Raw genomic sequence first — 57671 nt, forward strand, 5'->3', positions numbered from 1 at the left:
GGGGCCCCGCCTCGGAAGAGACAGGACCCCGTCGTCGTACGGCCGAACGGGTCAGCGCGAGCGCTTGGCGAGCCGCTCGACGTCGAGCAGGATCACCGCGCGGGCCTCCAGGCGGAGCCAGCCGCGGCCCGCGAAGTCGGCGAGCGCCTTGTTGACGGTCTCCCGGGAGGCGCCGACGAGCTGGGCCAACTCCTCCTGCGTGAGGTCGTGCACGACGTGGATGCCCTCTTCCGACTGCACGCCGAAGCGGCGCGACAGGTCCAGAAGGGCGCGCGCGACACGGCCGGGCACGTCGGAGAAGACCAGGTCGGACATCTGGTCGTTGGTCTTGCGCAGCCGCCGGGCGACGGCGCGCAGCAGGGCGGCGGCCACCTCGGGCCGCGCGTTCAGCCACGGCTGGAGGTCGCCGTGGCCGAGGCCGAGCAGCTTGACCTCGGTGAGGGCGCTGGCGGTCGCCGTGCGCGGACCCGGGTCGAACAGCGACAGCTCGCCGATCAGCTCGCCGGGGCCGAGAACGGCCAGCATGTTCTCGCGTCCGTCGGGGGAGGTGCGGTGAAGCTTCACCTTGCCCTCGGTGACCACGTACAGGCGGTCTCCGGGGTCCCCTTCATGGAAGAGAGCATCGCCACGCGCGAGCGTCACCTCACTCATGGAGGCGCGGAGCTCCGCGGCCTGCTCATCATCGAGCGCCGCGAAGAGCGGGGCGCGCCGCAGAACGTCGTCCACGAGTTCTCTCCTTGTCGACCTGCTCAGGGGATGTCGTTCCCCCTTGGTACCAGGGGACCGTGTTCCCCATCTTGCCGGACGGTCCAAACAGTGTGATCAGTCACAAGTCTGCCGCACTGGCGTGCCAGTGAGTGCGGCAGGGGGCCAATTGGGGGCCGATCTTCAGGGTCCGGGGCGGATGTCGGTGCCGGGCTCTAGGCTGGCCGGGTGTCCAAATCGCCGGTGAGAGCACAGGCCAAGGGGGCTGGGCGGATGGTTGTACGTCGCGATTCCGCTGTGGGCGAACAGGCCCCCGACGGAACCAAAGAGCCGACAAAAGCGACAAAGTCGACACCGGTGGCGTCGGCCGCCAAGAAGGTGACGCCCACTAAGACAGCGTCCAAGGGGGCCGTCTCTGACAAGGGCGCCTCTGGCAAGGGCGCCTCCGGCAAGGGCACCGCCAAGAGGGCGGTGTCCAAGAAGGGCGCGCCTGCGAAAACCGTCGCCAAGAAGGCCGCCCCCGTGAAAGCGGCGGCCAAGAAGAGCGCGCCCGGGAAAGCAGGAGTCAAGAAGACAGCCCTTTCGAAGACGGCCCCTGCGAAAACGGCCCCTTCGAAAACAGCGGCCAAGAAGGTCACCGGCACCAAGGCCGCCACCAAGGGCGCCACCAAGGCCAGTACCAAGCCCGGCACCAAGCCCGCCGCCAATAAGGCCCCGCCCGCGCGGCCCCTCGCCGCCCCGCCGCGCGACGAGTCGCACACCGCCCTCGTCCGCCGGGCGCGCCGCATCAACCGCGAGCTGGCCGAGGTGTACCCGTACGCCCACCCGGAGCTGGACTTCCAGAACCCCTTCCAGCTCATCGTGGCCACGGTGCTCTCCGCGCAGACCACCGACCTCAGGGTGAACCAGACGACACCGGCGCTCTTCGCCAAGTACCCGACCCCCGAGGACCTCGCCGAGGCCAACCCGGAGGAGGTCGAGGAGATCCTGCGCCCCACCGGGTTCTTCCGGGCCAAGACCAAGTCGGTCATAGGGCTCTCCAAGGCACTGCGGGACGACTTCGGGGGAGAGGTGCCAGGGCGGCTCGAAGACCTCGTCAAGCTCCCCGGAGTGGGCCGCAAGACCGCCTTCGTCGTGCTGGGGAACGCGTTCGGGCGCCCCGGGATCACCGTGGACACCCATTTCCAGCGGCTGGTGCGGCGCTGGCAGTGGACCGATCAGACCGAGCCGGAGAAGATCGAGGCGGCCGTCGGGGAGCTGTTCCCCAAGAGCGAGTGGACGATGCTGTCGCACCACGTGATCTTCCACGGCCGCCGCATCTGCCACGCTCGCAAGCCGGCCTGCGGGGCCTGCCCGATCGCCCCGCTCTGCCCGGCGTACGGGGAGGGCGAGACCGACCCGGAGAAGGCGAAGAAGCTCCTCAAGTACGAGAAGGGCGGCTTCCCCGGCCAGCGGCTCAACCCCCCGCAGTCCTATCTGGACGCGGGAGGCATCCCCGCACCTCCACTGGGCGCCGGATGACGGAACGAACAGGGCCCCGGCGGGCGTTGGGAACAGCAGAACGGGGGTGGCGATGACGCGCACGGGCAACACACGGGACGCGAGCGAGACGCGGGGCGGACAGGTGGACCTCTCCAGGGACGGGCTGCCCGACTGGCTGACCCCGGTCGCGCGCGCCGCGGACACGGTCGAGCCGCTCCAGCTCAGCCGCTTCCTGCCGCCGGCGAACGGCTCGGGCCGCCAGTCCGCGGTGCTCATCCTCTTCGGCGAGGGCGCGCGCGGCCCCGAGCTGCTGCTCATGGAGCGCGCCGGCACCCTCAGATCGCACGCCGGGCAGCCGTCGTTCCCCGGCGGCGCCCTCGACCCCCAGGACGGCGATCCGGCGGGCGAGGGCCCGCTGCGCGCCGCCCTGCGCGAGGCGGAGGAGGAGACCGGTCTCGACCCGACCGGAGTCCAGCTCTTCGGCGTGCTGCCCAGGCTGTACATCCCGGTGAGCCACTTCGTGGTGACGCCGGTCCTCGGATGGTGGCGCAGGCCCACCCCGGTCGGTGTCGTCGACCCGGGAGAGACGGCCCGGGTCTTCACGGTCCCCGTGGCGGATCTCACGGACCCGGCCAACCGCGCGACCACCGTGCACCCCAGCGGGCACCGAGGTCCGGCATTTCTGGTCGAATCGGCCCTGGTCTGGGGCTTCACGGCCGGGGTGATCGACAAGATCCTGCACTTCGCGGGCTGGGAGCGCCCCTGGGACCGCGAGAAGCAGGTCCCGCTCGACTGGCGCGCATGACAAGGTGACCTCCGTGAATGTGCTGGACATCCTGTTGCTGGTCGCCGCCGTGTGGTTCGCGATCGTGGGCTATCGCCAGGGCTTCGTCGTCGGCATCCTGTCGGTGATCGGCTTCCTGGGCGGTGGCCTCGTCGCCGTCTATCTGCTCCCGGTGATCTGGGGCTGGGCGACCGAGGACAGCCAGGTGAGCACGACCGCGGCCGTCGTCGCGGTGATCGTCGTGATCGTCTGCGCCTCCGTCGGCCAGGCCCTCACCACCCACCTCGGCAACAAGCTGCGCCGGTACATCACCTGGTCACCCGCGCGCGCCCTGGACGCGACGGGCGGCGCCCTGGTGAACGTCCTGGCGATGCTCCTGGTGGCCTGGCTGATCGGCTCGGCCCTCGCGGGCACCACGCTGCCGACCCTCGGCAAGGAGGTCCGCAGCTCCAAGGTGCTGCTCGGCGTGTCCCGCGCGCTGCCCACCCAGGCCAACACCTGGTTCGCCGACTTCTCCTCGGTCCTCGCGCAGAACGGCTTCCCGCAGGTCTTCAGCCCCTTCGCCAACGAGCCCATCCGGGAGGTCCGGCCGCCGGACCCGGCGCTCGCCGCCAGTCCCGTGGCCGTCCGCGCCCAGCGCTCCATCGTCAAGGTCATGGGCACCGCCCAGAGCTGCGGCAAGGTCCTCGAAGGCACCGGCTTCGTCTTCGGCGACCGCCGCGTGATGACCAACGCGCACGTGGTCGGCGGGGTGGACGAGCCGACGGTCCAGATAGGCGGAGAGGGCCGGAAGTACGACGCCAAGGTCGTCCTGTACGACTGGGAGCGCGACATCGCCGTCCTCGACGTACCGGACCTGAAGGCGCCCGCGCTGCGGTTCAGCACCGAGGACGCGAACAGCGGGGACAGCGCGATCGTGGCGGGCTTCCCGCAGAACGGCTCGTACAACGTGCAGCCGGCGCGGGTGCGGGGCCGCATCACGGCCAACGGGCCGGACATCTACCACCGCAAGACGGTGCGCCGTGACGTGTACTCGCTGTACGCGACGGTCCGTCAGGGCAACTCCGGCGGACCGCTGCTGACACCCGAGGGCAAGGTGTACGGAGTGGTCTTCGCGAAGTCGCTCGACGACGCCGACACCGGCTACGCGCTCACCGCCGACGAGATCCAGCAGGACATCGCCAAGGGGCGCACGGCCAACCAGCAGGTGGACAGCGACAGCTGCGCGCTCTGACCGGCCGGCCGGTGAGGGATGGCGTCAGCCGCGGGGGTGGCGGATCCGCACCGTGACCCAGCGGGCCCGGCGGCGCAGAATGCGCGGAATCCCCACGCGAGGATCGGCACCCGCCAGTTGCGGGGTGCCCCTCTGATGGGAGCTCAGACCCGAGGCCGAGCGGCGATTGCGTGCTGCGTCACTGTAGTCGTGCGTCCAGCCCATACCCCGACGTCTGCCCGGGCCCCAAGGTCCATAACCGCGCCCAGGGCGCCCAATTGGCCTATGCGTCAGGCAATTGGCTGTTCGAGGAACAGGTGTTCACCGTCCGCGCGCCGGGTGGGATACGGCCCGTGTTCGGATGGTTTCGCAGGGCTGACCGGGCGTCACCGGTCGGGTTCCGGGTCCTTCAGCCAGTTGATCAGTTCGGTGGAGAAGGCGACCGGGTCCTCCTCGTGCGGGAAGTGCCCGAGCCCGTCGAACAGCCGCCAGCGGTAAGGCGCTTCGACGTACTGGCCCGAGCCGGCCGCGCTGCGCGTCCGCATCACCGGATCGAGCGAGCCGTGCAGATGCAGGGTCGGCACGCGCACCGGCCGCTTCATCCGCCGGTTGAACTGGATGCCGTCCGGCCGCGCCATGGACCGCACCATCCACCGGTACGGCTCGATCGAACAGTGCGCGGTCGACGGGATGCACATCGCGCGGCGGTACGTCTCCACGGCGTCGTCGTCCGGCTGCCTCGGCCCCGACCACTCCCGGACCAGACGGCCCACCAGGGCGCCCTCGTCCGCGACGAGTTGGCGCTCGGGGAGCCAGGGGCGCTGGAACCCCCAGATGTAGGAGCCGGCCGAGGTCTGCCGGACGTCGGAGAGCATGGCGGAGCGCCAGCGCCGAGGATGCGGCATGGACGACACGGCGAGCCGGCGGACCAGCTTGGGCCGCATGACGGCCGCGGTCCACGCGAGATAGCCGCCCAGGTCGTGCCCGACCAGCGCGGCGTCGGGCTCGCCGAGCGACCGGATGACGCCGGTGATGTCGAGCGCCAGGTTGGCCGGGTCGTAACCGCGCGGGGTGCGGTCGCTGCCGCCGACGCCCCGCAGGTCCATGGCGACCGCCCGGTAGCCGGCGTCGGCGAGCGCTCCGAGCTGGTGCCGCCAGGTCCACCAGAACTGCGGGAACCCGTGCAGCAGCAGTACGAGCGGGCCGTCGCCGGCCTCGGCGATGTGGAAGCGCGCGCCGTTGGCGGCCACGTCCCGGTGGATCACCGCGCGTCCGGGAAGGTCGATCCGAACGACGGAGGCGGGTTGGGCCGAAGGTGTGGCGGGGTCCGTCATGAGGACGAGCGTGCCACAGCCTCGATGGCGTTCTCGACCGGTTCGGGCCGGGGGTGCGGCTTGGCGTTCGGCAGCACGGCCGCCGTCTCCTTCACGGAGGCGGCCACCTTCTGCGGACCCTGGCTCTTCTTGACCTTCTTCGCGAAGAACACCCCGATCAGCGCGAGTACGGCCGCGACCAGCACGTTCGCCGCGAACGACAGCAGGAAGCAGATCGCGAGGTTCCAGTGGCTCCAGGTCCGGATGCCGTAGGCGAGGGCGAAGCTGAGCATCGGCAGGGAGAAGATCAGCACGCCGATCGCCGCCGAGAACGCCCCGCCGCTGACCGCGCCGCGCTTGACGTCCTGCTTGAGCTGCGCCTTCGCCAGCGCGATCTCGTCATGCACCAGCGCGGACATCTCGGTCGTCGCCGAGGCGAACAACTGGCCGATGCTGCGTTCGGCGCCGACCGGGCTGCCGTCGGGTGCGCTCATCGCGATCTCCCTCTTCTGCATGTGTTTGTACGGTCCTGTCAGATCATGCCGGACCGTCGTTCTGCTCGCTTGCCCCACCCGCCACTTCGGCAAGCCTGCGGTGGGCCGCGGCCTTGCGTTCGTAGATCTCGGCCATGCGCAGGTGGTACGCCGGGTCGTCCTGTTCGTAGATGTCGGGGATGCCGTCGTGGTCCTCGTCGCGCTCCTCCGCCTCGTACAGCGCACGGTACTTGGCGTTGCGTATCTTCAGCAGGACCGTGGCGAGGACGGTCGCGATGAGCGAGCCGGTCAGGACGGCGGCCTTGGTCTCGTCGGTGAGGTCCGTGTCGCCGGCGAAGGCGAGTTCGCCGATGAGCAGCGAGACGGTGAAGCCGATGCCGGCCAGGGTGGCGACGGCCGCGACATCGGCCCACGCGAGGTCCTCGCTGAGCGAGGCCCGGGTGAAACGGGCCGTCAGCCACGTACCGCCGAAGATGCCGACGGCCTTGCCGACGACGAGTCCGAGGACGACACCGAGCGTCTCGGGGCGGGTGAACACATGCCCGATCGCCCCTCCGGAGACCGAGACGCCCGCGCTGAACAACGCGAACAGCGGCACGGCGAGCCCCGCCGACAGCGGGCGCACGAGGTGTTCGATGTGCTCGCCGGGGGAGTGCTCCTCGCCTTCGCGCGGGTGGCAGCGCAGCATCAGGCCCATCGCGACACCGGCGACGGTTGCGTGGATGCCGCTGTTGTACATCAGCCCCCAGATCACGAGGGCGAGCGGGACGTAGACGTACCAGCCGCGTACGCCCTTGCGGAGCAGCAGCCAGAAGACGCCGAGTCCGGCGACGGCCCCGCCGAGGGCGGGCAGGCTGATGGAGTCGCTGAAGAAGACCGCGATGATCAGGATCGCCAGCAGGTCGTCGACGACGGCGAGGGTGAGCAGGAAGGCGCGCAGCGCGGACGGCAACGACGTCCCGATGACGGCGAGTACGGCGAGCGCGAAGGCGATGTCGGTGGCGGTGGGGACGGCCCAGCCGTCGAGGGACCCGCCGCCGACCACGTTGGTGAGGGCGTAGACGGCCGCGGGCACCGCCATGCCGCAGACGGCCGCGGCGACGGGCAGCAGCGCCGCCTTGGGGTCGCGCAGCTCCCCGGCCACCAGTTCGCGCTTCAGCTCGATTCCGGCGACGAAGAAGAAGACGGCGAGCAGGCCGTCGGCCGCCCAGTGCTCCACCGACAGGTCGAGTCCGAGGGCGGCGGGGCCGAGGTGGAAGTGCGAGACGCTCGCGTAGCTGTCCCGGGCCGGTGTGTTGGCCCAGACGAGTGCGGCGACGGCCGCGATCAGCAGGAGGACACCGCCGACGGTCTCGGCGCGCAACGCGTCCGCGACGAAGTTGCGTTCGGGCAGCGGGATGCGTCCGAAGACCTTACGGGGGGTGGTGCGGGGCGCGGCCACGGCGAGGACCTCCGGTCGAGCAGGCAGGACTGAGCACTCGCCGACCAGACTTCCCGGCACACCATGATGGATCTTGTCGCGTCTTTACTTTCCGCCCACCTTAACCAACCCGCGGCCCGGTCGGCACCGGGGTGTTCACATTACGGGTAAATCGGATGGTGGGAGTGGTGGAGGGGGGACGGAGCGCACGCCGAGGCGCGGGGCGGGGCGGGCGTGGGGCGCGGGGCGCGGGGCGGCGCGAGGGCGGGGCGCGCGAGGCCGTCCGGGCGCGCGCGAAAGGTGGCGGAACTCCGGGAACCGGAAGCTCCGCCACCCCTCGGGCGGCCTCACGGGAGCAAAGGCCCGGAAGGCCCTGCGTCCCGTCTCTCCTGTGTCCTGGGTCAGTCCTCGGTGGATGTGCTGGGGAGCTTGGCCTGGATGAGGTCCATGACGGTGGAGTCGGTGAGGGTGGTGACGTCGCCGAGTTCGCGGTTCTCGGCGACGTCGCGCAGGAGGCGGCGCATGATCTTGCCGGAGCGGGTCTTGGGGAGTTCGGCGACCGGGAGGATCCGGCGGGGTTTGGCGATCGGGCCGAGGGTGGCGCCGACGTGGTTGCGCAGGTCGGCGACGAGGCCTTCGTCCTCGGCGCTGGCGGTGCCGCGCAGGATGACGAACGCGACGATGGCCTGACCGGTCGTCTCGTCGGCGGCGCCGACGACGGCCGCCTCGGCGACCGAGGGGTGCGAGACGAGAGCGGACTCGACCTCGGTGGTGGAGATGTTGTGCCCGGACACCAGCATCACGTCGTCGACCCGGCCCAGCAGCCAGATGTCGCCGTCCTGGTCCTTCTTCGCCCCGTCACCGGCGAAGTACTTGCCCTCGAAACGGGACCAGTAGGTGTCCAGGAACCGCTGGTCGTCACCCCAGATGGTGCGCAGCATGGACGGCCAGGGTTCGGTCAGCACCAGGTAGCCGCCTCCGCCGTCGGGGACCTCGTTGGCCTCGTCGTCGACGACGGTGGCCGCGATCCCGGGCAGCGGGCGCTGTGCGGAGCCGGGCTTGGTGGCGGTGACGCCGGGCAGCGGGGAGATCATCATGGCGCCGGTCTCGGTCTGCCACCAGGTGTCCACGATCGGCGCCTTGTCGGCGCCGATGTGCTTGCGGTACCACATCCACGCCTCGGGGTTGATCGGTTCGCCGACCGAGCCCAGGACGCGCAGGGAGGACAGGTCGAACTTCGCGGGGATGTCGTCGCCCCACTTCATGAAGGTGCGGATCGCGGTGGGCGCGGTGTAGAGGATGCTCACCCCGTACTTCTGCACGATCTCCCAGAAGCGGCCCTGGTGCGGGGTGTCGGGGGTGCCCTCGTAGATGACCTGGGTGGCGCCGTTGGAGAGCGGCCCGTAGGTGATGTAGGAGTGGCCGGTGACCCAGCCGATGTCGGCCGTGCACCAGTACACGTCCGTTGCCGGCTTCAGGTCGAAGACGGCGTGGTGGGTGTAGGAGGCCTGGGTGAGATAGCCGCCCGAGGTGTGCAGGATGCCCTTCGGCTTCCCCGTCGTCCCCGAGGTGTAGAGGATGAACAGCGGGTGCTCGGCGTCGAACGCCTCCGGGGTGTGCTCGGCCGACTGGCGGCCCACGATGTCGTGCCACCACACGTCCCGGCCCTCGCTCCAGGCGACGTCCTCGCCGGTGCGGCGGACGACCAGGACCTTGTCCACCCCCTCGACGCGGCTGACCGCCTCGTCGACGGCCGGCTTCAGCGCGGAGGGCTTGCCGCGCCGGTAGCCGCCGTCGGCGGTGATGACGAGCTTGGCGTCCGCGTCCTGGATACGGGTGGCGATGGCGTCGGCGGAGAACCCGCCGAAGACCACCGAGTGCGCGGCCCCGATCCGCGCGCAGGCCAGCATCGCCACGACGGCCTCGGGGATCATCGGCAGGTAGACGGCGACCCGGTCGCCCGAGCCGACACCCAGTTCGGTCAGCGCGTTCGCGGCCCGGCTGACCTCGTCCTTCAGCTCCGCGTACGTGATCGCCCGGCTGTCACCGGGCTCACCCTCGAAGTGGATCGCGACCCGGTCACCGTGACCGGCCTCGACATGCCGGTCCACACAGTTGTAGGCGACGTTCAGCTTCCCGTCCGCGAACCACTTCGCGAACGGCGGATTCGACCAGTCCAGCGTCTCGGTCGGCTCGACCGCCCACGCCAGCCGACGCGCCTGCTCCGCCCAGAACCCCAGCCGGTCAGCCCTGGCCCGCTCATACGCCTCCGCGGTCACATTGGCGTCCGCCGCCAAAGCGGCGGGCGGCGCGAACCTGCGCTCTTCCTTCAGCAGGTTGGCCAGGCTTTCGTTGCTCACGACATCTCCCTTTCCCAGGGTGTCCGTTGTGTCCCAGGCCACAGCTCATCAGACCGGGGGCCCGGTGACAAGGGTCGTCCCCAAATTGGTTTAGACCTATGCTCCGTCGTCCCTCCGGTCCGTCGGCCCCGCGGCGCGTCCACGCCCCGGGCGCGGCCCGGCTGTACCTCACGAGATCACACGAGGCCTGTCGCCGTGGCAGCCGGGGCCACACTCCGAGGCACGTACGGCGCGGTCCCCGGGTTCACGGAACACCCGTCCCGGCCCGTGCTCATCCCAGGGTGCCCCGCACTCATCCCGGGGTGAGGGCCAGATCCAGGGCGAGGGCGCGGGGACGAGGGTGACGGTGAGGCGCCGAGGACGAGGCCGGCCCCGAGGGCGACGGTGAGGCACCGAGGACGAGGCCGGCGCCGAGGGGCGAGGTCCGGCCGCGGATGTGGCGCGCGGCCCCGCCGACCAGAGCCCCGCCGACCAAGGCCGCGCACCACCGCCGGTCACGCGGGACGCCGCGCCCCGTCCACGGCTCCCACGTGATCGAACATCTCGGCCCGGCTGCCGCCGTCGCCGCGACCGCCCTCGCCGTCGTCACCGTCGGCCAGGAGATACGCCTGGGCCTCACCGACGTGGAAGTACATCCCGTGCAGTTCGAGAGCGCCTTCGCGCAGCGCCCGCGCGACGGAGTCGTGCGCCCGCAGATGCTCCAACTGCTGCACCACGTTGGTCAGACAGAGCCGCTCCACCGTGTCGGCGGGTGCCCGACCGGTGAGGCGCGGCTCCGGCCGGTCCTCGTCGGCCATCCGCTCCAGGCTCGGCCGCCCGTGCCGCAGCCACCGCTTCAGCGGAGTGAGGGCCCCACCGGGCTCGGACGCCAGCAGCGCCTGCATGGCCCCGCATCCGGAGTGCCCGCACACGGTGATGGACCGCACCTTGAGCACGTCCACGGCGTACTCGATGGCGGCGGCCACCGAGTCGTCCCCGCTCTCCTCGCCGGGCAACGGCACGAGGTTCCCCACGTTCCGCACGACGAAGAGGTCGCCCGGACCACTGGAGGTGATCATCGACGTGACGAGCCGGGAGTCGGCACAGGTCAGGAACAACTGGGACGGCCGCTGTCCCTCGCGGGCGAGCCGGGCCAGCTCCTCCCGTACGAGGGGCGCGGTGTTCCGCTGGAACGCGCTGATGCCGCGCGCCAGTTGGTGCCCACTCGGTCTGGACTCGCCCGCCTCCTGGTCCGGCCCGCCGGAGGTGTCGTCGGGCGAGACGGGCCCGGACCCCATGGCGGAGGAGACGGTGGAGGCGGCGGAGTCGTGGCAGTGGTGGTTGCGCCAGGGCGTCCAGGGGCGGCAGCGGCAGTGCGCGGAGTCCGCCGGCTCGGCGATCCGGGTCCCGGTCCGCCCGGTGATCTCCACCGTGCCGCCCCGGGCGGTGTGTGCGTTCTGCCAGTCCTGCAGGGACTCGTACGCTGCGTGGTCCATGAACGAGCCGTCCAGCTCCACGACGGTGTCCGCCCCGTGGGGGACGAGGTGGAGGGCGCGACTGAGCCGCGGCACCGCCAGGAACGTCAACTGCCCTCGTACACGGACGTGATGGACTCCTCCCTTCTCTTCGTGGGTGATGCGCGTGCGGGTGAGGCGGTGCAGGGCGACGCCGACGGCCACCAAGACCCCGAGCGCCACGCCCTCGAGGACCCCGAGGAACACGACGCCGAGCGTGGTGACGGCGTAGACCAGCACTTCGCGGTGGCGGGTGACCGTGCGGATGTGGTTCAGGGAAACCATCTGGATGCCGACGGCCATCACCAGGGCGGCGAGCGATGCGAGGGGGATCAGCTCCAGGATCGGGACCATCAGCAGCGCGGCAACTACTACGAAAACGCCGTGCAGCATCGTGGAGTTCCGGCTCACGGCGCCCGATTGGACATTCGCGGAGCTGCGGACGGCGACGCCGGCGACCGGCAGCCCGCCGAGCGCGCCGGAGACGACGTTGGCGGCGCCCTGGCCGAGCAGCTCCCGGTCGAGGGCGGAACGGCCGACGCGGGTCTGGAGTTCCGGACGGGCGCTCACCAGCTTGTCCACCGCGACGGCCCCGAGCAGCGACTGCACGCTGCACACCAGGGTCACGGTGAGGACGGCGGCGGCGACGCCGAGCACCGGGCCCTCGGGTAGTCCGGCCAGCGCGTGGCTGCTCCAGGAGGGCAGGTCGACTCTGGGCAGCGTCAGTCCGGCGAGCGAGGCGGCGGCGGTGGCGCCGGCGACGGCGACCAGGGCGGCGGGCACCTTGCGCAGCAGCCGGCCGGTGCGGCCCGGCAGGCGCGGCCAGGCGAACAGCAGCGCCAGCGTCAGCCCGCTCATGGCGACCGCGGCGGGCTGCGTGCGCGCCAGTTGGTCCGGGAGGGCGACGAGGTTGTCGAGGACGGCGCTCTGCGGCACGCCGCCGAGGACGATGTGCAGTTGGGCGACGGCGATGGTGACGCCGATGCCGGCGAGCATGCCGTGCACGATCGCGGGGCTGACGGCCAGCGCCGTGCGGGCCACGCGCAGGCAGCCGAGGCCGACTTGGGCGATTCCGGCGAGCACGGTGATGCCGCAGGTGGCGCGCCAGCCGTAGTGGTGGATCAGCTCGGCGGTGACGACCGTGAGGCCGGCGGCCGGGCCGCTGACCTGGAGCGGTGAGCCGCCGAGGCGCCCGGCCACGATTCCGCCGACGGCGGCGGCGACGAGGCCGGCCTGGAGCGGTGCGTCGGTGGCGAGGGCGATTCCGAGGGACAGCGGGAGGGCGATCAGGAAGACCGCGATCGAGGCCGACAGGTCCGCGCCTTCGACGCGGAACCGGCGGGGCGGGGTCGGTGGGGGACTGTGGGGCGGGTGGACAGGCGCGGGCCGAGTGGGGTCGGCGGCGCGAGTGGGGACGCAGGCAGACATGTTCCCGTCTCCTCCGGGGCAGCGCGGTCGCGGAACAGGTGGTCCCCCGTCCGAATGCGGCGGGGGGCGGGTCGCGGCCGTGGGTCACGGCGTGCAGTGGCGGGATTTTCAACGCTCGGTAAATGGATCGTAATGCAGGGTAAAGGGTTGATGCGGTAAATCGGAGCAAATGGGGCAGTAAATCACTCTGTGGGGTGAAGTGGGCCTTTGGTCGGCTTGTCGTACTTATTCCTTCTCGGTTCCGTGCCACTTTGGCGGCGCTGTCGGCGCACGGCCGCAGACGACCGGCCCGCGCGCCGACTCGACGACGCCCTGACCAGGGGTGCCCGACCGAGGAAAAGGAGGGCGGAAGATGGCCGCCACCCAGAGGATCGCCGCGGGCGCGGCACTCGCCGCGGCCTGCGCCACGGCGCTCGCCGGTTGCGCGGGCGGTACCGCCCCTTCCCGGGACGCCGCCCACGCCGTGCGGAAGGCGGAGGGCGCGCCCGTCCCCAGGACCGCGGTCCGGCTGATCGGCGACGGCTCCACCTCGTACACGGGGGCGCAGCCGCATCTGCCCCGGCCCGAGCGGCTGAAGCCCGGCCAGAAGCCGCCGCAGTTCGTGGTCTTCTCCTGGGACGGCGCCGGCGAGGACAGCCAGAAGCTCTTCTCCCACTTCCGCGAGGTCTCCAAGGCGAACAACGCGACGATGACCTACTTCCTCAGCGGCGTGTACATGCTGCCCGAGGAGAAGCGCGACCTGTACCGCCCGCCCCAGCACTCGGCCGGCAGTTCGGAGATCGGCTTCAACGACCAGCGGGGCATCGAGGACACCGTGAAGCAGCTACGCGGCGCGTGGCTGGAGGGCAACGAGATCGGCACCCACTTCAACGGGCACTTCTGCGGTACGGAGGGCGGGGTCGGCCAGTGGTCGGTCGCGGACTGGAAGAGCGAGATCGCCCAGGCGAAGTCCTTCGTGAAGTCCTGGAAGACGAACACCGGCCTGAAGGCGGAGTCGGCGCTTCCCTTCGACTACGACAAGGAGCTGATCGGCGCCCGCACTCCGTGTCTGGAGGGCCGGGAGAACTTCATGAAGGCCGCCCGCCAACTGGGCTTCCGCTACGACACCAGCGGCGTCAACGACCAGCTCTGGCCGAAGAAGAAGGAGGGCCTGTGGGATCTGTCGATGCAGCTCGTGCCCTTCCCCGGCCATTCCTACGAACAGCTCACCATGGACTACAACTTCATGGTCAACCAGTCGGGCACCAAGACCCAGGGCGACCCGGACAAGCGGCAGTCCTGGGGCGACGAGATGCGTGACGGCCTGCTCCAGGGCTTCCAGCGCGCCTACGACGGCAACCGGGCGCCGCTGGTCATCGGCAACCATTTCGAGTCCTGGAACGGCGGCACCTATATGCGGGCCGTCGACGAGGTCGTCGAGCGGGTCTGCACCAAGGCCGAGGTGCGCTGCGTCTCCTTCCGGCAGCTCGCCGACTGGCTCGACGCGCAGGACCCCGCCACGCTCGCCAAGCTCCGCGGCCTCAAGGTCGGTGAGGCCCCCAAGCAAGGCTGGGCGTCCTTCCTCTCCGCGAGTCCCGCCCCGGCCCCGAAGGGTGTCCCCGGAGCGCCGGCCCTCAAGCAGTAGCGGCGCACCGGACCGGCCCCCCGGCTTCTCTCCGGAGACGCCGGGGCCGGCCGGTTTCTCGCTGGAGGAGCCGGGGCCGACCGGTCCCTCAGGCCGTGGCGAGCGGGCTCTCGCCGAGGACGAAGCCGGGGTCGACCTGCTCGGCGAGGTCCACTCCGGTCTTGGTGTTGCCCCAACTGGCCGCGTTCTTCAGGTGGAAGTGCACCATCTGGCGCGTGTACCGCTCCCAGTCGCGCAGCTCGTAGGTGGCGTCCGCGGCGGCCTTCAGGGAGTGCAGCGAGCGTTTGTTGGCCTCCTCCAGGAGCTCGAACCGGGGCGGCCGGCCCTTCTCCATGGCGCGCACCCAGTCCGAGTGCCCGACCGTGACCAGCAGGTCGTCGCCGACTTCCGCGCGGAGGAAGTCGATGTCGTCCTGGCCCTGCACCTTGTTGCCGACGACCTTGAGGGTGACGCCGAAGTCCTGGGCGTACTCCTTGTACTGGCGATAGACGGAGACCCCCTTCCGGGTCGGCTCGGCGACGAGGAACGTGATGTCGAAGCGGGTGAACAGGCCGGACGCGAAGGAGTCCGAGCCGGCCGTCATGTCGACGACCACGTACTCCCCCGGTCCGTCGACCAGGTGGTTCAGGCACAGCTCCACCGCACCGGTCTTGGAGTGGTAGCAGGCCACTCCCAGATCGGCCTCGGTGAACGGGCCGGTGACCATCAAACGGACGGTGCCGCCGTCGAGTTCCACCGGCCGCGCACAGGCGTCGTACACCGGGTTGGTCTCGCCGACCCGCAGCAGCCGGGACCCCGCGCCGGGCGGAGTGGTCTTGATCATCGTCTCGGCGGACGTGATGCGCGGATTGGTGCCGCGCAGGTAGTCCTTGATGAGGGGCAGCCGCTCACCCATCGCGGGGAGGGCCGCGGCCTCCGCCTCTTCGAGGCCGAGCGCGGGCCCCAGGTGCTGGTTGATGTCGGCGTCCACGGCGACGACCGGAGCCCCTGAGGCGGCGAGGTGGCGGACGAAGAGCGACGACAGGGTGGTCTTGCCACTGCCGCCCTTCCCGACGAAAGCAATTTTCATGTTCACCAAGAGTAGTCCGCTGATCGCGCTCGGTGGCCGCATCGCGTGAAGAAGACCACTCCTTCGTGGGGTGTGGCCGCGAGGTGCGTAGGGTCGTACTCATGAGTACGACAGGTGCGACCGCCGATCCGCTCGCGGCCCTGGCCTCGCTTCCCGGGGTGGCCGAATCCGTGGAGTCCGTCCGCAAGGCCGTGGACAGGGTCTACGGCCACCGCATCATGCGGCGTCGCAGCAACGAGATCACGTCCGAGGCGGCGCTGCGCGGTGCGCGTGGTTCGGCCGCGGTGTCCGGCGCCGACTGGGCCCTCGAAGAGGTGCGGCGGCGCACCGACTTCAGCGCGGACGACGAGGCCCGCACGGTCGGCGCGGCCCTGCGGCTGACCGCCGAGGCGGGTCAACTCCTGTCCATCTGGCGGCAGTCGCCTCTGCGGGTGCTGGCCCGGCTGCACCTGGTCGCCGCCGCGGACCAGGGGGACGACACCGGCAGGCCGCGACAGCACGGCGAGCGGGTGGACGAACCCCTGGTGGAGCTGCCGCTGCCCGACGCGGACGAGGTCGCCGGCCGGCTCGAAGGCCTGTCGCAACTGATCATCGAGGGAGGCTCGGCGCCCGCGCTGGTCACCGCGGCCGTCGTGCACGGCGAGCTGATCGCCCTGCGGCCTTTCACCTCCCGCAACGGGCTGGTCGCCCGCGCGGCCGAACGCATCGTGCTGATCGGCAGCGGTCTCGACCCGAAGGCGATCTGCCCGGTGGAGGTCGGCCACGCGGAGCTGGGCCGCGCGGCCTATCTGGCGGCGCTGGACGGCTATGTCTCCGGCACTCCGGAGGGCATGGCGGCCTGGATCGCCCACTGCGGCAAGGCGGTCGAGCTGGGTGCGCGCGAGTCCGCGGCGGTCTGCGAGGCGCTGCAACGGGGCGCGGCCTGACCCTCGGGACGTCCGCCCGGCGGGGGCGGGAAACCTCCTGAACAGGGTTGCGGCGGTACGAGTTCTCGTACCGCCGCTGGCATGTTCACCGGGTTACCAAGCGTCCTCGGATGTTGCCCATCAGGTCGGGAACTTCTGCCCGTCACCTGGTGCGGCTGGCCCGTAATCGACGGGTCGACGTCGCGTGGGTGCTCGATGTCCATGCTCGGTCCGTGGGGCCTTGTTGCGTTTGAAGGTGATCCTCGCGGATGTCCTTGGTCTCGCGGGCCGTTAACCCCTTTGTACTCCTGGTCCGAGGGAAGCGAAACCCCTGGCCGCACTTCTTTACTTTTAGGTCCAAAGGGTACGAAAGGGGGCGGGCTCGTCGGCGCGCCCGTGTGGCGCTCATCGGGACACGCGCGCATGTCGTTGGCCGAGGGCACGCGCGCGTGGCGATCGCGCCGCCTGCGCGGGCGCGTTCAGATCGCCGGGGTGCGGCGCCTGCTCGCATACCAGACGAGCCCGGCCGTGGCCGCCGCCGCTCCTATGGCAGCGGCCGCGACGAGTGCGGGACGGGGCGGTACGGACAGGTGGGGCAGCCGCTGCTTGAGGCGGACGGGGCGGTGGAAGTCCAGGATCGGCCAGGAGCGGGCGATCGCCTCGCGGCGCAGGGCGCGGTCGGGGTTCACGGCGTGCGGATGCCCGACGGACTCCAGCATCGGCACGTCGGTCGCCGAGTCGCTGTAGGCGTAGCAGCGGGAGAGGTCGTAGCCCTCGGACGCGGCCAGGTCCTTGATCGCGTCGGCCTTCGTCGGCCCGTACGCGTAGTACTCCACCTCGCCCGTGAAGCAGCCGTCCTCGCCCACGACCATGCGGGTCGCCACCACGCGGTCGGCGCCCAGCAGTTCACCGATCGGCTCGACCACCTCGGCCCCGGACGTGGACACGATCACGACGTCACGCCCGGCGGTGTGGTGCTTCTCGATGAGCGATGCCGCCTCGTCGTAGATGATCGGGTCGATGAGGTCGTGGAGCGTCTCGGCGACGATCTCCTTGACCTGCTGGACGTTCCAGCCGCGGCACATCGCCGACAGGTACTTGCGCATCCGCTCCATCTGGTCGTGGTCGGCGCCGCCCGCCAGGAACACGAACTGGATGTACGCGGTACGCAAGGCCGCCCTGCGGTTGATCAGTCCGCCTTGGTAGAACGACTTGCTGAACGTGAGCGTGCTCGACTTCGCAATGACCGTCTTGTCCAGGTCAAAGAAGGCGGCTGTACGCGGCAAGGAGTGGTTTTCCACAAGGTTGAGCATAGGGCCCGCCATTCGGCGTAAGGTGAGGCGCGTGGGTTTGCCTGAGAAGGCTCTCGGGTACACCATGGAAGTCACGGATCGTTCGCGACCGTGCTAACCCGGTCCGGCTCCTCCCCCCCCGAGTCGGCCGTGGGGACGACCCCCGCTCTCCCCCCCGGCGGGGGTCGTCGCATGTCCGGATGGGTTTTCCTCCACTTTCGCGCGGCCCCGGAGCCTCCTCTGCTCCGCTCGGGCCGCGCTTTTTCATGCCCATGATCCGTCACTGCGTGTAGTCGCGAGGCTGCTCTGTGGAAGCCGTTGATGGCTCACCGGTATGGGTGATGGCGATATTCACAGCCATCGAGTTGTCCACAGTTTTCGACCAAGATCCACATGATTTCCCGGATCGCTGCACCGTGATTCCCACGCGCTCCGCCGGCCGCCAGTTCATGACCGGTTCCGTTTGTCGGACGCGTTTGGCCGGTTCGTATCGGCCGTTCATATGGAAGCCGCTCGCCCGGTCTTCCTACGAGAGGGAATCGCGGGGTCCTGGAGGGCCCCGCGCACGAAGCAGCGAAGGGGGATGGAGATCGTGACGGGAGCCATCACACACGACCTGCCGCCCGCCGCCGAGGGGCGGCAGGACGGACCGTTGATCGTCACCGAGGATGTCGAACTGCTCGACGACCTGCTGCGCCTGTGCGCGGCGGCCGGGGCGCGGCCCGAGGTCCACCCCGGCATTCCGGAACGAAGGGACAGGTGGGAGGCGGCCCCTCTCGTCCTGGTCGGCGATGACGCCGCGCTCCGGGTGCGCGGGGCCGCCCGGAGAAGGGGGGTGGTGCTGGTCGGCCGGGATCAGGACGATTCCGGGGTCTGGCGGCGGGCCGTCGAGATCGGCGCCGACCATGTCCTGATGCTGCCGGACGGCGAGCAATGGCTCGTCGACCGCATCGCCGACGTGGCCGAAGGGGTCGGCAGGCCCGCTCTCACGGTCGGCGTCCTCGGCGGCCGCGGTGGGGCCGGCGCGTCCACGCTGGCCTGCGCGCTCGCCCTCACCTCCGCGCGGGAGGGAAGGCGCACCCTGCTGGTGGACGCGGATCCCCTCGGCGGCGGACTCGACGTACTCCTGGGCGGAGAGGCAGCCGAGGGCCTGCGCTGGCCGGCGTTCGCCGCCTCCCGGGGCCGGGTCGGCGGTGGCGCCCTGGAGGAGTCCCTGCCCGAGCTGCACGCGCTCCGGGTCCTGAGCTGGGACCGGGGTGAGGCGGTGAACATCCCGCCGCGCGCGGTGCGTGCGGTCCTGGCCGCCGCCAGACGGCGGGGCGGCGCGGTGATCGTCGATCTCCCCCGCCGCATCGACGAGGGCGTCGGCGAGATCCTCGCCCAGCTCGATGTGGGGCTCCTGGTGGTCCCGGGCGATCTGCGCGCGATCGCGGCGGCCGGCCGGATGGCGTCCGCGGCCAGCATGGTCCTGCGCGATCTGCGGGTCGCCGTGCGCGGCCCGTTCGCCCCGGGACTGGACGGACGCGAGGTCGCCCGGCTGCTGGAGCTGCCCCTGGTGGGCGAAGTACCCGAAGAAACCTCCCCGTTGGACGGCGGGCCACCCCCGGGAAGCGTGGCGCGCGGGCCGCTGGCCCGGTTCTGCACGGCGTTCTGGAAGCGGATGCCGGTCGAGGGAGGGGCCGTATGAGTCGAAGGAGGGGACGTATGAGCTGGGACGCGACCACAGGGAAGGACTGCGGAGCGGGCCTCGACGGGCGAACGGGTGCGGGACGGCGAGATCCGGGCCGGGGCTTGCCGTACGCGCGGACGGGCGCGCGGGACGGATCCGAGTACGGCTCGCCGGGGTCGGTGGGCATGCGGGACGACCTCGGGGGTCACGGACAGGGGACTTACGGGCACGGGAGTGACGGGCACGGGCACGGGCACGGGGACGGAGGTCACGGGCACGGGGACGGGGGTCACGGGCACGGCGGCCGAGCGGCGAGGCCGACGGGCGGCCCGGGCGGATCCGCCGGCTTCCGGACCGGATGGAGCGGGGCGCGGGCCGGGGACGGAAGCCGGCTCGGCCGGGCGTCCGACACCTGGTCCGGGATCGGAGGGCCGCTCGGCGGGGCGGGCGACAGGTGGCCGGGGGCCGACGGGGCTCCGGAGTTGCTGGACGGGGTGCGGCAGTGGCTCGCCGAGAGCGGTTCCGAACCGACCCCCGCGCGCGTGGCGCAAGCCCTGCGGGAACAGGGGAGGGTGCTCGGAGACGCCGAAGTGCTCGGTGCCGCCGAGCGGTTGCGGTCGGAGCTGGTCGGCAGTGGCCCGCTGGAACCGCTGCTCGCCGACCCGTTGGTCACCGACGTCCTGGTGTCGGCACCCGACCGGGTGTGGGTGGACCGGGGCGGCGGCCTGGAGCTGACGTCCGTGTCCTTCCCGGACGCGGCGGCCGTACGGCGGCTCGCGCAACGCCTGGCGGCCGTGGCGGGCCGCAGGCTCGACGACGCCCGGCCCTGGGTGGACGCCAGGCTGCCCGACGGGACACGGCTGCACGCGGTGCTGCCACCGGTGGCCGTCGGCTCGACCTGCCTCTCCCTGCGTGTCGTGCGGCCACGCGCGTTCACGCTGGACGAACTGGTCGCGGCCGGGACCGTGCCGCCCGGCGGGGACCGGGTGCTCAGAGCCTTGCTGGACGCCCGGTTGTCCTTCCTGATCAGCGGAGGCACGGGCACGGGCAAGACGACCCTGCTCAGTGCGCTGCTGGGGCTCGTGGGTCCCGGGGAGCGCATCGTGCTCGCCGAGGACTCGGCGGAGCTGCGGCCCGACCATCCGCACGTGGTGCGTCTGGAGGGGCGGCCGGCCAACCAGGAGGGAGTCGGACTCGTCGCACTCCAGGACCTGGTCCGGCAGGCCCTGCGGATGCGGCCGGACCGGCTGGTCGTCGGCGAGGTGCGCGGTCCCGAGGTCGTCTCGCTGCTGGCCGCGCTGAACACGGGCCACGAGGGCGGCTGCGGCACGGTCCACGCGAACGCGGCGGCACAGGTCCCGGCCCGGCTGGAGGCACTGGGCACCGCGGCCGGCCTCGACCGGGCCGCCCTGCACAGCCAGTTGGCGGCTGCCCTGTCCGTGGTCCTGCATCTCGTACGGGACCGGGCGGGCCGGCGCCGGATCGCCGAGGTGCATGTCCTCGAACGCGACCCGTCGGGGCTGGTGGTCACGGTGCCGGCCCTTCGGTGGGGCGAGGACGCCTTCGGCTACGAGCGCGGCTGGGAGCGGTTGCGGGGGCTGCTTCGAGGCGGCGGACAGGGCCCAGACCGGTCGGTTCGCCGTGATGTGAGCGGGGTTCACGGGCCCGAGAGCGGAAGCCAGGGCACCGAGGGAGCGACGGGAGTGCCTGCGCGAGCGGGAGGAGACGCGGACGGGACGGCGGCCGGATGCCGGGATGGGAAGACGGCGGTCGGACGCCGGGATGCGAAAGGAGAGTGGGATGGGCGTCGGTGAGACGGCGGACGTACAGGTGAGCGCGGCTCTGGTCTGCGCCGGGATCGCGGCCTGGCTGATGAGCGAACGCGGCGCCCAGGCGCGCAGGGCACGGCTGCTGTTCGCGGGCGGCGGGGGCGTGGGGACCGGCCCGCCCCATCGGGAGCGGCTTCTCGACGGCTGGGGGCGGCTGCGCGCCCGGACGCGGCCCGAAGTCTGGTCGCTGGTGGCCGGGTTGGTGGTCGCGGTGATCGGCTCCTCGGTGGTGCCGCTCCTCCTGGGGGCGGCCGGAGTGCCGCTGCTGGGACGGGCACGGCGGGCCGCGGAGGCGCGACGCGAGCGGGAGCGGCGCGGCGACGCGGTGATCGCCCTGTGCGGTGCTCTCGCCGGTGAGGTACGGGCCGGCCGGCAGCCGGGTGAGGCGCTGCTCGGCGCGGCCCGCGACTCCGACGGGCTCGGGGACGGACAGCCCGTCGTGCTGGCGGCGGCCCGGTTCGGCGGGGATGTGCCGGGCGCGCTCGCCGAGGCGGCACGGCAGCCGGGCGCCGATGGTCTGGTCGGGCTCGCCGCGTGCTGGCGGGTGGCCGTCGACCGGGGTGCGGGACTCGCGGCGGGGCTGGACCGGCTGGAGGGCGCGCTGCGTGCCGAGCGGGATCAAAGAGCGGACATGCGGGCGCAGTTGGCGGGTTCGCGCTCGACGGCCTCAATGCTCGCGGGTCTGCCGGTGCTCGGCCTCCTGCTTGGTACGGCGCTCGGCGCCGATCCGCTGCACGTGCTGCTGCACACCGGACCCGGCCTGGGCTGCCTGCTGGTCGGCGGGGTGCTGGAGGGCGTGGGCCTGTGGTGGGCGCTGCGGATCGTACGAGGGGCGGAGACGGGATGAGCGCGGACGTTGTCCACAGGCTGGGGGTGGTGGTGTGCGGGGTGCTCCTGCTCGGATCGGCGGTGCGGTGGATCGGGGCCGCGCGGCGCGAGCGGAGGACACGCGGACGGCTGGCGGTGCTGCTGGCTCTGGAAGGGCCCCCGCCGCGACGTCGTGTCGACCTGAGCGGTCTCGGCCGGCGGTGGGTGCCGGTACTGGGCGGGCTGTCCGTCGGCTGGGTCCTGGTCGGCGGTGCCGTCGGGGCTCTGGTGGGCGTGGCGGCCGGGTTCGGATTCCTCTGGTGGCGACAGCGGGCCTCGCGAAGAGCGGGCGCGGACCTGGCCGAGTACGACGAGGCCCTGGCGGTCCGGCAACTCCCGCTCGCCGCCGACCTGGTGGCCGCGTGTATCGCGGCGGGCGCGAGTCCTGTGACGGCGGCGCAGGCGGTGGGCGAGGCCTTGGGCGGGCCGGTGGGCGAGCGGCTGGCGCGGGGTGCGGCCGAGGTGCGGCTCGGCGGTGAACCGGCCGAGGCCTGGCGGAGGCTGGCGTCGATACCGGGTGCCCGTGGGCTGGCGCGCCTGCTGGAGCGGGCGGGCGACTCCGGGGTGCCGGCGGCCGTACCGGTAGGGCGGCTCGCGGCGGAGGCGCGCGCCGAGTGGGGCCGCACGGCGACGGCACGGGCACGCCGGGCGGCCGTCATGGTCACGGCGCCCGTGGGGCTGTGCTTTCTCCCCGCGTTCCTCGCGATCGGCGTGCTGCCCGTGGTGATCGGACTGGCGGGCGGGCTGCTGAAAGGGGGCGCCGGCTGACGAGGAGGTGACGACCGGCGAAGACACGTGGGCCACATCGCGTGGGCCCACGAGTAGGACCACATCACGTGGACGACATGACGAACAGGGTTCGACCTTACGGGGGTTGGAATGCGCAGGACGGTACGGGTTCTGAGGCGAGGACGTGCGCGGACGCGGGCGTGGATGCTCGCGCTGGTGGTGCGGAGGGACGCCGGAATGGTCACCTCCGAGTACGCGGTGGGGGTCATCGCGGCGGTCGCCTTCGCGGCCGTGCTCTACAAGGTGGTGACCAGCGGGCAGGTCACGGAGGAACTGCAGGGCATCGTGGGGCGGGCGCTCAATGGCCAGACGTGAACGCGGCCCACTCCCGGCCCTGTTGAGGGCGACCGGGGCCGGCCGGGACGGGGGTTTCGTGACCGCCGAGGCCGCGGTGGTCCTGCCCTCGCTGGTCCTGGTCGGGATGGCGCTGGTCTGGGCCCTGCTCGCCGCGTCCGCGCAGATCCAGTGCGTGGACGCGGCGAGGGCCGGCGCCCGGGCGGCGGCACGCCAGGACTCGCCGGAAGCGGTCGTGGCGACCGCGCGGCGGGTGGCCCCGGCGGGCGCGGACGTCACGGTGAGCCGTGAGGAGGACCTGGTCAGGGTGAGGGTCGGCGCACGGACACCGGGACCCGCGGCGCTGTCCGTGGGAGTGAGCGACGAGGCGGTGGCACTTGCGGAGGAGACGGTGGGGGTGAGCGGACCATGAGGAAGTGGAACGCCCGGCCGGTCATGTGCCGGGCACGGAGGACGAAGGAGGGTGTCAGGGGCTCGGCCCGGATGACCGCTCGGAGAGGAGCGTCGCCGGACCAGGGGTCGGCGACCGTGTGGACGGTCGGGGCGATGGCCGCGCTCTGCGTCGTGTTCGGCGCGGTGCTGGTGATGGGACACGCGGCCGTGGTGCGGCACCGGGCGGCTGGGGCCGCCGATCTGGCAGCCCTCGCGGCGGCCGGCCACTGGAGCGACGGCGGCACGGCTGCCTGCGCCCGGGCGGAGGGGGTGGCCCGGGCGCAGAACGCGCGACTCGTCCGGTGCGCGGTCGAGGGCGAGATCTCGGACGTGACGGCGGCGTCGGGGAGCGGCCCGTTCTTCGGGGCGGAGTCCAGGGCACGGGCGGGGCCGCCGGGGGCGGAGGCATTGCGGCTGCCGGGGACCGGGGCGCCGAGACCGCCGGGGGCGGGGGCACCTGCGGTGCCGGAAGAAGCGGGGCCGGTGGGTCCGGCAGAGCTGGAGAGGCCGGTGGAGCATCCGGCCTCGGAGGAGCCCGGGACCGGCGTGGGGCTGCCGGCGAGGTGGAGACCTGGGTCCGGGTGAGCGGCTGGCCTCCTGAGGGCGGTCTGGATCAGGAGGGCCCGAGCGCGGCGCGAGGTTCCCGGCGCGGAGACCTGTGCCCGGATGAGGGGCTGGCCTCCTGAGGACCGGCCCGGATCACCGGGGCCCGAGAGCTGCGGCCCCCGGCGAAAGGACGGCGAGGAGAGTGCGGCCCCCCGGCGCCGGCGCCAGCTCCGGCTCCGGCTCCGGCGCCAGTTCACTCGGTTGGCGCAGGCCGCAGGAGTTCCGTCAGGAGGCGGACGGCGCCTCGCTTGTGCAGGGGGTCGTTGCCGTTGCCGCACTTGGGGGACTGAATGCAGGAGGGGCAGCCGGCGTCGCACTCGCAGGAGGCGATGGCCTGCCGGGTGGCGGTGAGCCAGGAGCGGGCCGTGTGGAAGGCGCGCTCGGCGAATCCGGCGCCGCCCGGGTGGCCGTCGTAGACGAAGACCGTGGGGAGGAGCGTGTCGGGGTGGAGGGGGACGGAGACGCCGCCGATGTCCCAGCGGTCGCAGGTGGCGAAGAGCGGGAGCATGCCGATGGACGCGTGTTCGGCGGCGTGCAGGGCGCCCCCGAGGATCTCGGGGTTGATCCGAGCCGCGTCCAGCTGGTCCTCGGTGACCGTCCACCAGACGGCGCGCGTACGGAGGGTGCGGGGAGGGAGGTCGAGCTTCGTCTCGCCGAGCACTTCGCCGGTGATGACACGTCGGCGGAGGAAGGAGACGACCTGGTTGGTGACCTCGACGGAGCCGTAGCACAACCGGCCGTCGCCCCAGGGGACTTCGACGTCGGTTTCGAGGACGGCGATGGAGGTGGTGTCGCGGGCGACCGTCGAGTAGGGCGGGGCGGCCTCCTCCACCAGGGCGACGGAGTCCTCCAGGTCCAGTGTGCGCACCAGGTAGGTGCGGCCCTGGTGCAGGTGGACCGCGCCCTCGTGGACGGCGGTGTGCGCGGCGCCCGCGTCGACCGTGCCGAGCAGCCGCCCGGTGCCGGCCTCGACGACCTGTACCGGGGTGCCGCCCTCGCCGCGGATGTCGGTCAGGTCGGCGGCCCGTTCGCGGCGCGTCCAGTGCCAGGCCGTCGACCGGCGGCGCAACAGCTTCGCCGCCTCCAACTGCGGCAGCAGCTCGGCGGTGGCGGGGCCGAAGAGTTCGAGGTCGGCGTCGGTGAGGGGGATCTCGGCGGCGGCGGCGCACAGATGGGGGGCGAGGACGTAGGGGTTGTCGGGGTCGAGGACGGTGGATTCCACCGGTTGGTTGAACAGGGCCTCGGGATGATGGACGAGGAAGGTGTCCAGCGGGTCGTCGCGGGCGACGAGGATGGCCAGCGCGCCCTGCCCGGAGCGCCCGGCGCGGCCCGCCTGCTGCCAGAGGGAGGCGCGGGTGCCGGGGTAGCCGGCGATGACGACGGCGTCGAGGCCGGAGATGTCGACGCCGAGTTCGAGGGCGGTGGTGGCGGCGAGGCCGAGGAGTTCCCCGGAGTGCAGGGCGCGCTCCAGGGCGCGGCGTTCCTCGGGGAGATAGCCGCCGCGGTAGGCGGCGACGCGCCGGGCGAGGGAGCGGTCTATCTCGGCAAGACGTTCCTGGGCGATCACCGAGATCAGCTCGGCGCCACGCCGGGACCGTACGAAGGCGATCGAGCGCATGCCCTGGACGGTGAGGTCGGTGAGGAGATCGGCCGTCTCGGCGGTGGCGGTACGCCGGACGGGTGCACCTTTCTCGCCGTGCAGGTCGGTGAGCGGGGGCTCCCAGAGGGCGAACACCAGTTCCCCGCGAGGGGAGGCGTCGTCGGCGACCTCGACGACCGGGAGGCCGGTCAGGCGGCGGGCCGCGACGGAGGGCTCGGCGGCGGTGGCGGAGGCCAGCAGGAAGACGGGGGAGGAGCCGTAGCGGGCGCACAGGCGGCGCAGCCGGCGCAGCACCTGGGCGACGTGGGAGCCGAAGACGCCCCGGTAGGTGTGGCACTCGTCGATGACGACGTAGCGCAGGGAGCGCAGGAAGGAGGCCCAGCGGGGGTGGGAGGGCAATATGCCGCGGTGCAGCATGTCGGGGTTGGTCAGGACGTAGTTGGCGTACTGGCGCACCCACTCGCGTTCCTCGAAGGGGGTGTCGCCGTCGTACACGGCCGGGCGGATCGCATGGCCCAGCGGTTGTGAGAGTTCCTTCACCGAGCGCCGCTGATCGGCTGCGAGGGCCTTGGTGGGGGCCAGGTACAGGGCGGTGGCCCCCCGGCCGTTCGGGGCCTCGGAGCCGTCCAGGAGGGCCGTGAGGACCGGGACGAGGTAGGCCAGCGACTTGCCGGAGGCGGTGCCGGTGGAGACGATCACCGACTCGCCGTCCAGGGCGTGCTCGGCGGCCCGTGCCTGGTGGGCCCAGGGGTGTTCGATGCCCGCGGCCTGCACCGCGGCGATGACCTCGGATCGGATCCGGTCCGGCCAGACGGCATGGCGACCCGCTCGCGGGGGCAAGTGCTCCGTATGAGTGATGCGCGAAGCCCGGCTCGGCCCCGAGGCGAGCCGGTCCAGAACCGTGCTCGGCGAGGGGCGGGAAGCTGTGTCCGTCGAGGATCGATCGGATCGGTGATTCTTGGCCATCGGCATCGAGTGTGTCACTGGCGTGACGGACAATGGACTCAAGGCGTCGTGCACGCCTGCCGGTAAGTGATTGAATGCCATCGCGGCTGGCGAACCGTCCCGGGGGCTCTGCCGAGGTGTCCCATGGGGCGACCGCTCGATAGCAAGGTGCTGGAGGATCCGTGGACCTGTCCCTGTCGACTCGCAATGTGTCCGGCCCCAACGGCGACCGTACGGTCGTCGAGGTCGGCGGCGAAATCGATGTATATACCGCGCCCAAGCTGCGCGAGCAGCTCGTAGAGCTGGTGAACGACGGCAGCTTCCACCTCGTCGTCGACATGGAGGGCGTGGACTTCCTCGACTCCACCGGTCTCGGCGTGCTGGTCGGCGGCCTGAAGCGCGTCCGTGCCCACGAGGGCTCGCTGCGTCTGGTCTGCAACCAGGAGCGCATTCTGAAGATCTTCCGTATTACCGGTCTCACCAAGGTGTTCCCGATTCACACCTCGGTGGAGGAGGCGGTCAACGCGACCGACTGACCACCGGTCTCCCGGGCTCCGGCCCGGGCTCGAGAAGGGGGAGGCCGGGCCCGCCGCCCGGCCTCCTGACAGCACGCCCGTAGTTCAGAGGGGGATGCATGGCCACCGTTGAACTCCGCTTCAGCGCGCTGCCCGAGCACGTCAGGACCGCCCGACTGGTGGCGGCAGCGGTGGCGCGCAGGGCCGGAGTGGACGAGGCCGTACTCGACGAGGTCAGGCTCGCTGTCGGCGAGGCCTGTTCTCGTGCCGTCGGACTGCATCAGAGCGGCGGCATCTCGGCGCCGGTGCACGTGTCGCTGATCGAGGAGGAGAAGCAGTTCTCCATCGAGGTCGGTGACGAGGCGCCCGGTTCGGTGCCCGGTGGGGCGGCGTCCGGCGCCGCCTCCGGCGGTCCGGACGTGGAGACCGAGGAGGACGAGATGGGCCTCGCGGTCATCAGCGGTCTCGTGGACGACGTGGAAGTCATCGCCGGAGAGCACGGCGGACTCATCAGGATGAGCTGGCCCACCACGCCGCCGGCCATGGCTCTTACCTGACGACCGCCCCTCTTTTTCGTTCGACCCGAAGGGCCCTACTCGGTGGGGCCCTTCGGCATGTCCGGGGATATCCGGAGACGAAGCCGGATGGGAATCCGGACAGGGCCGGATAGGGAGCCGGGTAAGGAGCCGGACACGGGGCCGGACAGGGAGCCGGACACGGGGCCGTAGATGGATCATGCCGTGAATGCCTCAGGGGCATTACTGCATTCGGGTCCTGTGGCGCTGGGCGATCATTTGCTGAAGAGTATGTGAAGACTAATTCCGCTTACCGAGCACTGTTTTGATCAGGTTCCGGTACCTACAATCCGTCCACATCTTGAGCTCAGCCCAAGCGTCAAGGAGGACGAATGGCGGGGCTTTCTACCCCTCAGCAGTTCGACCACCCCACAACCTTCGCGGCCGCGGTCCTGACGGACGACAACCGTCTCATCGTGGTGGTCATCGCCGTCGTGGCACTGGCGGCGCTCGTGGTCGCGGGGATCTTGGTGCGCCAAGTTCTCGCGGCCGGCGAGGGCACCGACAGCATGAAGAAGATCGCGACGGCGATCCAGGAAGGGGCCAACGCCTACCTGGGACGCCAGATGCGCACGCTCGGCGTATTCGCCGCCGTGGTGTTCTTCCTGCTCATGCTGCTTCCCGCGGACGACTGGAATCAGCGCGCCGGACGTTCGATCTTCTTTCTGATCGGCGCGGCGTTCTCGGCGACCACCGGTTATATCGGTATGTGGCTCGCCGTTCGCAGCAATGTCCGCGTGGCCGCCGCCGCGCGGGAAGCGACCCCGGCGGAGGGTGAGCCCGAAAAGGATCTCACCGCGGTCTCGCACAAAGCCATGAAGATCGCTTTCCGTACCGGTGGCGTCGTCGGCATGTTCACGGTGGGGCTCGGTCTGCTGGGCGCCTCCTGCGTGGTGCTGGTGTACGCGGCCGACGCGCCGAAGGTCCTGGAGGGCTTCGGACTCGGTGCGGCGCTGATCGCCATGTTCATGCGTGTCGGCGGCGGCATCTTCACCAAGGCCGCCGACGTCGGCGCCGACCTGGTCGGCAAGGTCGAGCAGGGCATTCCGGAGGACGACCCCCGCAATGCCGCGACCATCGCCGACAACGTGGGCGACAACGTCGGCGACTGCGCGGGTATGGCAGCCGACCTCTTCGAGTCGTACGCCGTCACGCTCGTCGCCGCGCTGATCCTCGGCAAGGTGGCGTTCGGCGACGCGGGGCTCGCGTTCCCGCTGATCGTGCCCGCGATCGGCGTCGTCACGGCGATGATCGGCATCTTCGCGGTGGCGCCCCGCCGGTCCGACCGCAGTGGCATGTCCGCGATCAACCGCGGGTTCTTCATCTCCGCGGTGATCTCGCTGGTGCTGGTCGCGGTGGCCGTCTACATCTATCTGCCGGGCTCCTATGGGGACCTGGACGGTGTCACGGACGCGGCGATCAAGGCCAAGGGCGGCGATCCGCGGGTCCTCGCGGTCGTCGCCGTCGCGATCGGGATCGTACTGGCCGCGCTGATCCAGCAGTTGACCGGCTACTTCACCGAGACCAGCCGCCGTCCCGTCCGGGACATCGGCAAGAGTTCGCTGACCGGCGCGGCCACCGTCGTCCTCGCCGGCATCTCCATCGGTCTCGAATCGGCCGTCTACACCGCCCTGTTGATCGGCCTCGGCGTGTACGGGGCGTTCCTGCTCGGCGGTACGTCGATCATGCTGGCGCTGTTCGCGGTCGCGCTCGCCGGAACCGGACTGCTGACCACCGTCGGCGTCATCGTCGCGATGGACACCTTCGGGCCGGTCTCCGACAACGCGCAGGGCATCGCCGAGATGTCCGGCGACGTCGAGGGCGCGGGCGCGCAGGTGCTCACCGACCTGGACGCCGTCGGCAACACCACCAAGGCCATCACCAAGGGCATCGCCATCGCCACCGCCGTCCTCGCGGCCTCGGCCCTCTTCGGCTCGTACCGTGACGCGATCACCACGGCGGCGAGCGACGTGGGCGAGAAGGTCTCCGGGGCCGGCGCGCCGATGAACCTGATGATGGACATCTCGCAGCCCAACAACCTGGTGGGGCTCATCGCGGGCGCGGCGGTCGTCTTCCTCTTCTCGGGGCTGGCGATCAACGCGGTGTCGCGGTCCGCGGGCGCGGTGGTCTACGAGGTGCGGCGACAGTTCCGCGAGCACCCCGGGATCATGGACTACAGCGAGAAGCCCGAGTACGGGCGTGTCGTCGACATCTGCACCAAGGACGCGCTGCGCGAGCTGGCCACACCGGGACTCCTCGCGGTGCTCACGCCGATCGCCATCGGGTTCACGCTCGGCGTCGGCGCGCTCGGCTCCTTCCTCGCCGGCGCGATCGGCACCGGCACGCTCATGGCGGTCTTCCTCGCCAACTCCGGCGGCGCCTGGGACAACGCCAAGAAACTCGTCGAGGACGGCCACCACGGCGGCAAGGGCAGCGAGGCCCACGCCGCCACGGTGATCGGCGACACGGTCGGCGACCCCTTCAAGGACACCGCCGGTCCGGCGATCAACCCGCTCCTCAAGGTGATGAACCTGGTGTCCCTGCTGATCGCTCCGGCGATCGTCAAGTTCTCGTACGGCGACGACAAGAGCGTCGGCGTACGGGTGCTCATCGCGGTCCTCGCCTTCCTGGTGATCGCGGGCTCGGTCTACATGTCCAAGCGGCGCGGGATCGCGATGGGGAACGAGGAGGACGACAGCGACGGAGCCGCCAAGTCGGCCGATCCGGCGGCGGTTTCGTAGCGCACGCAGACGCTCCCGGTGCGGTACGGGCCTGAGGTCCGGGCCGGGGACGGATCAACGGGCGGGCGTACGGCGTGGGTTGACACGGCGTACGCCCGCCCTGTGTGTGTTCACTTCGGGGCCGTGAGCCTTCTCTCGCTTGGTGCAAATGGCTTCAATAAGTCTCTTAGCGGACATTCGGTGTGCTGGTGTCGCCCGCATGGCGTGTATGTTCCGGGGCCGAGAGCCATGGAAGGGACCAAACCGGTGAACAAGAAGCTCGCGGCCGCACTGTCCGGCGGTGCGGTACTGGTGCTCGCGCTGTCGGGATGCGGCGGCGACGACGGCAACGACAAGCTGGACGCCTGGGCCAAGCAGGTCTGTGACGGCGTGAAGCCGCAGGCGCGGAAGATCGAGGCCGCGAACGCCGCGATCCAGAAGCAGACCTCGGACAACAGCGCGCCGGAAGCCGTCCAGAAGACGGACGCACAGGCCTTCCAGGACATGTCCGACGCCTACAAGGCGATCGGCACCGCGGTCGACAACGCGGGAGCGCCGGACGTCGAGGACGGCAAGACGAAGCAGACCAACGCCGTCAAGGAACTCAACGGCATCTCGGCGTCCTACGCCGACCTGAAGAAGCAGGTCGACAAGCTCAACACCAAGGACCAGGCGAAGTTCGCCGACGGTCTCAAGGACGTCGCGACCCAGCTCGAAAAGCTGAGCCGGAGCGGGAACGACGCGCTGAAGAAACTGGAGGAGGGCGACGTGGGCAAGGCGATGGCCCAGCAGGAGAGCTGCAAGTCGGCCTCGGGGAGCCCGGCGGTCACCAAGGGCTGAGCCCCCGGCGGAGTTGTCCACAGGCGTCGGCGGGGCGTTGTCCACAGGTGTGGGTGCCCGCCGACGGCAGCGGACACAATGGAGGCGTGAGTCACAGCAGCCTGTCACCCTTGCCCTCGTCCGACCGCTCCGACGTCGCCGCCCGGCTCCGGAGCGCCCTGCTCGACGCCTCCTTCACCGCCGACGGACTCCTCGACCTGCTCGGCGCCCCCGCCTACGCGGCCCTGGCGCGCAGCGAGACCGTGCCCGCCCTCCGGGCGACGCGGGGCGACACACCGCTGGAGAAGCTGGTCAGACTGTTCCTGCTCCAGCAGCCCGTGCCGCACGCCCGCCTGTCCGGCGTGCTGCCCGTCGAGGACGCCGTCGAGAGCGGCTGGCTGACCCGGGCCGGCGAGGACGAGGTCGCCGCGGCCGTCGACATCCGCCCCTACGGCGGGCCCGACGGCGAGGACTGGTTCATCGTCTCGGACCTCGGCTGCGCCGTCGGGGGCGCCGGTGGCATCGGCAGCCGGGAGGAAGGGGTCGTGCTCGGTGTGGGCGGCGCCTCCACGACGCTGGCCGGCCTCACCGTGCGCACGCCCGTCGAGTCCGCGCTCGACCTCGGCACCGGCTCCGGGATCCAGGCCCTGCACCTCGCCCAGCACGCCACGCGGGTCACGGCGACCGACCTGAACCCCCGCGCGCTGCACATCACCGCGCTCACCCTCGCCCTCTCCGGCGCCCCCGCCGCCGACCTGCGCGAGGGCTCCCTCTTCGGGCCCGTCCACACCGACGAGACGTACGACCTGATCGTGTCCAACCCGCCGTTCGTGATCTCGCCCGGCGCCCGGCTCACGTATCGCGACGGGGGCATGGCCGGGGACGATCTGTGCCGCACGCTCGTTCAGGAGGCGGGGGACCGGCTGAACGAAGGGGGGTACGCCCAGTTCCTCGCCAACTGGCAGCACGTGGAGGGTGAGGACTGGCAGGACCGGCTGCGCTCCTGGGTGCCGCGTGGCTGCGACGCCTGGATCGTGCAGCGCGAGGTCCAGGACGTCACGCAGTACGCGGAGTTGTGGCTGCGCGACGCCGGTGACCACCACGCCGACCCGGCGGAGTACCAGGCGCGCTACGACGCCTGGCTCGACGAGTTCGAGACGCGCAAGGTCAAGGCCGTCGGCTTCGGCTGGATCACCCTGCGCAGAACGTCCGCCGCCGAGCCGTCGATCACCGTAGAGGAGTGGCCGCATCCGGTGGAGCAGCCGCTCGGCGAGACCGTGCGCGCCCACTTCGAGCGGGTCGACTATCTGCGCGAGCACGACGACGCGGGCTTGCTCGCCGGGCACTTCAGACTCGTGACGGAGGTCGTGCAGGAGCAGGTCGGGCTGCCCGGCGCCGAGGACCCGGAGCACGTGGTGCTGCGCCAGCACCGGGGGATGCGCAGAGCCACCAAGGTGGACACGGTCGGCGCGGGTTTCGCGGGCGTGTGCGACGGCACGCTCAGCGCCGGCCGGATCCTCGACGCCATCGCCCAACTGGTCGGCGAGGACCCGGTGTTGCTCCGCGACCGGACGCCCGCGCAGATCCGGCTGCTGGTGGAGCAGGGGTTCCTGGAGCCGACCGGGCAGCGGGACTGAGACGGGGTACGGCTGTCGGGGCGGGGGTGTTGGACGCCGGGTCCTGGCGCGCCTGCCCCAGGACCGGCACGCCTGCCCGCCGGGACGCCCCCGCCCAGGGCGCGGAACCGGCCAACCTCCTGACCCCGACGGGCTCCCCCCGGCCGACGGACTCCCCCCGGCGATGGACTCCGCGCCCCCGCCGGGTTCCCCTCCCCGGCAGGCTCCCCTCCCCGACGGAGGAGTCCCGCCGGCTGGAGCGGCCACCCCGCGCCTCCCGGGGCCCTGCGGTGCCGCTCGTCACCGGTCGCCCTCTCACCAGGGCGGGGACAGCGGCGCGGGCCGGTACGCGAGCACGGCTCGTGAGGCTGGCAACGCCTGCGCCGGGCCGGGATGCGGGACCGGCTCACCAGGACGGGGACGCCGACGTGGGCCGGTATGCGAGCACCGCTCACCAGGGCGGGGGTGCCGGCGCGGGCGGGGCGGAAGCACGGCTCGCCCGGGTCGGGCGGTCGCCCCGCGTTCACCGGGGGTTCGCTCCCGCGCCGCCGGGGCGTGTCAGCCTCCCGAGTCCGGGCTCGGCGTCCGGGCTCGGGGCGGAGGGGCGGAACCATGGAAAGCGGACCGGCGATCTTCACGGGGGCGGTGTTCGCCCTGTTCGGGGCCGGGCTGCTCGCCTGGACCGGAATCCGGGTGCGGCACGGCGAGCCGGTGGCCCACGGTGTGAACCGCGTCGCATCGGCGGCCCTCGCCACCCTCGTCGGAGCGGCTGCCCTCGTGGTCGGAATGTGGTGCTTCACCCGCCTCTGAGGGACCCCCTCACGCGCGAGGGGAAACGCGCGCGAGGAGCCCGGCTCCGGTAACTGGGAAGTTACGCTCCGGATAGGCCCGAAAGAGCTGGTCGGCACTCCGGGCGGCAGGAATGGCGGTAGTCGGGTTACCGTTCGAGTGGCCGTTGCGGGCTTTTCCCGTTTGACACGGGGGCGGGATGTACCGTCACACTCCGCAGCGTCAGCATGACCCGACCCCCCGGGAGCCGAGCCCCCGGGGAGCACCGCGTCGACCGGAGAGAAGAGCGAAGTTGTCCCCGACCAGCGACACCGCACACGGCGGCCGCCGACTCGTCATCGTCGAGTCGCCTGCCAAGGCGAAGACGATCAAGGGCTATCTCGGCCCCGGCTATGTCGTCGAAGCGAGCGTCGGGCACATCCGTGACCTCCCCAACGGCGCCGCGGAGGTGCCCGAGAAGTACACCGGCGAGGTCCGCCGCCTCGGCGTGGACGTCGACAACGACTTCCAGCCGATCTACGTGGTCAACGCCGACAAGAAGGCCCAGGTCAAGAAGCTCAAGGACCTGCTGAAGGACTCCGACGAACTCTTCCTCGCCACCGATGAGGACCGCGAGGGCGAGGCCATCGCGTGGCACCTCCTGGAGGTCCTGAAGCCCAAGGTCCCCGTCCACCGGATGGTCTTCCACGAGATCACCAAGGACGCGATCCGCAGCGCCGTCGCCAACCCGCGCGAGCTGAACAAGCGGATGGTCGACGCCCAGGAGACCCGGCGCATCCTCGACCGCCTCTACGGCTACGAGGTCTCGCCGGTCCTGTGGAAGAAGGTCATGCCGCGCCTGTCGGCGGGGCGGGTGCAGTCCGTGGCGACCCGGCTCGTCGTCGAGCGGGAGCGCGAGCGCATCGCCTTCCGTTCCGCCGAGTACTGGGACCTGACCGGCACCTTCGGCACCGGCCGCACTGGTGACGCCAGCGACCCGTCCACCCTCGTCGCCCGGCTGACCTCGGTCGACGGCAAGCGCGTCGCCCAGGGCCGCGACTTCGACTCGCTGGGCCAGATCAAGGGCGCGAACACGCTCCACCTGGACGAGACGAACGCCCGCGCGCTCGCCGCCGCCCTCGCGGACACGAACTTCGCGGTCCGCTCGGTCGAGTCCAAGCCGTACCGCCGCTCGCCCTACGCGCCGTTCCGTACGACGACCCTCCAGCAGGAGGCGTCGCGCAAGCTGGGCTTCGGCGCCAAGGCGACCATGCAGGTGGCCCAGAAGCTGTACGAGAACGGCTTCATCACCTATATGCGTACGGACTCCACGACCCTGTCGGACACGGCGGTCAGCGCCGCCCGCGCCCAGGTCACGCAGTTGTACGGCGCCGACTACCTGCCGGCCCAGCCGCGCACGTACGCCGGGAAGGTCAAGAACGCGCAGGAGGCGCACGAGGCGATCCGTCCCTCGGGTGATCGTTTCCGCACTCCCGCCGAGACCGGTCTGACCGGCGACCAGTTCAAGCTGTACGAGCTGATCTGGAAGCGGACCGTCGCCTCGCAGATGAAGGACGCGGTCGGCAACTCCGTCACGGTGAAGATCGCGGGCACGTCCGCCGACGGCCGGGACGCCGAGTTCAGCGCGTCCGGCAAGACGATCACGTTCCACGGCTTCCTCAAGGCGTACGTCGAGGGCGCGGACGACCCGAACGCCGAGCTGGACGACCGTGAGCGCCGGCTTCCGCAGGTCGGCGAGGGCGACCCGCTGTCCGCCGAGGAGATCACGGTCGACGGCCACGCCACCAAGCCGCCGGCCCGCTACACCGAGGCCTCGCTGGTCAAGGAGCTGGAAGAGCGCGAGATCGGCCGCCCGTCGACGTACGCGTCGATCCTCGGCACGATCCTCGACCGCGGGTACGTCTTCAAGAAGGGCACGGCCCTGGTGCCGTCCTTCCTGTCGTTCGCCGTGGTCAACCTGCTGGAGAAGCACTTCGGGCGGCTCGTCGACTACGACTTCACGGCGAAGATGGAGGACGACCTCGACCGCATCGCGCGGGGCGAGGCGCAGGCCGTGCCGTGGCTGCGGCGGTTCTACTTCGGCGAGGGCGACGCGACCGGTGCCGCCGAGGCCGGCAACGGCGACGGCGACCACCTGGGCGGCCTCAAGGAACTCGTCACCGACCTGGGAGCCATCGACGCCCGCGAGGTGTCGTCCTTCCCGGTCGGCAACGACATCGTGCTCCGCGTCGGCCGCTACGGGCCGTACGTCGAGCGCGGCGAGAAGGACTCCGAGAACCACCAGCGCGCCGACGTGCCCGAGGACCTGGCCCCGGACGAGCTGACCGTCGACCTCGCCGAGGAACTGCTCGCCAAGCCGAGCGGCGACTTCGAGCTGGGCACCGACCCGCACACCGGCCACCAGATCATCGCCAAGGACGGCCGCTACGGCCCGTACGTCACCGAGGTGCTCCCCGAGGGCACCCCGAAGACGGGCAAGAACGCCGTGAAGCCGCGGACGGCCTCGCTGTTCAAGTCGATGTCGCTCGACACGGTGACGCTGGAGGACGCCCTCAAGCTGATGTCGCTGCCGCGTGTCGTCGGCACGGACGCCGAGGGCGTCGAGATCACCGCGCAGAACGGCCGCTACGGGCCGTACCTGAAGAAGGGCACGGACTCGCGGTCGCTCACGTCCGAGGACCAGCTCTTCACCATCACGCTGGAAGAGGCGCTGGAGATCTACTCCCAGCCCAAGCAGCGGGGCCGCGCGGCCGCCAAGCCGCCGCTGAAGGAGCTGGGCGAGGACCCGGTCAGCCAGAAGCCCGTCGTGGTCAAGGACGGCCGTTTCGGCCCGTACGTGACCGACGGCGAGACCAACGCGACCCTGCGGTCCGGCGACAGCGTCGAGGAGATCACCCCGGAGCGCGGCTACGAGCTGCTCGCCGAGAAGCGCGCCAAGGGCCCGGCCAAGAAGACCGCCAAGAAGGCGCCGGCGAAGAAGGCCACCGCCAAGAAGGCACCGGCCAAGAAGACGGCCGCCAAGAAGACGACGACGGCGAAGACGGCCGCCAAGAAGGCGCCCGCCAAGAAGACCGCCGCCAAGAAGACGGCCGCTTCGGAGGGCTGACGCCGAGTAGACGGCTGCTTCTTCGGCGGGCGGATGCCGAGAGGACGGCGGCCCTTCGGCGGGCGGATGCCGAGAGGACCGCTGCTTCTTCGGTGGACTGACGTCGAGAGGTCCGCTGCTTCTTCGGTGGGCTGACGGCGAGAACACGGCTTGATCCCAGGTCAGAGCGTGTACGCCCCCGCGTCGAACGGTGCGGGGGCGTCCGTATGTTCGGGCACCCCTTCGGGGAGTCAGTGGGTCCGGATAGGCTGGCGGGATGACGCGAGCCGAGCAGCCAACGGCCCACAATCCGGCCCCCGACGACGCCCTGGTCGCGGATTCACGCGAGCGGGCCGTCCGCGCGCTGTTGCGCCAACCGCAGTTGAAGCGGTTGTGGAGCGCGCACCTGGTGGGAGGTGTGGCGGACGCTCTCGCCCTGCTTGTCCTGGTCGTCCTCGCCCTTCAGGCGGCGGTCGCCGAGGCATCCTTCGGAGGTGGCTACCGCGGCGCGGCCCTCGCCGTGGCGGCCGTCTTCGGGGCCCGCATCCTCGCGACCCTCCTCTTCGGAGCCGTACTCCTCGGGCCCCTGACCACCCTGACCTCACCGGACGGTCTCCTCGACCGGCGCTGGACCATGCTCGGAGCGGACGGCCTGCGGGCCGCGCTCCTCATCGTCGCGCCGATGTGGATCGACTGGACCCCGGACAACGCCCTCGCCGTCCTCCTCGTCATCGCCTTCGTGACCGGAGTCGCCGAGCGGTTCTGGTCGGTGTGCCGGGAGAGCGCGGCCCCCGCGCTGCTGCCCGCGCCGCCGCCGGAGGGCGCCACGGTGCGCCCGCTGCCGGACCACCTGGACGCGCTGCGGCGCCTGTCGCTGCGTACGGCGTTCATCTCGGTGCCCCTCGCGGCCGCCACCCTGGTCGTCGTCTCCCTGATCAGCAACCTGCTGGGCGCCGGGATCGACTGGTTCGACCAGCACCAGGCCGCCCTCGCCTCGTACGTCGCCGCCGGGCTCTTCGCCGCCTGCCTGTCGGTCGTCACCTTCCTCGAACTGCCCGACGTGCGCACCCCGCGCCCGCGGTCGCCACTCGAAGGCCTGCGCCGCCCGCGGACCGGCAGCGGCGTCGACAAGGGCCGCACCGGCGCGATCCCGCTCCTGGTGCCGGCCTGCGCCGCGGTCGCCGGAGCCGTCTCGGCCGCCGTCGCCGTCGCCGTACTGGAGGCCAAGGACCTGGGCGGCGGACCGGTCACCTACGGCCTGCTGGCGCTCGCCCTGACCGGCGGAGTCGTCGCCGGCATCCGTACGGCGCCCTCGCTGCTCCCGTCGCTGTCGCGGCGCCGGCTGCTCGCTCTCGCGATCGCCTTCACCGGTGTCGCGCTGCTGGCCGCGGGCCTCGTCCCGGACGTCGCCACCGTGCTGCTGATCGTCGCCCTCGCGGGCGTCGGCGCGGGCGTCGCCGCCAACACCGGGCACGCCCTGCTCGACCAGGAGACCGAGGAGTTCCGGCGCGCCCGGACCACGGAACACCTGCACGCCGTCGTACGGCTGTTCGTCGGGGCCGGCGCGATCGTGGCGCCCCTGGTGGCCGCCGGGATCGGCCCGCACCGCCTGGAGAACGGCAAGTTCGTCTTCGCGCACGGCGGTGCCGCCTTCACGCTGATGCTGGTCGGCGCGCTGCTGCTGCCCGTCGCCGCCGTGGTCCTCGCCAAGGTCGACGACCGTTCCGGGGTGCCGCTGCGCAAGGACCTGCTGGACGCGCTGCGCGGCGGTGACGACCCGGAGCAGGTGCCCACCACGAGCGGCTTCTTCATCGCCCTGGAGGGCGGCGACGGAGCGGGCAAGTCGACGCAGGCGCAGGCCCTCGCCGACTGGATCCGGGGCAAGGGACACGAGGTCGTCGTCACCCGCGAGCCGGGCGCCACGCCGGTCGGCAAGCGGCTGCGCTCGATCCTCCTCGACGTGTCGTCCGCCGGACTCTCGCACCGCGCGGAGGCGCTGCTGTACGCGGCCGACCGCGCGGAGCACGTCGACACGGTGGTGCGGCCCGCGCTGGAGCGCGGCGCCGTCGTCATCTCCGACCGCTACATCGACTCCTCCGTCGCCTACCAGGGCGCGGGGCGCGACCTGTCCCCGACGGAGATCGCCCGGATCAACCGCTGGGCGACGAACGGTCTCGTCCCGCACCTGACGGTGCTGCTCGACGTGTCGCCGGAAGCCGCCCGCGAGCGGTTCACCGAGGCGCCCGACCGGCTGGAGTCGGAGCCGCTGGAGTTCCACACGCGCGTGCGGTCCGGTTTCCTCACGCTGGCCGCCGCCGACCCCGGCCGCTATCTGGTGGTCGACGCGGCCCAGGAGCCCGAGGCCGTCACCACGGTCGTCCGGCACCGGCTCGACATGATGCTGCCCCTCTCCGAGGCCGAGGTGAAGGCCCAGGAGGAGGCGCGCAAGGCGGCCGAGGAGGAGGCCCGGCGCAAGGCTGAGGCCGAGGCCGCCCGCAAGGCCGAGGAGGAGCGCCAGGAGCGCGAGCGGCAAGAACAGCTCGCGAAGCTGCGCGCGGAGGAAGAGGAGCGCAAGCGGCGAGAGCTGGAAGAGGCACAGCGCCTTGAGGCCGAGCGCCAGGCGGAGGAGGCCCGGCAGCGCGCCGAGGAGTCCCGTCGCCGCGCCGAGGAGGAGCGGGTCCGCAAGCTGGCCGAGGAGCAGGCCCGCGCCGCCGAGCAGGAACGGCTGCGCAGCCAGGCCGAGGAGGCAGCACGCCTGCGTGCCGAGGCCGAGGAGCGCCGCCTGGAGAAGCAGCGCAAGGCCGAGGAGGCGTTGCTGCGGGCCGAGCGGGCGCGTCAGCTCGCCGCGGACGCGGCCGCCGCTTCGGCTGCCGCGTCCGCGTCGGCGGGCTCTGCGGGAGCTGCGGCGGCGAAGCCGGGGGCCGGCTTTGGCGGGGGTTCGTCGACCGGTTCCTCGACGGGCGCGGCGGCCGGTGCGCCCGCGTCGACAGGCGGGGCGGCCAGCGGGCCGACGAATGGGACGAATGGATCGGGTGATTCCGGTTCTGTCGCGGCCACGTCCCCGGATCGGGGGCGGGCCGGCGGGGCACCGGACAACGAGACGACGGTGCCCACGCCCGTAGTGCCCGACCCCGGGGCCGCGCGGCCGGCGGACCAGACGGCCGTGCTGTCGGCGGACGAGACGGCCGTACTGCCGGCGGTGCGGCCGGACGACGGTGGCACCGGACGGGACGACTCGGCGGCGCGTCCGGTGTCCCGCGCGGGAGCGCGGCGCGACGCCGAGGAGACGGCCACGCTGCCCAAGCCGCCGGCACCGGACCGCGCGGCGGACGAGACCGCGGTCCTGCCGCCTGTCGTGCCGGGTGCTGCGGATGAGACGGCGGTGCTGCCGCCGGTCCCCTCGGGTGCGGCGGACGATACGGCGGTGCTGCCTCCGGTACGGGACCGGGGTGCGGGGGCTTCGGCCGGCGCGCCCTCCGACGCGCCCGCCGACCGGATGCCCCGGGGCTTCTTCCGGGACGAGCGGCCCGTTTCCGCGCCGAAGCAGGCGCTGGATCGGGATCGGCTTCGGGATCGGGATCGGGATTCCGGGGGTTCCGTCGACCGGACGCGTGAGCTGCCCCAGGTGGACGAGACGGGCGCCCCGCGGCGCCGGCCCCGCTCGGACTGGGCCGAGGAGACCCCGCTCGACGACCTCCCGACCCTGGCGGACGAACTGCTGGGCCCGCGCGAGGACGACGACTGGGACGAGGGGCGCGGCCGGCGACGGCGGTAGGAGTCGCGGGGGAGTTGCTGAGGGCGCTGGGCATCCGTGCGTGCGGCACACGCGCGGGGGCCCGGCGCCCTTAGCGCGGGCCCGTCGGGGGGCGGGCATGTGGTGTCTGCGGGGGGAGCCGGTCCGTACGGTTGCGGGTCGGCGGAGAACGGCCCGTCGGCGCCGATGGGAAGTAACGGACCGTCGGCGCCGATAGGAGAGAGCGGGCCGCCGGAGCCGATGGGAAGAGCGGGCCGCCGGAGCCGATGGTCATCGGTCATCGGTCATCGGTTGGTCGGCGAAGAACGGACCGCCGGGGCCGATTGTCAGTGGCGACCCGCACAATGGACGACGCACGACAAACGCGACGGAAGGGCGGGCCCCATGCCTGTGTGGGACGACCTGGTGGGCCAGGAGAAGGTGAGCGAGCAGCTCGCCGCCGCTGCCCGGGACGCCGACGCCCTCGTCACGGCCGTCACCGACAGCACCCCGGTTCCCGAGGCGTCCAAGATGACGCACGCCTGGCTGTTCACCGGCCCGCCCGGCTCGGGCCGTTCCACCGCGGCACGCGCGTTCGCCGCAGCACTGCAATGCGTGAGCCCCGACCGGGCTCTCGGCGGAGTCCCCGGGTGCGGCTTCTGCGACGGCTGCCACACCAGCCTGGTCGGCACGCACGCCGACGTGGAGATCGTCCGCACCGACCTGCTCTCCATCGGCGTCAAGGAGACCCGCGAGCTGGTCCGCCGCGCCCAGCTCTCCCCGGCCGTCGGGCGCTGGCAGGTCATCGTCCTGGAGGACGCCGACCGGCTCACCGAGGGCGCGGGCAACGTCCTGCTGAAGGCCGTCGAGGAGCCGGCCCCCCGTACCGTCTGGCTCCTGTGCGCCCCGTCCATCGAGGACGTGCTGCCCACCATCCGCTCCCGCTGCCGGCTGCTCACGCTGCGCACCCCGCCGGTCGAGGCGGTCGCGGACATCCTCGTACGACGGGACGGCATCGAGCCCGACGTGGCGGCCGTGGCGGCCCGCGCGACCCAGGGGCACATCGGCCGGGCCCGCCGCCTCGCCACCGACCCGAGCGCCCGCCGCCGCCGGGAAGCCGTCCTCAAGCTCCCCACGCGGATCGACGACGTCGGGAGTTGTCTCAGGGCCGCCCAGGAGCTGATCGACACGGCTTCGGAGGACGCGAAGCAGCTCGCCGAGGAAGTCGACGTCAAGGAGACCGAGGATCTCAAGACGGCGCTCGGCGCGGCCCAGGGCGGCCGGATGCCGCGAGGTACGGCCGGTGTCATGAAGGAGCTGGAGGACCGGCAGAAGCGCCGAAGAACGCGTACGCAGCGCGACAGCCTCGACCTGGCGCTGATCGACCTCACGATGTTCTACCGCGACGTACTCGCCCTCCAGCTCGGCTCCCGCCTGGCCATCGCCAACGCGGAGGCGGGGGACACGCTGGAGCGGCTGGCCCGCGGCAGCTCACCGGAGTCGACCCTGCGCCGCATCGACGCGATCGCCGCGTGCCGCGAGGCCCTCGACCGCAACGTGGCCCCGCTGCTCGCGGTGGAGGCGATGACGATGGCGCTGCGGGCGGGCTGAGGAGGGAGCTTGCCGGGGCGGGGGCTCGGCTGGGGGCGGTGCACGCGTGTCGACCGCTCGGCCGGAGGTGTAGCCCCCGGTGTTGGTCGATGCCCGGTTGACCCCTCGACCCCAGGGCGGCCCACGTGTCGAGAGGTCACCCCCGCTGCCAGGGTGCCACCCCCGCTGCCGGGTTGACCGAGTCACTCGTACGAGCCGGACAGACGACTGAAGGTGATCAATTGATCGCGCACGGTTACGCTCGCGGGATGTACAAGAGGCGCACCTCCCGGCCGTCCCGGTCCCTCCGCGCGAGTGGCGTGCTGCTGGCCGCCGCGGCGCTGCTCATCTCCGGCTGCTCCTCCGGGAGTTCCCCGGCGACGTCCGCGAAGACGGACGCGGTGCTGACCGCGCTGCCGCGTGCCACCCCGGAGGCCCTGTCCTCGTACTACGCGCAGAAGCTGAACTGGCGTAGCTGCGGTGTCCCCGGTTTCGAGTGCGCCACGATGAAGGCGCCGCTCGACTACGCGAAGCCGGACGCCGGGGACGTACGGCTGGCGGTGTCCCGCAAGAAGGCCACCGGGCCGGGCAAGCGCCTCGGATCGCTGCTGGTCAACCCGGGCGGGCCGGGCGGATCGGCGATCGGCTACCTCCAGTCGTACGCCGGGATCGGGTACCCGGTGGACGTGCGCGCTCAGTACGACATGGTCGCGGTGGACCCGCGCGGGGTGGCGCGCAGCGAGCCGGTGGTGTGCCTCGACGGACCCGAGATGGACACGTTCACGCAGACGGACAGCACGCCGGACGACAGCCGGGAGACGGACCAACTGGTCGACGCCTACAAGAAGTTCGCGGAGGGCTGCGGGTCGCGGTCGCCCGAGCTGCTGCGGCACGTCTCCACCGTCGAGGCGGCGCGGGACATGGACATCCTGCGGGCCGTCCTCGGGGACGCGAAGCTGAACTACGTGGGGGCGTCGTACGGGACGTTCCTGGGGGCGACGTACGCGGGGCTCTACCCGGAGCGGGTGGGCCGGCTGGTGCTGGACGGCGCGCTGGACCCCTCGCTGAGCGCGCGCAAGCTCAACGAGGAGCAGACGGCGGGGTTCGAGACGGCGTTCCAGTCGTTCGCGAAGGACTGCGTGCGGCACAGCGACTGCCCGCTCGGGGACGCGGGCACGGGCCCGGACGAGGTGGGCCGGAACCTGAAAGCGTTCTTCCGGGAGCTGGACAAGACGCCGATCCCGGCGGGCGACGCGGACGGCCGCAAGCTCGGCGAGGCGCTCGCGACGACGGGGGTGATCGCGGCGATGTACGACGAGTCGGCGTGGCCACAGCTGCGCGAGGCGCTCGGCTCGGCGATGAAGGAGAAGGACGGCGCGGGCCTGCTGGCCCTCTCGGACAGCTACTACGAGCGGGACGCAGACGGCCGGTACACGAACCTGATGTTCGCCAACGCCGCGGTGAACTGTCTCGACCTGCCGGCCGCGTTCTCCACGCCGGACCAGGTGGAGGAGGCGCTGCCCTCCTTCGAGAAGGCGTCCCCGGTCTTCGGCGAGGGGCTGGCGTGGGCCTCGTTGAACTGTGCGTACTGGCCCGTGCGGAACACGGGGGAGCCTCACCGCATCGAGGCGAAGGGGGCGGCGCCGATCCTCGTCGTCGGCACCACCCGGGACCCGGCGACCCCGTACCGGTGGGCGGAGTCCCTCGCCTCCCAGCTCTCCTCCGCGACCCTCCTCACGTACGTCGGCGACGGCCACACCGCGTACGGCCGCGGCAGCGCCTGCATCGACTCCGCGATCAACCGCTACCTCCTCCAGGGAACCCCTCCGGCGAAGGGAAAGCGCTGCTCATAGCCCCGCCGCCCCCACATCCCCCGACGCCCCCGGGGGGTGTGCGGAGCACCCCTCGAAACTGTGTAGACTTACCGACGTTGCCGATCGCACCATAGCCATGGGCAGCACGCCGCCTTAGCTCAGATGGCCAGAGCAACGCACTCGTAATGCGTAGGTCTCGGGTTCGAATCCCGAAGGCGGCTCGGAATCACCCCAGGACTCACTCGCCGTGACCTGGGGTTTTTTCATGCCTGGGGCGTGCCGAGCCGTACGGCGGGGATGTCGTGGAAGTGCTTGCGTGAGCGATGCGTGAGCGGAGCGGTCCGGTGTCGCGGGACGACCACACATCCTTGAGTGACCGGACCAGCAAGTTGCGAGGTGGCAGCAGCTCGGTGAGGAGCACGCCGACGGACAGGTCGCCGGCGGCAACTGGTGCTCAAATTTCCCTCGCCGCTTCGACGCTCATGTCTCTAGCGTGGGTCCATGAGCGAGCGCGAAACGCTACTGGGTGTCCTCAAAGCGTGGCTGGATGATCTCCATCAGCGGCCACCCCAGGAGTGGTCCGCCGTAGATCTGAGCAGACGTCCGGCTTGGGGTCAGGTCCGGGCCGTGGTGGCCGGCCTCGCACCGTACTCCCGGCGTCCGGACTTGTACGGCAAGGACGGTTCGGCGCTTGACGATCGGGTCCTGATCACCCTGAGTGGCCTGGGGCAAGTGGCCGAGGCGGCAGCGACAGGGACGCCGGTGAGCCTTGAGGACCTAGCGGCGGACTTCACGGCCTTCTGTAGGGCGGCGGCACCCGAGGCGCAATCCTGGATCCTGCTGGACATCGACCTCCCATCGGGGACAGACCTGACGCTGGGGGAATACCGACTGCAGGCGGCCAGTGCCACGAGTCTGGCCGAGCTGATGCCCCTACGGTCCATGCGCCGCTTCATTCGCAGCCCGGACCTCGACCCTGACACCCTGGGCGGATCGACCTTCTTGCAGCAGCGTCTTCCGGGCCAAGCTCTCGCGCGTGGCCGCTCCTGGCTACCAGATCTTGATCAAAGACCCGAGCGTCGGCATCTTGATCCTTTGCTGGTCCTGCAGCTGTGGAACGTCGAAGAGAGCGTGCATCCCGAGGCGTACTTCCACGTCGAGCCCGGACGCCACAGCGAGATCCGCTCTGGCTCACCGCACATCGAGCCGTCCTTCGACCACGCAGGCGAAGAAGTAGGTGAGATGCATCGCGCGTTTGGATACCGCGTCCCACCGTCCGAGCTGCCCACCTTTGCTGCATTTCTGCAGGAAGTCCAAGACATGATCAGCAGTGTGCGGTCCCGTACCACCAAGAACGGTCGGCCTGCTACGACCGCCAGAGCCCTGGCTAGCGCAGCCAACCGTCTGGTGCGGGCCGCGCAGCGCACCATGGGAGGCACCTACGTCGACGAATCTGAAGCAGATGACGTGTTGCTGGACTACGTGATCGCCATGGAGGCCGTCATGGCCGCCGACGGCCGAGGCGATAGTCGCCGCCGGACAGCCCAGCGCTCGGCTGCGATGTGGACTCAGGACGAGGACCGCCTAGCCGTGTACCAAACGGTCAAGAACGCCTACACGCGACGTTCTCAATACGCCCACGGAGAAGACCAGCAGCCCATCAGCGACGATGAGCTGTTCATCGTTAGACGCACGGCCTTCGGGGTGTTTCTGCGCTGGCTCGTTCTCACATCTGATCTGAACGAGGCAGTACTGCAACGCCTCGACGAGTCGCTGGTCTCGCACCGAGAGCGCTGCCGCATCACGCAAACATTGGACACCTTCTTCACAGCAACCCCGGCAGCACCAGAGGTATGACTGAGGGGCCGTCTCCGATGGCAGGCGGGCGAAGTCGGCAGTGGGATCGGAGGCATCCACTGTGCGGGGCGCGTTCTGCCTACTCTTTGGGCTTCCGATGCTTAGCGTCCTTTTCGGCCTTGGCTTGCGCTTTCGTGTTGCCTTTCGGCTTGGCGCCTCCCTTGCCAGACTTCTTGGGCCTTACTTTCTTCGCCGCCTTGCGGGCAGCCTTCTCCGCCGCGGCCTTGCGCTGGAGCGGGACCAGCTTCGCGGTCGCCTCGGCGGCGCTCTTGCCGACCTGGGGCAGGACGCTCTGGTAGATGTCCCGCGTGATCCGGGTGTCACTGTGCCCAAGCGTGTCCGACACGATCTTGATGTCGATGTCGGCAGCCAGCATGAGAGTGGCCGCTCCATGACGCAGGTCGTGCAGCCGGATCGGCGGGAGACCGGAGGCTGCGACGAGGCGCTCGAAGAGATCGGTCACCCTGCCGGGGTGGAGCCAGGAGCCGTCCTCCTGGACGAAGACGTGGCCTGTCTCGACCCAGGCCGAGCCCCATTCCTTGCGGTCCGCTTCCTGCCGTTCCCGGTGCCGCTTCAGGACGTTGACCGTGTCGTCGTCGAGCGCGACCACGCGGTAGCCGCTGTCCGTCTTGGGATCGGATGCCTCGACCTCCCAGCCGTCCTGCACGAGCTGGGCGGAGACAGTGAGGGAGTGGGTGTCGAGGTTCGTCTCCGACCACGGCTGCCCGCACGCCTCGCCACGGCGCAGGCCGCGGAAGGCGATGAGGTGCCACATCGCGTACAGCCGGTCCTCGGCGACGAAGTCGAGGAAGGCGCCGGTCTGTTGGGGCGTCCAGACCATCACGGGCGACGGCTTCTCGCCTGTCTGCTCCCACTTGGCGACCCGCTCGTCCGTCCACACCAGCGCCTTCGGCTTGCGCACGGGGTCGATCTCGACATGGGCAGCAGGGTTGAACGTGATGATCTGCTGCCCGATGGCGTCGTTCAGGGCCGCGCGGAGGGTGGCCTTCACGTGTTGGCGCGTGGCGGGGCCGGTGACCCGGCGGAAGGGCGGCATCTCGTCGATCGCGGCCTTCATGGGCTTGCGGCGGGCGCGGTTGTCGACGCCTTTCCATGGCACGGTTGCCAACTCATCGATCGCCGCTCGCCGTTGAGCGTTCTGTTCCAAGATCTGGGCGTTGGCGTCCCGGATGTCCGTGAACATCTCGCTGAGGTGGCTGACGCGAAGCCGGTCTAGGCGCCGCTGGCCGATGCGCGGCTTGAGGTGCACGCGGATGTCGGTCTCGTAGCGGCTCAGGCCGGACTTGCGTATGCGCTTGCCCGCCAGCCACCGATCGAACCATTCGCTCACGGTCAGGCTGCCGATCAGGTCCTGGCCGGCGTTCAGCCGCCGCCTCGTCTCCTCGACCTCGGGCAGGGGAGTCTTCTCGCTGCTGACTTCCACCAGCATGGCGGCGATCAGTTCCGTGCCCTCGGGGTCGTCAGACTCGGCCAGGCCCAGGAGGGCGCGCACGTGGTCGAGGTCGGCCTGGGCGGCCTTGCGACTCTCGTAGCCACCTCGGGCGAACGACCTGCGGCTGCCGTCCTCACGCGACGGCAGCTCCTGACGTATCGAGTAGGTGCAGTGATTCCTGCCGTTGCGCTTGGGGCAGGAAGTGCCGAGCTCCTTGCCGGTCTTCGGGTCGCGGCAGGAACAGCGGCGGTAGGTGGAGCCCTTCAAAGAACAATCTCCTCGGTGGTGTCGGTGTCGGGTGGGTCGACGTCGTCGAGCGGAGAGGGCAGGTCGGGTGGGATGCCGCCGCCCTCTCGGATGGCGTCGCGGTGCCGGCGAAGCTCGCGCTTGGCGTTGGCGGCCTGGACGGTGTAGCGGGCCAAGGCACGCTCGGCTGCTTCCCGTTGGACACGGTTGGCGGCGGTCTTCACCTTCCAGCGTTCGTAGTCCTCGCTTTCCACGGCGGCCTGGGCCGAGCGGAGTTCGAGGTCGTGGGCCTGGAAGTGGTCGAGCATGTAATCGGTGGCGTCTTCAGCGGGCGAGTTTCCGGTGAACCACTGCAGGGCGTCCCAGGTCGATTGCGGTTCCTGGTAGGGGAGTTCGCGGACCTCGGTGACGTAGCCGACGGGGTAGATCAGGCTGATCGGGGACACGCGCAGGGCCTTCGCGAGGACCATGATCTCGACCAGGGGCAGGACGGCGCGACGGCCGGACTCCATGTTGGCGATCACGTTGCGGGGGATCGGATAGCCGATCTCCTCGCACCGGTCGGCCAGGTCCTGTGCACTCCATCGCAGTCCCTTCCGTCGTCTGCGGACCTCGCCGGCCACGGTGGCAGTGACGTGGTCCTCCCATTCGAGGGCGTCGACCGTGTCGTCGCCCTTCTCGTATCCATGGTCGAAACGGCGTTGTGTCATGGAGACACATTAACTTCCCTAGCGTTGATTCCATGGCCTGGAGACGAACGCGATCGCCGTGTTCGCCGAGGGCTCGTCATGGATGGAGCGCGTGTGCGCGACAACGAGATCGTCGGCCGGTCGAAGGGCATGAGCCGTGAGGAGCTGCTGGAGCTTCCCGCTGCTGTTGACCTGGAGACAGGTAACCGGGCGCTGGGGCTCGGACGAAGCAAGGGATACGAGCTGGCCAAGCGTGGCCAGTACCCGTGCAAGGTGCTGCGGCTGGGCAACGCCTACCGAGTAGTGACCGCAGACCTGCTGGCCCTGCTGGGGCTGGCCGCATGAGAGGGCATATACGTAGCAGACGCTTCTGCGCTGAGCTGACACAGAAGCGCTGGACTGTGGACGGGCGTGACCGTACTGTCCGTGGTCCCTCGCAGTGGCCGAGCGCCCGTGAGAACGGGGAGAGCCCCCGGCGGTGCAACGCCGGAGGCTCCAGGACTCCCCAGTAGTCCCATGAGAACCGACCCGGCGGCAGGGGCGTGCAAGCCCGGCGCCGCCAGAGGAGGAGTCGCCCAGTGCAACCCGAGAACCCCGAGTCCTATTCCGTCCCTGCCCAGGTGGCCTGGCCTGTAGCAGCCATCCCCGGCCAGCCCGGTGCCCACCTGCGCGCCGCGCAGGATGGCGACGCCGATACGGACCCGGACGATGGCACTGCCGCTCGTACCGCCGACGAGGCGGGTTCGCCGGGCGGGCTGGAGGCGATACCCGATGCGGAGCCGACGCTCGGCTCGAACCTGCTGGATGAACTGCGTGCACAGATCGCCCAGTTCGTGATCCCGCCCTCGCCGGAGGCGCTGGACGCGATCACCTTGTGGGTGGCGGCGACGCATCTGCAGCCCGCGTGGCAGCACGCCCCGCGCCTGGCGGTGGTCGGGCCGGCGAAGCGGTGCGGCAAGTCGCGGCTGCTGGACGTGCTGACCGAGACGGTCCACGAGCCGATGCTGACCATCAACACCACGCCGGCGGCCATCTTCCGCTCGATCAACGAGGAGGAGCCGCCGACGCTGCTGGTGGACGAGGCGGACACCATCTTCGGCCCGAAGGTGGCGGAGAAGAACGAGGAGACGCGCGGCCTGCTCAACGCCGGTCATCAGCGGGGCCGTTATGTGACCCGGGTCGTCGGCAACGACCACACTCCGCACCGGTTCGCGACCTTCGCCATGGCGGCCATCGCGGGGATCGGCGACCTGCCTGACACGGTGATGGACCGGTCGGTGGTGATCCGCATGCGGCGTCGGGCGGAGGGGGAGAAGGTCAAACCCTTCCGCTCGCGGCGGGACATCCCTGCCCTGCACGAGCTGCGCGACCGCGTTCACGCGTGGGCTCGCCCGCTGCTGGAGGAGGCCGCGAGCCTGGAGCCTGACCTGCCGGTCGAGGACCGTGCCGCCGACACCTGGGAGCCGCTGGTGATCGTCGCCGACCTGGCTGGCGGCTCCTGGCCGCGTCGGGCTCGGGTGGCGTGCGCCCGGATGGTCGCCGCCGAGGTGGCGGCCGAGGAGGACCACCCCAGCGGTGCACGGATTCTCGCTGACATCCGCCGGGTCTTCGCCGCCCAGCGCGAGGTGGACAGCCTGTCCACCGAAGATCTCCTCCACCACCTGCGCCAGGATCCCGAAAGCCCGTGGGCGGCGGAATGGGGCCGTGGCGGGCTGACAGCCCGAGAACTGGGCAGGATGCTGCGCGAGTTCGGCATCACCTCCGGCAACGTCCGCATGGCCGACCGGACCCAGCGCAAGGGCTACATGCGCAACAAGTTCCTCGACGCCTGGCGCCGGTACTGCCCCTCCGTCCACCCCGTCGACGCCGACCCCGCCCCGGGCAAAGGCTGAGCCCCACCACCGCTGGTTGCCGTACTTGCCGTCCCTGCCGTGATCTCGCAGGTCACACCACATACACGCAAGACGGCAGACGGAGCCAAGACGGCAACGCGACCATCAGCCGCATCCCTACCGCCAAGACGCCGCCCACATCCGTCTTATGCCGTCCCCCGCCGTCCTGCCGTATCACCACAGGTCACAGCCCTGCCCGTCGGGACGGAAGGCGCAACGCCGCCGTCCCGACTGGGGACAGAGGCAGCCCGCAACCGGGCTGGCAGGGGGCACACCGGGCTGGTCCGAGTCGAGACATGGCATCGGCAACGGCCGTCAGGACGGGGAGTCAAGGCGGCTGCCGTACCCGCCCTGACCTGCACTTGCAACGGCCAAGACGGCAAATACGCACCACACCACTACCTCAGGGAGTACCCCCGCTTTGCGCATCCCTTCACGCCTTCGCTCACTATGGCGCCGCCTCCGAAAGCCAGGCCGAAAGTCCACTGGAGGACAGCCAGCAGTCATCGGGCACGCCGTCGAGCAGTTCGCGCTCGCCGCAGCCGGCATCGTCATCATCATCCTGACCGCCGGAGCGTTCTGGCTCTCCTACGCGCACTTGGCCGGTATCGCCGGCCAGCACGGGCTCGGCAACTCGCCCATGCGCCGCTGGGCATGGCCCGCCACCCTGGACGCCTTCATCATCGCGGGCGAACTGCTCATGCTCCGCGCGAGCCTGCGCAGGGTCACCGACTGGTGGGCCGTCGGCGTCACCGTCATCGGGTCGGCAGGATCCATCGTGCTGAACGTCGCCGGGGCCAGCGGCACAGGCAATCCCAGGGCTGTCCCGCTCCTCGACTACGTGGTCGCCGCAGTGCCTCCGGCCGCCGCGATGGTGGCCTTCGCCGTGCTGATGCGGCAGGTCCACCAGCTCGTCGAGCACCCTGCTGACGACCCGGACGCCGGGTCCGTGCATGAGCCGGAACCACCGGTCACCCCATCCGCCCATGGCTCTGCGTCGGCTGCCGCAGCTGACGCCTTCAACGGTCAACCGCTCGGCTCTCCGGTTGAGCGGACGGAACCTCCATCCGCAGTGACAGCGACCAAGTCGAGCGGTGGCCGTCCGCCGAAAGCGACCATCGCAGAGCTCGCCGACATCGGCCGGACCTCCGCTCACCAGCACGGCAAGCTCACCCGGGGCCTGCTCCGGGAGGCCGTGAAGGACCGTGCCCTGACGATCGGCAGTGAGCGCCAGACCGAGGTGATGGAACTGCTGCGGCCGGAACTCGAAGCCGCCGGGATCGAGGTTTCCAAGCGCTGACCGCAACCTCACCGGGTGATCGGAACCCTTCCGGTCACCCGGCCACCACCCCACTCGGCACCCGCATATCCACACCTGTGGACAGACCAGTGGCCGCCCCGTCCAGTGCACCGGTCCCGTGTATCCGTCCGCCCATCCCGCCCTTCCGGAGCACCGCTCATGACGCACGACCCCCACCACCCCGATAACACCCCCAGCGAGCCGCTGCCACTGACGAAGCCCTCTACGCTGAAGGAGCGTTGGCGGCGCGCGTTCGGGCGACCTGCCCCTGGCGGAGCCAGTAGTACCCCGAGTCCGACTCAGGGCCGGTCTTCGGGGATCTCCGCCCCAGGGGTGGCGGAGACGGCCCAGCGCCAGGGGGCGCCGGACCGGGAGGTCGGGGCCGAAGGCGGCCCCGACCCGGACACACTCCACACCATGCAGCGCGAGATCCTGCGCCCCGTCCGCGCCGCCGAGACGTCCTCCGGCGAGCCCGCCGTGAAGAGCGTCCAGCCGACGATTCGCCGCTTCACCGGAGACAAACGCAAAGAGCGAATCGGCCCCCTGCGCTTCACCACCGAGCAGCTCGCCCAGCTCCAGAAGGCCACCACCGAGCACGGCTACAAGGGCGAGGGCGGCTTCGCCGCCGACGTCGTCGTAGCCTTCGTCACCGGCCGGTTCACCGCCAACCTCCCCCTGTCCGAGGACCGCCGCCGCACCCACATGTTCCGCGCCCAGGTCCTGCGCCAGCTCAACCGCATCGGCGTCAACATCAACCAGATAGCGCGCGCACTCAACAGCGACCTCACTCCACCCGACGTACGCCAGCGACTCGACGAGCTGGACCAGATGCTGTCCTCGATCGCCGAGGCCCTGCGCGAGCCCGCCGAACCGACCGAAGTCTGAGGCCCACCGCAATGATCGCCGCCATCAAAGGCCCCGGATCCAACACCCGCGGGCTGCTCGCCTACCTCTACGGTCGCGGAACGCACGACGAACACTTCGACCCGCACATCGTCGCTGGCTTCGCGATGCTCGCCATGCCCGACCCCGGCCGTGACGAGAACGCCACCCTCACCGAACTCGGCCGCTACCTCGACGAGCCCGTACGGCTGCGCAACGGCGAGTTCGGACAACCGGTCACCGACCACGTGTGGCACTGCCCCGTCCGAGCCGCCCCCGAAGACCGCTACCTCTCCGACGTCGAGTGGGGCGAGATCGCCCAGCGCATCGTGCACGCGGCCAGCATCGCGCCGGAAGGAGACGACCTGGCCTGTCGCTGGATCGCCGTACGTCACGCCGACGACCACATCCATATCCTCGCCACCACGGTCCGCGAGGACGGCCGCCGACCCAAACTCCACAACAACGGCATCCGCGTCGGCGACGAGTGCCGCAAGATCGAGAAGGACTACGGGCTCCGCCAGTTGAAGAAGGGCGACGGCACCGCCAGCCGTCGGCCGACCCAGGCCGATATGCACAAGGTGACGCGCCTTGGCTGGGAACAGACCAGCCGACAGTGGCTCGAAGACCGCATCCGCGCCGCCATCCCGCACGTCGCCGACGCCGAGGAACTACTCACGTACCTCGAAGCCGACGGCGTCGCGGTCAAGTCAAGGCGCGGCCCCTCCGGAGACCTGCTCGGCTACGCTGTCGGCCGCCCCGGCGACGTGAACGCGAAGGGCGAGCAGATCTACAAGCCGGGCGGGAAGATCGCCCCCGACCTCAGCCTGCCCAAGCTGCAGGCCCGCCTGGCGACCACGGCCGAAGAGCACCCCACCGCCCGACGCTCGCGAACCACCACCCCCTGGCACCAGGCCACCGACGCCCTCGACAGCCTCCACGCCGAGCTCACCGACGCCACCGGTGACGACGGATCCGGCAGTGACGCACGGGCTCAGGCCCACATCGCCGCGCTCGGCGAACTGATCGAAGCCACCGCACAGCACACCCCCGAGGGCCTGCGCGCCGAACTTCGAGCTGCATCAAGGGCGTTCGCTCGCGCGCAGCGCTCCCGAATCCATGCCGAAGACCGAGCGGCCAACGCGGTACGCATCGCAGCCCGCGACATCGTCCACACCGCCACTGGCCCGGACGGCAGCGCGCTCGCGGCCCTGCTCGCGGCCCTGGTCTGGGCGACGATTCTCGCCGGGCGGTGGCACGAGGCGAAGAACCACGCCCACCAGGCCAACGCCGCCCGCCGAACCCTCCACTACCTGCAGGCCGCCGCCGATCACGCCCTGGCCCCCACGCTCAGCGAACTGGCAAGCCACCGGCCGCGTGAAGAGGCCCTGCGGACCCTAGCCAGTGATGTACGTACCGCAGTCCCCGACCACGCCGAGCGAATCCTCGCGGACCAGAGCTGGCCCGCTCTCGCCGCCCTTCTCGCCGATGCCGAAGCTGGCGGCCACAAGCCGCACCAACTTCTCAAGGAGGCTGCGGAGCAACGCGAACTGGGCACCACCCGGCAGCCCGCCCGCGTCCTGATCACCCGTATCCAGCACACCAGCCGAAACCCGGTACCCAACCGCCGAGCTGAAGCGGCCCGACGGAGCTCGACCACATGGACGCAAGTGGCCGATAGCTCGGTGCCGCCCGCACATCAGCTTGCGGAGCCAGCCCCTGCACTAGGACGGGATAGCCACCCGAGGCGGTAACAGGCCACGGGCGGCGGCCCGTTGCGCCGGCGGGCCGTCGTGGCCTCAAGTGAGCGGGCAGACCCCGCTACGCGGCGATACGTGGCACGGGTGCGGGCGGATGGTAGCCGGGGATCCCCGGTTACCGAAACCGGGGATTCTCCGGACAGTTTGTGTCGCCCCACCACCCCATCTCATCTCTCGTATGGAGCACCTGCATGCCCGAAACCGAACCCCGCTTCCACGTCGTCGTCCTCCTCTGCGACACGGACTTCACGTACCGCTCGGACACGAACACCTGGTCCCACGCCAATGGCCAGCCCTTCACCAAGGAGGAGCAGACCATCGTCGGCACGGCCACCCGCGCCGAACTCCAAGAAGTCCGCGCCCAAATCGCGCGCTACCGGGAGTACCTGCGGACGAAGGGCGCAGCGTCTGAGGCACTGCAGCAGTTCCTCGCTCCGTTCATGGACCGGCTCATACGGAAGACCCTCGGCGACGCGGTCAAGATCATGACCGAGGATGACCGAGTTGAGCTCGACCGACTGCTCGGGGCTGTGGCAGACCCCCTCCGTCCGTTCGCTCCGTACGCCTTCTGACGCAGGGCGACACCGCGCGCACACCGATCTGAGGAAGGGGCCGACGGCCGGGATTCACCCCGGCCGCCGGCCCCTTTTCCCGTTGCAGATGCCCGCAGTTTTGCCGGCCTCTGCCCGCGCTGGTGTGGATCCGTGACCTCTGGGACAAGTGCCTCCAGGGTGAGGCCCATGGAGGCAGCTGCGATGTAGCTGGTCATCGCGCGTGCTGTCCCTTGTCAACGGCCTTCGCCAGGTGAGCGTCGACAAGACCGGGGCTGCCAGAGACGATCACCAGGATGTTGCCGATACGGATCGCCGTCTGCTTGACAACGCTGCGCTGTCCACCGGCGGAGTAGGTGAGCAGCTGGCTCCACTGCTCGTCGCCGAGGTCCGGCGCGGCCGACTTCGCGGTGCCCACGTCGACGACCGTGCTGCCTGACGTCACCTGGTAGGCGGGGCACGAGAGCATCGCGTCGAAGACCTTCCCGATGCCCTTGGACAGCTTCGCCGGGCTGTCGCTGTACAGCTCCTCGCTGACCTCGGAAGTGCTGCTGCTGGTGTAGGTGAAGGATGCCTTCGCCTTACGGGTGAAGGCGAGGCCGGAGCCAGTGGCTGCGTTGCTGCCGAGCTTCTCCAGCGCCGGGCAATCTAGGATGGTGACGTCGTCGTCGCGACGAGGGGTCTCGGGCTTGCGGGTGTAGCCCTCGCCGAGGTCGCTCTCGTCCAGCAGCCGCTGGTTCAGCTGGGCCGAAGACAGCGGCGCGGCTGCCGAGGGGACGCTGCCGCCCCGGTGTGCGGGTGCGGAGGAGTCGGTGGGCGCGGCGTGGCTGGCGCAGCCGGTCAGGGCGAGGACGGTGAAGACGGCGCCGAGGCCGAGGGTGGTCATGGTGGAACGGCGCATGCGAAACCCCTTGGTGATGCGAGACGGATGGTCTGACCGGGTCGGCTCTCCAGATGCCGACGAACGCGGGGGTGAGGGGAAGGGGTATTCGCGCATTCAGTGGCCGAGGTGGCGCAGCCCGTCTTCGAGGGTGGGGTGGAAGCGGTCGACTGGACCGGAGTTGCGGTTGTACCAGGCGGTGTCCAGCCGGGTCTCCTGTGCTTCGTGCCCGGCTTTGCAGCGCAGCCAGACCGAGTCGTCCCGCATGTTGAAGACGATCCAGTTCCGGTACGCACCGCAGCAGCAGGCGTGGACCTCGCCGTCGATGATCAGCGGCAGGTCCCAGCGCATCATGAAGCCCGAGACGTCCTGGCGGCACGGCGCCCGGAACTCCGGCGGCAGGAACTCCGGCACCGTAGTGGGTGCCTCCGGCCAAGGCAGGTGGGCGGTGTAAGCAAGGAGTGCTTGGCCTGCGCGCTGAGCCTCGCGGAACTCCCGGTCGGCGCGGGAACGGCGTCGGAACATGAGGTCTCCATCTCTTTCATCGGGCATGGGCGGGCACAAGGAACCGCGGAAGGTACAACGGGACGCGCTCGTCCGGTGGGCTAGTTGTCAACTGCGGCGGACGATGATGAGCCGGTCCTCCGCACTGGCAGGCAGCGAGCGACGCGGCACTGGGGCCGCCGAGGCGAGCGAGGAGGCGAACACCGCAACCAGGTCGTGCGGGACGCTGGAGCTGAAGCTCGCGCACCACAGGTACGGATCGCCGAGACCAGGCTCCGCCCATGCCTGCCAGCCCATCTGGCCAGGACGCGGATCCGAGTCCTGAACCAACGGAGGCAGCAACTCCAGCGAGATGCTGGCGGAGAAGCCGGGGTCGAAGGCGGCGGTACGCGGGCGGTCGGCGTCGCGGAACCAGCCCCGAGCACTCATCTGCTGGAGCACCACGTCCGGCCCGTCGAAGCCCTCGTCCGGCGCCACGCGGGCGTCGAGCGCGAGGAGGAAGTCCGTAACCGCCTCGTACGGCACTCCGGTGGTGAAGTACGCGTTCCAGGCCGCCATCACGGAGTCGGTGCGCGACCGGGCGCTTACCTGCCAGGCCACAGGGAGGCCGCCCAGCTCGAACGGGTAGGAGGCCAGTAGCCATTCGGCGCCACGCAGTCCGTCCGGGCTGACGTACAGCAGGGTGTTGCGTGCGGTCGGCCACACCCGCCAGTCAAGAGCGGTGAGAGGGTCACCGACCCGCTCGGCCAGAGCGCCGTCGTCACCGGCCAGGTGACGCGGGGCGACCCAGTACACCGGGTCCTGTGAGTCGGGAGGGAAGGGTTCGTCGGAGCGGCGCGAACGCAGGGGCACCTCCAAGTGATGCGAGACCAACTTCCAGCAGGGTGTTGAACGTTGACATGCTGTGACGCAGTGATCCAGTCATTCCGAGCTCTTTCCCGTCTGCCATAGGCGAACTGTCCTTTGCCATTCAAACGAGACGTTTGACAACGAATCCAGTCGCTTCGGATTCCTTGCCAGCGAGCCTGGCCGTACAGGCAGCGGGTTGCAGTTGCTGATCGTCGGCTCAGATGCTCGGGACCAGTAAGCCATCCGGCCGGTTCGGCGGATCGCGACAAGCTCGATGAGACGGGTCCGTTACCGTTCAACGGTGGCCAGGTATGCCGAGTTGACAATCAAGCTGCTGTTCGGGAGCGCATCAACGTGCGCATACCCCGGCTGCGCCGCAGAGCTGTTGTTCCGAGACCGGGGCAAGCTGACAGTGGTCGTGCAGATCGCGCATATCCGATCGGAGAAGAAGAAGGGTCCTCGGCACGACCCGTCCTACCCCAAGGAGTCGCTGCACAGCTTTGAAAACCTGCTCCTGCTCTGCGGTCAGCATCACCCTCCAGTTGACCAGCATGAATCGGTCTACACCGTCGAGGAGCTAGAGGAGTGGAAGGCGTCGCAGGTCGCTCAGACCGGCACCCAACTGTCCAGCTTCGAATCTCGGCAGGTCATCGACCAGATCCTTCAGAGGTTGGTCGAGTTGACGGAGGTTAAGGTCGCGGTCGAGTTGCGTGGCGGGCGTGGGGTGCCGAGCGGCGTGATCACCGGGCCGCTCGACTCGCTGATGGAGATGCGGTCCGATGATTTCAACGGACAGACATACATCGTCGTCCAGGTGAGCAACGTCGGCTACGTTCCGGTGACAGTGTCTACCGCCGGAGTCGAATACTCCTACCAGGCCGGAGAGAGCATCGGGCTGGAGCATCGTTTCGACATGCGTCTTGACACGGCGGGGAGCCT

The 57671-nt window shown here is 70.9% G+C and carries 44 protein-coding genes, 1 tRNA gene and 1 pseudogene (1 of these 46 running past the window's edge); 31 read left to right on the top strand and 15 right to left on the bottom strand.

Translation table 11 applies throughout. The features are described 5' to 3' along the window. Window positions 1–51 precede the first annotated feature (51 nt). Window positions 52–726, bottom strand: coding sequence for a Crp/Fnr family transcriptional regulator (locus tag AB0912_RS11215; RefSeq protein WP_016642758.1), 675 nt, complete (start codon window positions 724–726; stop codon window positions 52–54). 336 nt (window positions 727–1062) lie between these two features. On the opposite strand from AB0912_RS11215, the gene nth reads away from it, so the two are divergent. Genes nth through AB0912_RS11230 form a run of 3 tightly spaced genes read left to right on the top strand, consistent with a single transcriptional unit; the run spans window position 1063 to window position 4205 of the window. Further along, window positions 1063–2226, top strand: coding sequence for an endonuclease III (gene nth / locus AB0912_RS11220; protein WP_366698086.1), 1164 nt, complete (start codon window positions 1063–1065; stop codon window positions 2224–2226). A gap of 52 nt (window positions 2227–2278) precedes the next feature. Next, window positions 2279–2992, top strand: a complete 714-nt coding sequence (locus tag AB0912_RS11225; protein WP_366698088.1) for a CoA pyrophosphatase — start codon at window positions 2279–2281, stop codon at window positions 2990–2992. Between the two features lie 13 nt (window positions 2993–3005). Continuing rightward, window positions 3006–4205 carry a MarP family serine protease gene (locus AB0912_RS11230; RefSeq protein WP_366698090.1) on the top strand — a complete coding sequence of 400 codons (1200 nt, stop codon included), beginning with the start codon at window positions 3006–3008 and terminating at the stop codon, window positions 4203–4205. Window positions 4206–4229: 24 nt separating this feature from the next. Here AB0912_RS11230 and AB0912_RS11235 read toward each other — a convergent pair whose 3' ends face one another. The 6 genes from AB0912_RS11235 to AB0912_RS11260 form a co-directional block, all read right to left on the bottom strand. Beyond that, window positions 4230–4409, bottom strand: coding sequence for a hypothetical protein (locus AB0912_RS11235; protein ID WP_366698092.1), 180 nt, complete (start codon window positions 4407–4409; stop codon window positions 4230–4232). 161 nt (window positions 4410–4570) lie between these two features. Then, window positions 4571–5518, bottom strand: coding sequence for an alpha/beta hydrolase (locus tag AB0912_RS11240; protein WP_366698094.1), 948 nt, complete (start codon window positions 5516–5518; stop codon window positions 4571–4573). Next, a complete protein-coding gene (locus AB0912_RS11245; protein ID WP_366698096.1) occupies window positions 5515–5991 on the bottom strand; it encodes a phage holin family protein in 477 nt (158 codons plus the stop codon). The genes AB0912_RS11240 and AB0912_RS11245 overlap by 4 nt, the downstream gene beginning before the upstream one ends. A 43-nt stretch (window positions 5992–6034) precedes the next feature. Further along, window positions 6035–7432, bottom strand: a complete 1398-nt coding sequence (gene nhaA, locus AB0912_RS11250) for a Na+/H+ antiporter NhaA (protein ID WP_366698098.1) — start codon at window positions 7430–7432, stop codon at window positions 6035–6037. 380 nt (window positions 7433–7812) lie between these two features. Then, window positions 7813–9813, bottom strand: a complete 2001-nt coding sequence (gene acs, locus AB0912_RS11255; protein WP_366698100.1) for an acetate--CoA ligase — start codon at window positions 9811–9813, stop codon at window positions 7813–7815. Window positions 9814–10265: 452 nt separating this feature from the next. Next, the gene (locus AB0912_RS11260; RefSeq protein ID WP_366698102.1) at window positions 10266–12692 is read right to left on the bottom strand and encodes a SulP family inorganic anion transporter; all 2427 of its coding nucleotides are present in this window, start codon (window positions 12690–12692) and stop codon (window positions 10266–10268) included. Window positions 12693–13044: 352 nt separating this feature from the next. Here AB0912_RS11260 and AB0912_RS11265 point away from each other — a divergent pair, with 352 nt between their 5' ends. Next, window positions 13045–14316, top strand: a complete 1272-nt coding sequence (locus tag AB0912_RS11265; RefSeq protein ID WP_366698105.1) for a hypothetical protein — start codon at window positions 13045–13047, stop codon at window positions 14314–14316. Window positions 14317–14404: 88 nt separating this feature from the next. On the opposite strand, the gene AB0912_RS11270 is transcribed toward AB0912_RS11265, so the two are convergent. Continuing rightward, on the bottom strand, window positions 14405–15385 hold the full coding sequence (locus AB0912_RS11270) for an ATP-binding protein (RefSeq protein ID WP_366698107.1): 981 nt from the start codon (window positions 15383–15385) through the stop codon (window positions 14405–14407). 101 nt (window positions 15386–15486) lie between these two features. Here AB0912_RS11270 and AB0912_RS11275 point away from each other — a divergent pair, with 101 nt between their 5' ends. Then, window positions 15487–16311, top strand: coding sequence for an oxidoreductase (locus tag AB0912_RS11275; protein ID WP_366698109.1), 825 nt, complete (start codon window positions 15487–15489; stop codon window positions 16309–16311). A gap of 458 nt (window positions 16312–16769) precedes the next feature. Here the strand turns inward: AB0912_RS11275 and AB0912_RS11280 are convergent, their stop codons facing one another. Further along, window positions 16770–17603, bottom strand: coding sequence for an HAD-IB family hydrolase (locus tag AB0912_RS11280; RefSeq protein ID WP_366698111.1), 834 nt, complete (start codon window positions 17601–17603; stop codon window positions 16770–16772). A 571-nt stretch (window positions 17604–18174) separates the two neighbouring features. Between AB0912_RS11280 and ssd the strand changes: the two genes are divergently transcribed. From ssd to AB0912_RS11315, 7 genes and pseudogenes are all read left to right on the top strand, one after another. Beyond that, window positions 18175–19269, top strand: coding sequence for a septum site-determining protein Ssd (gene ssd, locus AB0912_RS11285; protein WP_366698113.1), 1095 nt, complete (start codon window positions 18175–18177; stop codon window positions 19267–19269). 404 nt (window positions 19270–19673) lie between these two features. Continuing rightward, on the top strand, window positions 19674–21065 hold the full coding sequence (locus AB0912_RS11290; protein WP_366698213.1) for a TadA family conjugal transfer-associated ATPase: 1392 nt from the start codon (window positions 19674–19676) through the stop codon (window positions 21063–21065). Then, window positions 21052–21927, top strand: a complete 876-nt coding sequence (locus AB0912_RS11295) for a hypothetical protein (protein WP_366698115.1) — start codon at window positions 21052–21054, stop codon at window positions 21925–21927. The genes AB0912_RS11290 and AB0912_RS11295 overlap by 14 nt, the downstream gene beginning before the upstream one ends. Next, on the top strand, window positions 21924–22715 hold the full coding sequence (locus AB0912_RS11300; protein ID WP_366698117.1) for a type II secretion system F family protein: 792 nt from the start codon (window positions 21924–21926) through the stop codon (window positions 22713–22715). The genes AB0912_RS11295 and AB0912_RS11300 overlap by 4 nt, the downstream gene beginning before the upstream one ends. 165 nt (window positions 22716–22880) lie before the next feature. After that, window positions 22881–23051 (top strand): DUF4244 domain-containing protein, encoded by a 171-nt coding sequence (locus AB0912_RS11305; RefSeq protein ID WP_366698119.1) that lies wholly within the window; start codon window positions 22881–22883, stop codon window positions 23049–23051. Then, complete coding sequence (locus AB0912_RS11310; RefSeq protein ID WP_366698121.1) at window positions 23038–23442, top strand: TadE family type IV pilus minor pilin; 405 nt, start codon at window positions 23038–23040, stop codon at window positions 23440–23442. The genes AB0912_RS11305 and AB0912_RS11310 overlap by 14 nt, the downstream gene beginning before the upstream one ends. Window positions 23443–23513: 71 nt before the next feature. Beyond that, window positions 23514–23861 (top strand): annotated as a pseudogene (locus AB0912_RS11315) (Rv3654c family TadE-like protein); the annotation flags it as partial. A gap of 400 nt (window positions 23862–24261) precedes the next feature. Here AB0912_RS11315 and AB0912_RS11320 read toward each other — a convergent pair. Continuing rightward, a complete protein-coding gene (locus AB0912_RS11320) occupies window positions 24262–26715 on the bottom strand; it encodes a DEAD/DEAH box helicase (protein ID WP_366698123.1) in 2454 nt (817 codons plus the stop codon). 80 nt (window positions 26716–26795) lie between these two features. Here AB0912_RS11320 and bldG point away from each other — a divergent pair, with 80 nt between their 5' ends. The 12 genes from bldG (at window position 26796) to AB0912_RS11380 (ending at window position 45726) form a co-directional block, all read left to right on the top strand. Further along, window positions 26796–27149, top strand: a complete 354-nt coding sequence (bldG, locus tag AB0912_RS11325) for an anti-sigma factor antagonist BldG (protein ID WP_028799135.1) — start codon at window positions 26796–26798, stop codon at window positions 27147–27149. 98 nt (window positions 27150–27247) lie between these two features. Then, window positions 27248–27685 carry an ATP-binding protein gene (locus AB0912_RS11330; protein WP_366698125.1) on the top strand — a complete coding sequence of 146 codons (438 nt, stop codon included), beginning with the start codon at window positions 27248–27250 and terminating at the stop codon, window positions 27683–27685. 350 nt (window positions 27686–28035) lie between these two features. Further along, on the top strand, window positions 28036–30444 hold the full coding sequence (locus AB0912_RS11335; RefSeq protein ID WP_366698127.1) for a sodium-translocating pyrophosphatase: 2409 nt from the start codon (window positions 28036–28038) through the stop codon (window positions 30442–30444). 228 nt (window positions 30445–30672) lie between these two features. Next, the gene (locus tag AB0912_RS11340) at window positions 30673–31263 is read left to right on the top strand and encodes a small secreted protein (protein ID WP_366698129.1); all 591 of its coding nucleotides are present in this window, start codon (window positions 30673–30675) and stop codon (window positions 31261–31263) included. An 86-nt stretch (window positions 31264–31349) separates the two neighbouring features. Next, window positions 31350–32879, top strand: coding sequence for a class I SAM-dependent methyltransferase (locus AB0912_RS11345; protein ID WP_366698131.1), 1530 nt, complete (start codon window positions 31350–31352; stop codon window positions 32877–32879). Between the two features lie 591 nt (window positions 32880–33470). Next, complete coding sequence (locus AB0912_RS11350; RefSeq protein ID WP_366698133.1) at window positions 33471–33668, top strand: hypothetical protein; 198 nt, start codon at window positions 33471–33473, stop codon at window positions 33666–33668. Between the two features lie 271 nt (window positions 33669–33939). Further along, a complete protein-coding gene (gene topA / locus AB0912_RS11355) occupies window positions 33940–36753 on the top strand; it encodes a type I DNA topoisomerase (protein WP_366698135.1) in 2814 nt (937 codons plus the stop codon). Between the two features lie 256 nt (window positions 36754–37009). Next, window positions 37010–40507 carry a dTMP kinase gene (gene tmk, locus AB0912_RS11360; RefSeq protein ID WP_366698137.1) on the top strand — a complete coding sequence of 1166 codons (3498 nt, stop codon included), beginning with the start codon at window positions 37010–37012 and terminating at the stop codon, window positions 40505–40507. Window positions 40508–40870: 363 nt separating this feature from the next. Continuing rightward, complete coding sequence (locus AB0912_RS11365; protein WP_366698139.1) at window positions 40871–42076, top strand: DNA polymerase III subunit delta'; 1206 nt, start codon at window positions 40871–40873, stop codon at window positions 42074–42076. A 248-nt stretch (window positions 42077–42324) separates the two neighbouring features. Beyond that, complete coding sequence (locus tag AB0912_RS11370; protein ID WP_366698141.1) at window positions 42325–43908, top strand: alpha/beta hydrolase; 1584 nt, start codon at window positions 42325–42327, stop codon at window positions 43906–43908. 108 nt (window positions 43909–44016) lie between these two features. After that, window positions 44017–44090: transfer RNA gene (locus AB0912_RS11375), tRNA-Thr, on the top strand. 280 nt (window positions 44091–44370) lie between these two features. Next, window positions 44371–45726 carry a hypothetical protein gene (locus tag AB0912_RS11380; protein ID WP_366698143.1) on the top strand — a complete coding sequence of 452 codons (1356 nt, stop codon included), beginning with the start codon at window positions 44371–44373 and terminating at the stop codon, window positions 45724–45726. 79 nt (window positions 45727–45805) lie between these two features. Here AB0912_RS11380 and AB0912_RS11385 read toward each other — a convergent pair whose 3' ends face one another. Further along, window positions 45806–47446 carry a site-specific integrase gene (locus AB0912_RS11385; RefSeq protein WP_366698145.1) on the bottom strand — a complete coding sequence of 547 codons (1641 nt, stop codon included), beginning with the start codon at window positions 47444–47446 and terminating at the stop codon, window positions 45806–45808. Further along, on the bottom strand, window positions 47443–48135 hold the full coding sequence (locus AB0912_RS11390; RefSeq protein WP_366698147.1) for a helix-turn-helix transcriptional regulator: 693 nt from the start codon (window positions 48133–48135) through the stop codon (window positions 47443–47445). Before AB0912_RS11390 ends, AB0912_RS11385 begins: the two co-directional genes overlap by 4 nt. Before the next feature lie 93 nt (window positions 48136–48228). Between AB0912_RS11390 and AB0912_RS11395 the strand changes: the two genes are divergently transcribed. From AB0912_RS11395 to AB0912_RS11420, 6 genes are all read left to right on the top strand, one after another. After that, window positions 48229–48459 carry a hypothetical protein gene (locus AB0912_RS11395; RefSeq protein ID WP_365569548.1) on the top strand — a complete coding sequence of 77 codons (231 nt, stop codon included), beginning with the start codon at window positions 48229–48231 and terminating at the stop codon, window positions 48457–48459. Window positions 48460–48692: 233 nt separating this feature from the next. Further along, on the top strand, window positions 48693–50006 hold the full coding sequence (locus tag AB0912_RS11400; protein WP_366698149.1) for a DUF3631 domain-containing protein: 1314 nt from the start codon (window positions 48693–48695) through the stop codon (window positions 50004–50006). 505 nt (window positions 50007–50511) lie between these two features. Then, window positions 50512–51306, top strand: coding sequence for a DUF2637 domain-containing protein (locus AB0912_RS11405; protein ID WP_366698215.1), 795 nt, complete (start codon window positions 50512–50514; stop codon window positions 51304–51306). 333 nt (window positions 51307–51639) lie between these two features. Continuing rightward, window positions 51640–52191 carry a MobC family plasmid mobilization relaxosome protein gene (locus AB0912_RS11410; RefSeq protein WP_366698151.1) on the top strand — a complete coding sequence of 184 codons (552 nt, stop codon included), beginning with the start codon at window positions 51640–51642 and terminating at the stop codon, window positions 52189–52191. Window positions 52192–52202: 11 nt separating this feature from the next. Continuing rightward, window positions 52203–53942, top strand: coding sequence for a mobilization protein (locus tag AB0912_RS11415; protein WP_366698153.1), 1740 nt, complete (start codon window positions 52203–52205; stop codon window positions 53940–53942). A 197-nt stretch (window positions 53943–54139) separates the two neighbouring features. Continuing rightward, window positions 54140–54520 carry a hypothetical protein gene (locus AB0912_RS11420; RefSeq protein WP_366698155.1) on the top strand — a complete coding sequence of 127 codons (381 nt, stop codon included), beginning with the start codon at window positions 54140–54142 and terminating at the stop codon, window positions 54518–54520. A gap of 193 nt (window positions 54521–54713) precedes the next feature. On the opposite strand, the gene AB0912_RS11425 is transcribed toward AB0912_RS11420, so the two are convergent. From AB0912_RS11425 to AB0912_RS11435, 3 genes are all read right to left on the bottom strand, one after another. Next, entirely contained in the window at window positions 54714–55400 is a 687-nt protein-coding gene (locus AB0912_RS11425) for a hypothetical protein (RefSeq protein WP_366698157.1), read from the bottom strand. Between the two features lie 96 nt (window positions 55401–55496). Further along, window positions 55497–55904, bottom strand: coding sequence for a hypothetical protein (locus tag AB0912_RS11430; protein WP_366698159.1), 408 nt, complete (start codon window positions 55902–55904; stop codon window positions 55497–55499). Between the two features lie 87 nt (window positions 55905–55991). Further along, the gene (locus AB0912_RS11435; RefSeq protein ID WP_366698217.1) at window positions 55992–56678 is read right to left on the bottom strand and encodes a DUF317 domain-containing protein; all 687 of its coding nucleotides are present in this window, start codon (window positions 56676–56678) and stop codon (window positions 55992–55994) included. 355 nt (window positions 56679–57033) lie between these two features. Between AB0912_RS11435 and AB0912_RS11440 the strand changes: the two genes are divergently transcribed. Further along, window positions 57034–57671, top strand: partial view of a hypothetical protein gene (locus tag AB0912_RS11440; RefSeq protein ID WP_366698161.1) — the 5' portion only. The gene runs 229 nt beyond the window's last position; 638 of the gene's 867 nt are visible here — the first part of the coding sequence; the start codon lies at window positions 57034–57036; its stop codon lies beyond the right edge, outside the window.

Origin of the sequence: Streptomyces sp. NPDC007084, assembly GCF_040703595.1 — a bacterium.
In the GTDB taxonomy this organism is placed as follows: domain Bacteria; phylum Actinomycetota; class Actinomycetes; order Streptomycetales; family Streptomycetaceae; genus Streptomyces.

Coding starts and splice junctions, on each gene's coding strand:
- AB0912_RS11235 (WP_366698092.1), bottom strand. CDS start 4,409: ATGGGCTGGACGCACGACTACAGTGACGCAGCACGCAATCGCCGCTCG.
- AB0912_RS11270 (WP_366698107.1), bottom strand. CDS start 15,385: ATGAAAATTGCTTTCGTCGGGAAGGGCGGCAGTGGCAAGACCACCCTG.
- AB0912_RS11320 (WP_366698123.1), bottom strand. CDS start 26,715: ATGGCATTCAATCACTTACCGGCAGGCGTGCACGACGCCTTGAGTCCA.
- AB0912_RS11300 (WP_366698117.1), top strand. CDS start 21,924: ATGAGCGCGGACGTTGTCCACAGGCTGGGGGTGGTGGTGTGCGGGGTG.
- tmk (WP_366698137.1), top strand. CDS start 37,010: ATGACGCGAGCCGAGCAGCCAACGGCCCACAATCCGGCCCCCGACGAC.
- AB0912_RS11305 (WP_366698119.1), top strand. CDS start 22,881: ATGCTCGCGCTGGTGGTGCGGAGGGACGCCGGAATGGTCACCTCCGAG.
- AB0912_RS11310 (WP_366698121.1), top strand. CDS start 23,038: ATGGCCAGACGTGAACGCGGCCCACTCCCGGCCCTGTTGAGGGCGACC.
- AB0912_RS11275 (WP_366698109.1), top strand. CDS start 15,487: ATGAGTACGACAGGTGCGACCGCCGATCCGCTCGCGGCCCTGGCCTCG.
- AB0912_RS11415 (WP_366698153.1), top strand. CDS start 52,203: ATGATCGCCGCCATCAAAGGCCCCGGATCCAACACCCGCGGGCTGCTC.
- AB0912_RS11335 (WP_366698127.1), top strand. CDS start 28,036: ATGGCGGGGCTTTCTACCCCTCAGCAGTTCGACCACCCCACAACCTTC.
- AB0912_RS11295 (WP_366698115.1), top strand. CDS start 21,052: ATGGGCGTCGGTGAGACGGCGGACGTACAGGTGAGCGCGGCTCTGGTC.
- AB0912_RS11390 (WP_366698147.1), bottom strand. CDS start 48,135: ATGACACAACGCCGTTTCGACCATGGATACGAGAAGGGCGACGACACG.
- AB0912_RS11240 (WP_366698094.1), bottom strand. CDS start 5,518: ATGACGGACCCCGCCACACCTTCGGCCCAACCCGCCTCCGTCGTTCGG.
- AB0912_RS11260 (WP_366698102.1), bottom strand. CDS start 12,692: ATGTCTGCCTGCGTCCCCACTCGCGCCGCCGACCCCACTCGGCCCGCG.
- AB0912_RS11380 (WP_366698143.1), top strand. CDS start 44,371: ATGAGCGAGCGCGAAACGCTACTGGGTGTCCTCAAAGCGTGGCTGGAT.
- AB0912_RS11330 (WP_366698125.1), top strand. CDS start 27,248: ATGGCCACCGTTGAACTCCGCTTCAGCGCGCTGCCCGAGCACGTCAGG.
- AB0912_RS11370 (WP_366698141.1), top strand. CDS start 42,325: ATGTACAAGAGGCGCACCTCCCGGCCGTCCCGGTCCCTCCGCGCGAGT.
- AB0912_RS11265 (WP_366698105.1), top strand. CDS start 13,045: ATGGCCGCCACCCAGAGGATCGCCGCGGGCGCGGCACTCGCCGCGGCC.
- AB0912_RS11420 (WP_366698155.1), top strand. CDS start 54,140: ATGCCCGAAACCGAACCCCGCTTCCACGTCGTCGTCCTCCTCTGCGAC.
- AB0912_RS11245 (WP_366698096.1), bottom strand. CDS start 5,991: ATGAGCGCACCCGACGGCAGCCCGGTCGGCGCCGAACGCAGCATCGGC.
- AB0912_RS11365 (WP_366698139.1), top strand. CDS start 40,871: ATGCCTGTGTGGGACGACCTGGTGGGCCAGGAGAAGGTGAGCGAGCAG.
- AB0912_RS11280 (WP_366698111.1), bottom strand. CDS start 17,603: ATGCTCAACCTTGTGGAAAACCACTCCTTGCCGCGTACAGCCGCCTTC.
- AB0912_RS11350 (WP_366698133.1), top strand. CDS start 33,471: ATGGAAAGCGGACCGGCGATCTTCACGGGGGCGGTGTTCGCCCTGTTC.
- AB0912_RS11340 (WP_366698129.1), top strand. CDS start 30,673: ATGGAAGGGACCAAACCGGTGAACAAGAAGCTCGCGGCCGCACTGTCC.
- AB0912_RS11225 (WP_366698088.1), top strand. CDS start 2,279: ATGACGCGCACGGGCAACACACGGGACGCGAGCGAGACGCGGGGCGGA.
- AB0912_RS11430 (WP_366698159.1), bottom strand. CDS start 55,904: ATGTTCCGACGCCGTTCCCGCGCCGACCGGGAGTTCCGCGAGGCTCAG.
- AB0912_RS11425 (WP_366698157.1), bottom strand. CDS start 55,400: ATGCGCCGTTCCACCATGACCACCCTCGGCCTCGGCGCCGTCTTCACC.